At 63.8% G+C, this 57,671-nt stretch carries 43 protein-coding genes (1 of these 43 running past the window's edge); 24 read left to right on the top strand and 19 right to left on the bottom strand.

The features are described 5' to 3' along the window. Both ACRECS_RS14625 and ACRECS_RS14620 read right to left on the bottom strand, forming a co-directional pair. Positions 1–10, bottom strand: partial view of a DUF3089 domain-containing protein gene (locus ACRECS_RS14625; RefSeq protein WP_431583682.1) — the 5' end (the start) only. 1,163 nt of this gene lie to the left of the window's left edge; only the first 10 of its 1,173 coding nucleotides appear in the window; the start codon lies at positions 8–10; the stop codon falls past the left edge of the window. A gap of 39 nt (positions 11–49) precedes the next feature. Continuing rightward, a complete protein-coding gene (locus ACRECS_RS14620) occupies positions 50–2,398 on the bottom strand; it encodes a TonB-dependent receptor (RefSeq protein ID WP_431583681.1) in 2,349 nt (782 codons plus the stop codon). Positions 2,399–2,641: 243 nt separating this feature from the next. Between ACRECS_RS14620 and ACRECS_RS14615 the strand changes: the two genes are divergently transcribed. From ACRECS_RS14615 to ACRECS_RS14545, 15 genes are all read left to right on the top strand, one after another. Next, entirely contained in the window at positions 2,642–3,568 is a 927-nt protein-coding gene (locus ACRECS_RS14615; protein ID WP_431583680.1) for a helix-turn-helix transcriptional regulator, read from the top strand. 70 nt (positions 3,569–3,638) lie between these two features. Continuing rightward, entirely contained in the window at positions 3,639–4,820 is a 1,182-nt protein-coding gene (locus ACRECS_RS14610) for an amidohydrolase (protein WP_431583679.1), read from the top strand. Continuing rightward, positions 4,817–6,421: a GMC family oxidoreductase gene (locus ACRECS_RS14605; RefSeq protein ID WP_431583678.1), complete on the top strand. Its 1,605-nt coding sequence runs from the start codon at positions 4,817–4,819 to the stop codon at positions 6,419–6,421. Before ACRECS_RS14610 ends, ACRECS_RS14605 begins: the two co-directional genes overlap by 4 nt. Continuing rightward, positions 6,418–7,896 (top strand): aldehyde dehydrogenase family protein, encoded by a 1,479-nt coding sequence (locus ACRECS_RS14600; RefSeq protein WP_431583677.1) that lies wholly within the window; start codon positions 6,418–6,420, stop codon positions 7,894–7,896. The genes ACRECS_RS14605 and ACRECS_RS14600 overlap by 4 nt, the downstream gene beginning before the upstream one ends. Then, positions 7,886–9,037 (top strand): MFS transporter, encoded by a 1,152-nt coding sequence (locus ACRECS_RS14595; protein WP_431583676.1) that lies wholly within the window; start codon positions 7,886–7,888, stop codon positions 9,035–9,037. The genes ACRECS_RS14600 and ACRECS_RS14595 overlap by 11 nt, the downstream gene beginning before the upstream one ends. A 4-nt stretch (positions 9,038–9,041) precedes the next feature. Continuing rightward, complete coding sequence (locus ACRECS_RS14590) at positions 9,042–10,148, top strand: DUF2817 domain-containing protein (protein ID WP_431583675.1); 1,107 nt, start codon at positions 9,042–9,044, stop codon at positions 10,146–10,148. 217 nt (positions 10,149–10,365) lie between these two features. Next, entirely contained in the window at positions 10,366–12,576 is a 2,211-nt protein-coding gene (locus ACRECS_RS14585; protein ID WP_431583674.1) for a polysaccharide lyase 6 family protein, read from the top strand. Continuing rightward, positions 12,577–14,763, top strand: coding sequence for an alginate lyase family protein (locus tag ACRECS_RS14580; protein WP_431583673.1), 2,187 nt, complete (start codon positions 12,577–12,579; stop codon positions 14,761–14,763). After that, entirely contained in the window at positions 14,763–16,064 is a 1,302-nt protein-coding gene (locus ACRECS_RS14575; RefSeq protein ID WP_431583672.1) for an MFS transporter, read from the top strand. Before ACRECS_RS14580 ends, ACRECS_RS14575 begins: the two co-directional genes overlap by 1 nt. Beyond that, a complete protein-coding gene (locus ACRECS_RS14570) occupies positions 16,061–16,813 on the top strand; it encodes an SDR family NAD(P)-dependent oxidoreductase (RefSeq protein WP_431583671.1) in 753 nt (250 codons plus the stop codon). The genes ACRECS_RS14575 and ACRECS_RS14570 overlap by 4 nt, the downstream gene beginning before the upstream one ends. Before the next feature lie 12 nt (positions 16,814–16,825). Beyond that, positions 16,826–17,704, top strand: coding sequence for a rhamnogalacturonan acetylesterase (locus ACRECS_RS14565; protein ID WP_431583670.1), 879 nt, complete (start codon positions 16,826–16,828; stop codon positions 17,702–17,704). Between the two features lie 446 nt (positions 17,705–18,150). Continuing rightward, positions 18,151–21,090 (top strand): TonB-dependent receptor, encoded by a 2,940-nt coding sequence (locus ACRECS_RS14560; protein WP_431583669.1) that lies wholly within the window; start codon positions 18,151–18,153, stop codon positions 21,088–21,090. 85 nt (positions 21,091–21,175) lie between these two features. Further along, complete coding sequence (locus ACRECS_RS14555; RefSeq protein WP_431583668.1) at positions 21,176–21,922, top strand: FadR/GntR family transcriptional regulator; 747 nt, start codon at positions 21,176–21,178, stop codon at positions 21,920–21,922. 218 nt (positions 21,923–22,140) lie between these two features. Continuing rightward, the gene (locus ACRECS_RS14550; protein WP_431583702.1) at positions 22,141–22,521 is read left to right on the top strand and encodes a YbaN family protein; all 381 of its coding nucleotides are present in this window, start codon (positions 22,141–22,143) and stop codon (positions 22,519–22,521) included. Next, positions 22,518–23,237 (top strand): siderophore-interacting protein, encoded by a 720-nt coding sequence (locus ACRECS_RS14545; RefSeq protein ID WP_431583667.1) that lies wholly within the window; start codon positions 22,518–22,520, stop codon positions 23,235–23,237. Before ACRECS_RS14550 ends, ACRECS_RS14545 begins: the two co-directional genes overlap by 4 nt. Positions 23,238–23,305: 68 nt before the next feature. Here the strand turns inward: ACRECS_RS14545 and ACRECS_RS14540 are convergent, their stop codons facing one another. The 7 genes from ACRECS_RS14540 to ACRECS_RS14510 form a co-directional block, all read right to left on the bottom strand. Then, positions 23,306–23,725, bottom strand: coding sequence for a hypothetical protein (locus ACRECS_RS14540; RefSeq protein WP_431583666.1), 420 nt, complete (start codon positions 23,723–23,725; stop codon positions 23,306–23,308). Between the two features lie 75 nt (positions 23,726–23,800). Further along, positions 23,801–24,562, bottom strand: a complete 762-nt coding sequence (locus ACRECS_RS14535) for an SDR family oxidoreductase (protein ID WP_431583665.1) — start codon at positions 24,560–24,562, stop codon at positions 23,801–23,803. A gap of 203 nt (positions 24,563–24,765) precedes the next feature. Continuing rightward, positions 24,766–26,442 (bottom strand): ATP-binding protein, encoded by a 1,677-nt coding sequence (locus ACRECS_RS14530; RefSeq protein WP_431583664.1) that lies wholly within the window; start codon positions 26,440–26,442, stop codon positions 24,766–24,768. 1 nt (position 26,443) lies between these two features. Continuing rightward, on the bottom strand, positions 26,444–26,848 hold the full coding sequence (locus ACRECS_RS14525; protein ID WP_431583663.1) for a response regulator transcription factor: 405 nt from the start codon (positions 26,846–26,848) through the stop codon (positions 26,444–26,446). Positions 26,849–26,930: 82 nt separating this feature from the next. Then, positions 26,931–27,578: a response regulator transcription factor gene (locus ACRECS_RS14520; protein ID WP_431583662.1), complete on the bottom strand. Its 648-nt coding sequence runs from the start codon at positions 27,576–27,578 to the stop codon at positions 26,931–26,933. Next, positions 27,575–28,129 (bottom strand): RrF2 family transcriptional regulator, encoded by a 555-nt coding sequence (locus ACRECS_RS14515; protein WP_431583661.1) that lies wholly within the window; start codon positions 28,127–28,129, stop codon positions 27,575–27,577. Before ACRECS_RS14515 ends, ACRECS_RS14520 begins: the two co-directional genes overlap by 4 nt. A gap of 85 nt (positions 28,130–28,214) precedes the next feature. Next, positions 28,215–29,417: an alpha/beta fold hydrolase gene (locus ACRECS_RS14510; protein WP_431583660.1), complete on the bottom strand. Its 1,203-nt coding sequence runs from the start codon at positions 29,415–29,417 to the stop codon at positions 28,215–28,217. Positions 29,418–29,491: 74 nt separating this feature from the next. Here ACRECS_RS14510 and ACRECS_RS14505 point away from each other — a divergent pair, with 74 nt between their 5' ends. Beyond that, positions 29,492–30,103 carry a TetR/AcrR family transcriptional regulator gene (locus tag ACRECS_RS14505; protein ID WP_431583659.1) on the top strand — a complete coding sequence of 204 codons (612 nt, stop codon included), beginning with the start codon at positions 29,492–29,494 and terminating at the stop codon, positions 30,101–30,103. 42 nt (positions 30,104–30,145) lie between these two features. On the opposite strand, the gene ACRECS_RS14500 is transcribed toward ACRECS_RS14505, so the two are convergent. From ACRECS_RS14500 to ACRECS_RS14490, 3 genes are read right to left on the bottom strand one after another with little or no spacing between them, the layout of a single operon-like run. Next, positions 30,146–32,449, bottom strand: a complete 2,304-nt coding sequence (locus ACRECS_RS14500; protein WP_431583658.1) for a TonB-dependent receptor domain-containing protein — start codon at positions 32,447–32,449, stop codon at positions 30,146–30,148. Positions 32,450–32,489: 40 nt separating this feature from the next. Beyond that, positions 32,490–33,452: a FecR family protein gene (locus ACRECS_RS14495; RefSeq protein WP_431583657.1), complete on the bottom strand. Its 963-nt coding sequence runs from the start codon at positions 33,450–33,452 to the stop codon at positions 32,490–32,492. Continuing rightward, positions 33,442–34,038, bottom strand: a complete 597-nt coding sequence (locus ACRECS_RS14490; RefSeq protein WP_431583656.1) for an RNA polymerase sigma factor — start codon at positions 34,036–34,038, stop codon at positions 33,442–33,444. Before ACRECS_RS14490 ends, ACRECS_RS14495 begins: the two co-directional genes overlap by 11 nt. A 167-nt stretch (positions 34,039–34,205) precedes the next feature. On the opposite strand from ACRECS_RS14490, the gene ACRECS_RS14485 reads away from it, so the two are divergent. From ACRECS_RS14485 to ACRECS_RS14475, 3 genes are all read left to right on the top strand, one after another. Continuing rightward, positions 34,206–34,514, top strand: a complete 309-nt coding sequence (locus ACRECS_RS14485; RefSeq protein WP_431583655.1) for a hypothetical protein — start codon at positions 34,206–34,208, stop codon at positions 34,512–34,514. 118 nt (positions 34,515–34,632) lie between these two features. After that, the gene (locus ACRECS_RS14480; RefSeq protein ID WP_431583654.1) at positions 34,633–35,445 is read left to right on the top strand and encodes a MipA/OmpV family protein; all 813 of its coding nucleotides are present in this window, start codon (positions 34,633–34,635) and stop codon (positions 35,443–35,445) included. A 182-nt stretch (positions 35,446–35,627) separates the two neighbouring features. Then, positions 35,628–38,021 carry a GH92 family glycosyl hydrolase gene (locus ACRECS_RS14475; RefSeq protein ID WP_431583653.1) on the top strand — a complete coding sequence of 798 codons (2,394 nt, stop codon included), beginning with the start codon at positions 35,628–35,630 and terminating at the stop codon, positions 38,019–38,021. An 85-nt stretch (positions 38,022–38,106) separates the two neighbouring features. Here ACRECS_RS14475 and ACRECS_RS14470 read toward each other — a convergent pair whose 3' ends face one another. The 7 genes from ACRECS_RS14470 to ACRECS_RS14440 form a co-directional block, all read right to left on the bottom strand. Further along, positions 38,107–40,419: a GH92 family glycosyl hydrolase gene (locus ACRECS_RS14470; protein WP_431583652.1), complete on the bottom strand. Its 2,313-nt coding sequence runs from the start codon at positions 40,417–40,419 to the stop codon at positions 38,107–38,109. Beyond that, entirely contained in the window at positions 40,419–41,852 is a 1,434-nt protein-coding gene (locus ACRECS_RS14465; protein ID WP_431583651.1) for a glycoside hydrolase family 125 protein, read from the bottom strand. Before ACRECS_RS14465 ends, ACRECS_RS14470 begins: the two co-directional genes overlap by 1 nt. Then, positions 41,852–44,155, bottom strand: a complete 2,304-nt coding sequence (locus ACRECS_RS14460) for a GH92 family glycosyl hydrolase (protein ID WP_431583701.1) — start codon at positions 44,153–44,155, stop codon at positions 41,852–41,854. The genes ACRECS_RS14465 and ACRECS_RS14460 overlap by 1 nt, the downstream gene beginning before the upstream one ends. 55 nt (positions 44,156–44,210) lie before the next feature. Next, complete coding sequence (locus tag ACRECS_RS14455) at positions 44,211–45,275, bottom strand: glycoside hydrolase family 43 protein (RefSeq protein WP_431583650.1); 1,065 nt, start codon at positions 45,273–45,275, stop codon at positions 44,211–44,213. 96 nt (positions 45,276–45,371) lie between these two features. Continuing rightward, a complete protein-coding gene (locus tag ACRECS_RS14450; RefSeq protein ID WP_431583649.1) occupies positions 45,372–48,410 on the bottom strand; it encodes a TonB-dependent receptor in 3,039 nt (1,012 codons plus the stop codon). 683 nt (positions 48,411–49,093) lie between these two features. Then, positions 49,094–51,043 (bottom strand): glycoside hydrolase family 2 protein, encoded by a 1,950-nt coding sequence (locus tag ACRECS_RS14445; RefSeq protein WP_431583648.1) that lies wholly within the window; start codon positions 51,041–51,043, stop codon positions 49,094–49,096. A gap of 15 nt (positions 51,044–51,058) precedes the next feature. Then, entirely contained in the window at positions 51,059–52,309 is a 1,251-nt protein-coding gene (locus tag ACRECS_RS14440; protein WP_431583647.1) for an ROK family transcriptional regulator, read from the bottom strand. A 434-nt stretch (positions 52,310–52,743) separates the two neighbouring features. Here ACRECS_RS14440 and ACRECS_RS14435 point away from each other — a divergent pair, with 434 nt between their 5' ends. The 5 genes from ACRECS_RS14435 (at position 52,744) to ACRECS_RS14415 (ending at position 57,553) form a co-directional block, all read left to right on the top strand. Continuing rightward, positions 52,744–53,658, top strand: a complete 915-nt coding sequence (locus ACRECS_RS14435; RefSeq protein WP_431583700.1) for an ROK family protein — start codon at positions 52,744–52,746, stop codon at positions 53,656–53,658. 373 nt (positions 53,659–54,031) lie between these two features. After that, entirely contained in the window at positions 54,032–54,883 is an 852-nt protein-coding gene (locus ACRECS_RS14430) for a sulfurtransferase (protein ID WP_431583646.1), read from the top strand. A 1-nt stretch (position 54,884) separates the two neighbouring features. Then, complete coding sequence (locus ACRECS_RS14425) at positions 54,885–56,171, top strand: hypothetical protein (protein ID WP_431583645.1); 1,287 nt, start codon at positions 54,885–54,887, stop codon at positions 56,169–56,171. 66 nt (positions 56,172–56,237) lie between these two features. Continuing rightward, the gene (locus ACRECS_RS14420; protein ID WP_431583644.1) at positions 56,238–56,840 is read left to right on the top strand and encodes a hypothetical protein; all 603 of its coding nucleotides are present in this window, start codon (positions 56,238–56,240) and stop codon (positions 56,838–56,840) included. Further along, positions 56,837–57,553 (top strand): alpha/beta hydrolase-fold protein, encoded by a 717-nt coding sequence (locus tag ACRECS_RS14415; protein ID WP_431583643.1) that lies wholly within the window; start codon positions 56,837–56,839, stop codon positions 57,551–57,553. Before ACRECS_RS14420 ends, ACRECS_RS14415 begins: the two co-directional genes overlap by 4 nt. Positions 57,554–57,671 lie beyond the last annotated feature (118 nt).

The raw sequence follows: 57,671 nt of genomic DNA, 5'->3' as shown, positions 1-57,671 counted from the left end.
ACCCCGCCATCTTCGCTATCCTCCAGCCGCGCATCCCTGGGTTCAGATCCTAAAATTGCCGGCGCACGCCCAGGCCGATCGTTCGCGGCCGCAGCGTGATGGCGCCCTCGATCCCGCTGACGACATTATGGTCGAGCAGCGGCGCTTTATCGAGCAGGTTGTTGACGAACAGATCGACCTGCCAGGAACCGGTGTCGATCAGCACGCCGAGATTGACCACGTCATAGGATTGTTGCCGCTGCGTGAAGTTGCTGGCCGAGACCGGGCCGGTCGGGGTTGTCACGACAAAGCTGTCCTCGAACATTCTCAAGCTTGAGCTGCGATACTGATAATCGGCCCGCGCCGTTGCGGTGACGTCGCCGCCGAGCGGGAAGTGATAGGCGATATTGGCGTTCGCGATCCATTTCGGCGTGTCGAGCACTGGCTGTCCCACCTTGGCGGAGACGCCGGTCGCGCTTCGGGAGATCCTGGCGTCGGTATAGCTGGCCGCGACGCCCAGCGTCAGGCCATCGACCACGAACTGACTGCTCAGTTCCGCGCCCTTGATCCTGGCGCCGCCGACATTGCCGCTGAACGAGAAGCCGCAGCCCGGCAGGAAGACATTCTGCTGAATATTCTTCCAGTCGGTGCGAAAGGCCGCGGCGTTGAGGGTCAGGCGGCGATCGAGGAACTGGTTCTTGCTGCCGACTTCATAGGTCCAGAGCGAATCCGACCGATAGCTGATCGGCACCGAGGACAGGCCGAGATTGGCCAGATCGGCCTGGCATTGGCCCGGCGCCACGGCGAAAGGATTGCCGCCGCCGGGGCGGAAGCCCTTGGCCGCGCTGGCATAGAGCAGTGCGTCGCGGCTGGCGCGATAGGCGAGCTCGAACTTCGGATTGACCCCGCTCTGGCTGGTCTCTGCCGCCCCATGCGTGTCGCCGCCATTCAGCACACCATTGCCGCGCGTGTCGATCGTCTGCTTGAGGTGGAAATAGCGCAACGCAGCGGTGGCATCGAGGCCCGGCACTATCTCGAAGGTGAGGTCGGCAAAGGCGGCATATTGCGTCAGCTTGCTCACCGTATTGCCGTGATAGACCGTATCGGTGCCGGTCCCGAGCAAGGCGCCGACCCCGATCGAGTTGACCGTCTGGTCGAGCTCGTCACGCTGATGCGAATAATAAAGCCCGGCAGTCCAGCGCAGCCGTGCGGACGGGTTGGATGATGCCGCCCGCAATTCCTGGCTGAAGGTCTTGGTCGTGCTGTTCGAGGCGTTAGGCGAAGTGACGCCGTACAGCGCGGGAACCAGCGTCGCGATATAGAAGGAATAGTCGCGGTCGAACTTCACCGAGCGGTCGACATAGGCAGTCAGCGAGGTGAGATCGACGCCGCCCAGCCGCTTGACCATGTTCAGCGAATAGACGCCAAGATCGTCATCGGTCGGCTGCGCGAGCCGGAACGAGCTCTGCAGGTCGGGCAAATTGGTCCAGAAAGTGCCGGTATTCTTCTGGCGGTACGCCTGGCGGAACAGCGACGGCGTGATGTCGAGCGACGCATCGGGTTGCCATAGCAACGCCGCCTTCACCGCCAGCACATGGTCCGAATTCTGGTCCTTGTCGGTCAGCGTGCTGAGCGAAGGCCGGGTGAGCGGCGTCAGCGCGGCGGGCGGCGCAGTCGTGCTGGTGCGCACATCGACAGCGGCGCCGTTCGCGATATTGTCGATATAGCCGGCATTGCTGCGATACAGCACGCCGGTGCGCAGCGCGAGCTTGTCGGACAGCGGCAGATTGAGCACCGCTTCGCCCTGATAGGAGACGCCGCCATGCGCAGTGCTCGATATGCCGGCGGCAGTGTCCACGGTAGTCTTGCCCAGTTCCGGCGCATGGCTGACATATTTGATCGCGCCGCCCATGGCGCTGCCGCCGTACAGGGTGCCCTGTGGCCCTTTCAGGATCTCGACCCGGCTGAAGTCGAAGAACACCGGATCGGCCGCGCCGCTGAACGCGTTGGTCACGCCGAGCAGCGAGATGTCGTCGAGATAGATGCCGACGGTCGGGCTGGGCGAGGTCGTGCTGACGCCGCGGATGCTGTAGCGGCTCTGGCCCAGTTCGGCGCCCGAGAAGGACACGCCGGGCACCTTGCGCAGCACATCCTTGAAGTCGCGGGCATTGCCCTGGCGCAGGTCGGCGGCCGAGAAAGCGGAGACGGAAAGCGGCGCATCCTGCAGCCGCTCATTGCGCTTGCGAGCGGTGACGACGATGTCATCCGTCGGCTGCGGTTCTTCCTCCTGCAGCTGGGCCTGAGCCTGAGCCTGACCCTGAGGCTCGGTTTGCGCCCGGGCCGATGCCAAAGGGGTGACGCTGCCGATGGTTGCGAGCGCGAGCGCGGTCCAGGCGGTGCTGCTAAGATGATGTCGCATAATGTCCCTCCGTCCCAACCGGGCGTCCCTCGCCCTGGTACGCCGCGCCTGATTGGGGGTCGCGTCGCCTTTTTGGGTAATTCAACGTGATCACTCATCCACGCCTTTTGATCGGACGTTGTTATGCGGAGCTGCGCCTTGCTTATGGCGCGCGCAGAAAATCGACCATGCCGGCCGTATTTGGCATCGACCGGCTTCCATGCGAAGCTGACGCCTGGCACGTGCTGACCCGAGGCAAGATCAATGGCGTTCGCAGAACTACATGGAGAGGTCCCGCATTATGTGAGCGGGCGCTTCGAACATTTCCGCCGCGATGACGAGATCAGCGGCGTGGTGATCGATGGTCGTTCGCGTGAGCGGATCGACGAGCAGCTGGTCGGTGACGATAAGCTGACCTTCAAGGTGCAGCTGAGCGGCGCCGGCGAATATCAATTCAACGATGCGCCGACCTCCGAGATTGCCGGAGAATGCCTGGTGATCGCTCATCAGCCGTCGGGGGTGATCAAGCGCCAGATCATTCTCGACGATACCGAAGAACGCTCGGTCACTTTGTTCTTCCCGCGCCTCGGCAATGGCCGGATCGCCGGGTTCGAGGATGAAGGGCAGGAGGTGCGCGCGGCCAGCGACTTCCTGTCGCAGCGGCTATTGTTCCGGCGCTATCAGCTGCCGCGCGCCGCGGCGCTTTGTGCTGCGGACATTCTCGACGCGCGCCGTTCGCCCTGGACGCAGGAGCGGTTCAAGCGCGCCAAGATCGACGAGCTGACCTGCCTGCTGCTCGATTTCTTCATCAGCCAGTTCAAGCGCTCCGACGATCATGGCCTGACCGAGCGCGAGGTACGCCGCGTGCAGCAGGTCCGGGCGATCCTGGCCGAGCATCTCGATCAGCCGCCCGGCGTCGCCGAACTGGCCCGGGCGGTCGGCACCAACCGGACCCGGCTGAACACCGCGTTCCGCGCTTATTATGGCGAGACGATCGGCCAGGCGCTGCAAAAGGAGCGGATGGAAAGCGCACGCACCTGGCTGGGCGAGGAAAGCCTGTCGGTCAGCGAGATCGCCGAGCGCTGCGGCTATGGCCATCTCAGCAATTTCTCGCTCGCCTATAAGGCCTATTTCGGGATGAGCCCGTCGGTCGCGCGCGATGCCGCGACACAAATAGTGCGGCCGGCATAATCGATCCGCCAGGACCATAAGCGTTTCGCCGGCCGCCGGGGCTAAGGTCGGCGCCATGATGAACCCGGCCATGACCCTGGATCGCGAGATCGCCCCGCTTGTCGCCGACATGACGGCGTGGCGGCGGCATTTCCATCAGCATCCCGAACTTGGTTTCGAGGAAGTGGAAACAGCGGCATTCGTCGCCGACCGGCTGCGGTCATGGGGCATCGAAACCCATGTCGGGATCGGCGGCACCGGGGTGGTGGGGGTGGTGCGGGGTGATCGGCCGGGACCGGGCATCGGGCTGCGCGCCGATATGGATGCACTGCCGATCGAGGAGCAGGGGCAGGCGGCGTATCGTTCGACCCGGCCCGGCCTGATGCACGCCTGTGGCCATGACGGTCATACCGCGATGCTGCTCGGTGCGGCGCAGGTGCTGGCCGGGCGGCGCGATTTTGCGGGCACGGTCAATTTGATCTTCCAGCCGGCCGAGGAAGGGCTGGGCGGCGCGCAGGCGATGATCGATGCCGGCCTGTTCGAGCGCTTTGCGTGCGAGGCGGTGTACGCATTGCATAATGCGCCGCCCCTGCCGTTCGGCACGGCCGCGGTGCATGCCGGGCCGGCGTGTGCGGGCGCGGCGCGGTTCCGGGTCGAGGTGCGCGGGCAGGGCGGTCATGCCGCCACACCGCATCTGACGGCCAGCCCGGTGTCGGCGGCGGCTGAACTGGTCACCTTGATCGAAGCGATCCCGGCACGGCGAATCCAGGCGAGCGGCATGGCGGTGATCACCGTCGCGTCGATCAATGGCGGCAGTGCGTTCAACGTCGTGCCGGATAGTGTGACGCTGACCGGGACCGCGCGCGCGTTCGACGCGGCGACGATGCAGGCGCTGGAAGCGGAGCTGCGCCGGCGTTGCGCGGGTGTAGATCTGGCGCATGACGTGCGTTGCGAGGTCAGCTTCGACATCCTGTTCCCGCCGACCGTCAACCATGCCGGTGAAGCCGGGATCGCGGCCACGGCCCTGACCGACATGCTCGGCATGGACGCGGTGATCCGCGATATGCCGCCGGTCACCGGCTCGGAGGATTTCGCCTATATGCTGGAACAGCTGCCCGGCGCCTATGTCCTGCTCGGCACGCGCGTCGCCGACGACACGCCGATGCTGCACAGTCCGGATTATGATTTCGAGGATCGGCTCTTGCCGATCGGGGCGAGCTTCTTTCTCAAGCTGGTCGACTTGAAACTCGGTGGGGCGCGCGAAGCAGCATGAGCAAGAGCGATACGGAGATGGTCGATTATGTGGTGGTCGGTGCCGGCGCGAGCGGTTGTGCGGTGGCCGGGCGGCTGGCGGCGGTGCCCGGCACGCGCGTTGCGGTGCTTGAGGCGGGACGGGCGGGACGGCTGAAGATCGAGGCGATCCCGGCCTCGACGATTCACACCAATGGCCATCCCTTTTACGACTGGAAGCTGGTGTCGCAGCCCGACCCCAGCCGCCTGGACCGCAGCGAGGACTGGCCGCGCGGCCTTGGCCCCGGCGGCAGCACGCGGATCAACGGCACGATCTTCGTGCGCGGTGCGCCGGAGGATTTCGATGCGTGGCGCGATCTGGGCGCGGAGGGCTGGGGGTATCGCGATGTGCTGCCCTATTTCCGGCGGATCGAGACCAGCAGCTATGCCGAATCCCAGATACGCGGCGCGACCGGGCCACTGCACGTGTCGCCCTTGCCCTATGTCCATGAACTCACCCCGCGCTTCATCGCGGCGGCGGGCGAGGCGGGGCTGCCGTTCAATCCCGATATCAATGGCGAGCGGCAGGACGGTATCGGCTATGTGCAGAGCTCGGCAAGGAAAGGCCGTCGCCATGACAGCTTCACCGCCTTTCTGAAGCCGGCGATCGCCGGCGGTGCCGCGGTCATGCTGCAGGGCGCGCGTGCGCGCCGGGTGATTGTCGAAAGCGGCCGGGCGACCGGTGTGGAATTCGAACAGGATGGCGCGATCCGCACGATCAGCGCGCGCAAGGGGGTGATCCTGTCGAGCGGCGCGATCCATACGCCGCAATTGCTGATGCTGTCGGGGATCGGCCCGGCCGCGCGGCTGCGCGAGCTCGGCATTCCAGTTGTCGCCGATGCGCCCGAGGTCGGCCGCAATCTGATGGAGCATGTCGGCCTGTGGATGGGCCTGAAGGTCACCGTCCCGACGGTCAACCAGCAGGTCGGCCTGTTCGGGATGGCGCGCGCGATGCTGTTGTGGCTGGTCGGGAAGGGGCCGGCGGCGGCCGCCACCGCGCAGGCCGTCGGCTTTGCGCGGACTCTGGTGGGCCTGCAGTCGCCGGATATCCAGATCCATTTGACGGTGTTCGGTCATATCGGCCGCGGCGCCGACCGCAAGCTGGCGCCGTTCCCGATGGTCAGCGTCGTTCCCAGCGTCAATCATCCGCGCAGCAAGGGGCGGATCGATTTGGCGAGCAATGATCCGACCGCCGCGCCGCTGATCTATCCGCAACTGCTCGACGCACCCGAGGATCTGGCGACATTGCGGCGCGGGGTCGAATTGTGCGGCCGCATCGTCGATGCACCGGCGTTCCGCGACTTTGTCGTGGAGCGGATCGGCTGGCCCGATCTGAGCGGGGATGCCGCCGATGGCGAGCGCGAGATCCGCAGCCTGGCGGCACCCATCTATCATCCGGTCGGCACGTGCCGGATGGGATCGGACGCCGCATCGGTGGTCGACCCGCAGCTCAAGGTGCGCGGTGTCGCGGGACTGTTCGTCGCCGATGCCTCCGTCATGCCCCGCCACATCAGCGGAAACACCCAGGCCGTCGCGATGATGATCGGTGACAGAGCCGCAGACCTGATTGGAATGCCTGTATGAATTCCCCCGCCGCTGTCCGGATTCTGCCTGACTGGGATGCACCGTTTCCGGAAAGCCTGGGCCATGCCTGGATTCACGGCGAGACCCGGGCGTTCGGCGGCGACCCGATCGTCAGCGTCAACCCCGCGACCGGCGATGTCCTCGGCGGGTTCGACGATGGTGGGGCCGAGGCGGTCGAGGCAGCGGTGACCGCGGCGCGGTCGGCCTTCCTCGGCGATTGGGGGCGGATCGGCACTGCCGATCGCGCGGCGCTGCTGCTCGGCTGGGCCGCGCGCATTGCCGAGGAAGTCGAGCAGCTTGCCTGGCTCGAAACGCTCGAAGTCGGCCGACCCATAGCCGACGCCAAGGCGCTGATTTCGCAGGGGCCGCTGTTGATCGGCCATTATGCCGGCATGATCCCCGCGCTGGCGGATCGTGCCGATGGCGCGGTGCGGCGGCCGCGCGGCGTGGTCGGCGCGATCACGCCGTGGAATTTCCCCACCGCCAATGTGCTGATCCGCGCCGCGCCGATCCTGGCGGCCGGCAATACGCTGGTGCTCAAGCCATCGGAGCTGTCGCCGCGTTCCGCCGTGCTGCTCGCGCAACTGGCGAGCGAGGCGGGCTTGCCACCCGGCGTGTTCAATGTCGTGCCGGGCGCCGGCCACACGACCGGCGCGGCGCTGGCGGCGCATCCCGGTGTCGACATGATCGCCTTTACCGGCTCGACCCGTACCGGCCAGGCGATCATCCAGGCCTCGGCATCGCGTTCGCTCAAGCCGCTGATGATGGAATGTGGCGGCAAGTCGCCGCAACTGGTGCTGCCCGACATGATCGATCAGGCGGAGATCTGGCCGGGCGTCTTTGCGGCGGCGTTCTGGAATACCGGCCAATGGTGCGCGGCGCGCACCCGGCTGCTAGTACCGAAGGGCGGGCTGGATGCAGCGGTCGAAGGTTTGCTTGCCGCCGCGTCGGACTGGCCGATCGGTGATCCGCGCGACCCGGCGACGCGGCTTGGGCCACTCGCCAGCCGCAACCAATATGATGTCGTGCAGCGCTTTCGCGAGATCGCGCGCCGGACCGGGCGGGTCGTGCCGCTGTCAGAGGTGCCTGGCGGCCTGTCGGCGGACGGCTTCTATGTTGCGCCGGAACTGGTGCTCGATACAGCCCAGGATGGCGCGCTGGTGCAGCAGGAGATATTCGGCCCGGTGCTGACGGTGCAGGAATATGATGATCAGGACGAAGCGATCAGGCTGGCGGAAGATGGCCCCTATGGTCTTGGCGCAACCGTCTGGGGCGCGGACCGCGACGCGGCCGAGCGGATCGCGGCCGGCTTGTCGGTCGGATCGCTGGACGTGATCGTCACACCGGCGGCACGGCCGGGCCTCGCGCTCGGCACGCCGTTCGAGCCGCGCAAGCAATCCGGCTTCGGGATCGAGGGCGGGCTGGCCGGCCTCGCTGCCTTCACCGCACCACAGGCGATTACCTATGTCGGGTGAGCCGCTGCGGGAATCGCCCGCCAGCCTTGCCGCGCTGATCGTCATCGGCACTGGCGCGATGACCAGCGCCACGCTGAGCCCGGTGATGCTCGGCCTGTATATCGATGAGCTTCACCTCACCGCGTCGCAGGCCAGCCTGGCGCTCGCCGCGGAGAATGGCGCTTATGCGCTTGGGCTGCTGCTCTTCTATCTCGTCCTGCACCGGGCGAAGCGCCCGATGCTCGCCGCGACCGGCCTGGTGGTGATGATCGTCACCAGCCTGCTGACCGCCAGAGCGGGCGGCTTCGTGCCGTTGCTTGCGATCCGTGCCGCCTTCGGCCTGGCGATGGGCTTCACCGCATCGACCGTATTCGCCGCCTATGCCGGGCGCGCCGATCCGCAACGGGTCTGGGCGATCGCGACCTTCGTCAACCTGACTTATGCCGCCATTCTCCTGACTCTGTCGGGCTGGATCGCGCAGACGTTCGGCTTGCTGGGGATCGTCGCGGTGCTGGCGATGGTCGCGGTGATTGGCCTGGTCTGTACGCGACTGATCCCGCCCGCGCCGCCACCGGCGGCACTGGCCAGTAAGGTTGTGGAGAGTGGCTGGACGATCAATGTCCCCGCGATCTGCGGCGCGCTGGCGCTGCTGTGCCTTTATGCCGGCCACACCACCTTATGGTCGTTCCAGGAGCGGATGGGGCTGGCGGTCGGGCTTGATCGCAGCCAGGTCGGTGTGCTGCTGGGGATTTCGGTGCTTGGCGCGATCGCCGGCGCGATCCTGTCGATGACCGCCGGCAACCGGTTCGGCCAGCGCGGCCCAAACGCGCTCGCTTTTGCTGGCCTGATTGCGTCGGCGCTGCTGCTCGCGCTGCCGGTGATGGCGGCCTATGTCGCGGGCGCTGTGATCGTGAAGACCGCCTGGTTCTTCGGCCTGCCGTTCATTCTCGGCGCGCTGGCCCGGCTCGATCGCAGCGGGCGCTGGAGCAGTATGGGGGCGGCATTGCTTGCGCTGGGATCGGCGATCGGCCCGGCGATCGGCGCGACACTGGCCGTGTACGGTCCGCATATGATCGGCGTGTTGGCGGCGGGGCTCTACCTGATCAGCTTTCTGTTCACCGTGCCGCTGCTCGCCGCCACACCGTCCAGCGATCAGCGCTGAGATCATGTTCGTCGAGAGCTATGAAGAGGCGCGGGGTGCCTTCCGGACCGCGATGGCGGCACTGGGCGGCCGGCTCGAATCGGCGACCGTCCCCGGAAGGGGCATCCAGGGCGAGGAACTGACGATCGACTGGGTGGTGATCGGGCCGGCAGGCGCGCCGCATACCCTGCTTTCGGTCTCCGGCGTGCACGGTGCGGAAGGCCATGCCGGCTCCGCGGCGCAGCGCGCCTTTGCTGCCGATGTCGATCCGGGTGAGCTGGGTGAGGATTGCAACATGGTGATGATCCATGCGCTCAATCCCTGGGGCGTCTCGCACGGCCACCGCGTCGATGCGGATAATGTCGATCTCTCGCGCAATTTCGGCGATTTCGATGCGCCGCTGCGGCTCAATCCCGATTATGCGCGGATCCACGAGACGGTCTGCCCCGACCATTGGGATGACGGCCTGCTTGGCCGAGTCGGGGCATTGTTCCAGTCGCTCACCGGTGAACTGGGCGCGGCGGCGGCACTGACTGCCTTTACCGGCGGGCAGCATAGCCATCCCGGTGGAGTCGGTTTTGGCGGCGTTCGTCCGTCACCGTCGCACGAGATAGTCAGGCACATCGTCGAGACCGAACTGGCTGTCTGCCGGCGCATGGCGTATCTCGAATGGCATACCGGCTTTGGCGATTATGGTTGCCCGCTGGTCGTTGCGCTTGATGCGCCGGAATCGGCGGCGCGACGCCGGATGGCGGCCTGGTGGGCCGGTCAGGGGCTGCAATCCGAGGATCAGGCGTTTGAATCCGGTGAAACGCCGGACTGGTCGGGGCTGTTGTTGCCGGGGTTGCGCCGGCTTGCGCCACACATCGACATTGTCGGTGCGCCGGTCGAGATCGGCACTGTCTCCAACTTCGCGGCATTCGAAGCGGTGATGATCGATCGGTGGCTGCGCCTGGGGCTTGGGCCGAAAGATGCCGATCTGCGGGCTTCGCTGCGGGCGAGGCTGCGCGCGGCCTATGATCCGACCGACCCGTTATGGCGTGACCGTGTCGTCGAGATCGGACGGTCGATGCATAATGCGGCCTTGCAAGGCCTCCGTGCTTGGCGGGCCGAGGAGCAGGCTGGCGCTTAGCGCCGCCGCGAGCGTCCTGAACACCAGCATTGTTGGACGGCGGGCGCCCAGTGTCGCCGCGCTGCCGATTGACCGCGCCCGGGCGTTTATCGTCCGGGCATTGCACGGTCATATTGTCATGCAATCTGGTATAGACATCTGCGCCAGTCATCGGCATAGAAGTGCTAGTCCAAATAAACTGGTCCGGTAACGGGTCAGGTCAGGCGAGGAATCGGGTTTGCGCGCTTTTGCGATCACAGCCGCTGCGACAGTGCTGGCGGGAACCTCTCCGGCGTTCGCTCGAGATCTGCTGGTCCATGATCAGGCGCAATATCGCGAGGCGGCGGCGCGCCTGCAGCCTGGCGATTCCATCATCCTCGCCGATGGCGAATGGCGCGATGCGGCGCTCATCCTCACCGGCGAAGGGAAGGAGGGGCAGCCGATCACGCTGACCGCGCAGCACCCCGGGCGAGTCATTCTCACCGGGCAGTCCAGCCTGAAGCTCGCCGGCCGCTATCTTGTCGCGTCGAACCTGGTGTTCCGCGACGGCCATGCGCCGGGCGACGAGGTGATCGCGTTTCGCACCGACGCGAAGCATTGGGCGGAGCAGAGCCGCATCACCGGGATCGTGATCGACCGCTTCAACAATCCCGATCGCCGGCGCGAGGATCACTGGGTCGCGATCTATGGCAGCGACAACCGCGTCGATCATTCGCATTTCGAGGGCAAGCAGAACGCCGGGGCGATGCTGATCGTGGTGCGGCAACAGGGCATGCCGCTCGATAATCGCGCGCGGATCGACCATGTTTATTTCGGCCCCCGCCCGCCGCTCGGCTCCAATGGTGGAGAGACGATCCGCATCGGCACCAGCACCGAATCCGCCAGCGATTCCCACACGGTCGTCGAGGATAATCTGTTCGAGCAGTGTGATGGCGAGGTCGAGATCATCTCGGTCAAGTCGGGCGCCAACATCGTCCGCCGCAACCTCTTCCTGAAATCGCAGGGCTCGGTCGTGCTGCGCCATGGCAGCGGCAATATCGTCGAGGATAATATCTTTCTCGGCCAGGGCGTGGCGCATAGCGGCGGCATCCGCGTGATCAACGAGCGCCAGACCATCCGCAACAATTATATGGAAGGGCTGGCGGGCATCGACTTCACCAGCGCGATCGCGGTGATGAACGGCGTGCCCAATTCGCCGGTGAACCGCTATATGCCGGTGCGTCAGGCGCTGATCGAGCATAACAGCCTGATCGACGTGGCGCGCGTGACGATCGGCGCCGGCGCCGATGCGGAACGATCGCAGGCGCCGCGCGAAACGCGGATCGCCGACAATCTCATCACCGGCGCGGGCGGGCAGGATCCGCTGCGTCTCGAGTCCGATATCGCTGGTGTGCAGTTCGCCGACAATGTGGTGGACGCCAAAGGTGCCACTGCCCCCGGTCTGGCCCGACAGGCCGTAACGCTGGCGCGCGCGAAGAACGGCCTGCTTTACCCGGTCGATCCCGCGCTGGCGGCACTGGGTGCGCGGCGCGACCTGACGCCAATCACGCGCGAGCAAGTCGGTGTCGACTGGTATGCCAAGCCTGCGTCTCGGCCGGTGGTATTCAACGCAGGCCCGGTCGTCCGCGTTACGCCAGCGCAATCGCTGTCGGCGCAGGTTGCCGCAGCAGCGCCCGGTAGCGTGCTGGAACTGGCAGACGGCAGCTATCCCGTCACCACGCCGCTGGCTGTGCGATCGCCACTGACAGTCCGCGCAATGACCTCGGGCCGCGCCACTCTGCGCATGGCAGGGCCAACCTTGTTCCAACTCGAAGAAGGCGGCAGCCTTGCACTCGATGGCGTGGCGATCGATGGTGCCGATGCGCCGCGCCGTCCGGGCAATGCAGTGATCCGCAGCAGTGCTCAGCCGATGCTCGAAAATTATCGCCTGACCATCGCCGACGTGCGCTTCGAACATCTCGATGGTGCGCCCGGCTTCGACGTGCTGGCGACGACGCCGGCAACGCTCGCCGGCGATATCTCGATCCGCGACAGCGCATTTACCGGCGTTTCGGGCACGGTATTGGCGCTGGCGGCGGAGACCGGCAAGGAGGGCTGGTACGGCGCCGAACAGGTTTCGATCGCCAGCTCGCAATTCGACAAGGTCGGCACGGTCGCCGATATGCTGCGCGCCGGCACCGACGAAAGCACCTTCGGCCCGCGCTTCACCTTGTCCGGGTCGACCATCGCGGGGAGCGGCGCGATCAAGCTGTCGGGCGTCCAGGAAACCGCCATCACCGGCAATCGCTTCCAGGGCAGCGGCGGCATCCAGGTCACGCACAGTGTCGGATCGCCGCACACCATGATCAGCGGCAATTCGCTCGATCGCACACCGCCGCCGACCGTGGTTGAACTGGCCTATAAGGGGCCGCCCCGGGCTGTGATCGCCGATAATAAGAAGGGCCTGTAAATGCGTATCTCCCTCTGGGCGCTTGGGCTTTCCCTGGCGGCGCTAACACCGGGCATGGCGCAAGCGCAGGCCGCGCCGGTGCTGTTCGACGCCGCCGGCCTGAAGACCATGGCGACCGACGCCAAACGCTATCCGCTGTTCGCCGCCGAGTTCGAGCGGACCAAAAAGGCGGTCGACAAGGCGATGCGTGCCGGGATCGTGGTGCCGGTGCCGAAGGATCCGGGCGGCGGATTCACGCACGAACAGCATAAGCGCAATTATATGGCGCTCTATGGTGCCGGGCTGCTGTACCGCATCACCGGCGACAAGGCCTATGCCGATTTCGCGCGGACCATGCTGCTTGAGTACGCCAAGCTCTACCCCACGCTTGGGCCGCATCCGGCCAAGGCGAACGAGGCAGCGGGGCGGCTGTTCTGGCAGAGCCTGAACGACAGCGTCTGGCTGGTCTATGGGGTACAGGGTTATGACGCGATCCGCGACACGCTGAGCCCGGCCGATCGCGAGACGATCGACGCCAATGTGTTCCGCAAGATGGCCGAGTTCCTGTCAGTCGGGAATGCGAAGACGTTCAACCTGATCCACAATCATGCCACCTGGGCGGCGGCGGGCGTCGGCATGACCGGTTATGTCCTGCACGATCCCGAACTGGTCGCGCGCGCATTGAAGGGCACCGACAAGAGCGGCAAATCGGGCTTCCTGGCACAGGTCGACCAGCTCTTCTCGCCCGACGGCTATTATACCGAAGGGCCCTATTATCAGCGTTATGCGCTGCAGCCGTTCGTGGTGTTCGCCGATGCGATCCAGGCCAACCAGCCCGAGCTGAAGATCTGGGAACGGCATGGCGGCGTGCTGCCCAAGGCGATCCGCAGCACGATCCAGCTGACTTATGACGGCTATTTCTTCCCGCTCAACGACGCGATGCCGGACAAGAGCCTGAAGACTGACGAACTCTACCAGGCGGTCGCGATTGGCTATGCCGCGACCCGCGACCCGAGTTTCCTGGCGATCGCGAAATGGCAAGGGCGCACGATCCTCACGCCGGCCGGGCTTGCCGTCGCGCGCGATCTAGCAGCGGGCAAGGCGCGGCCCTTCGCCTATACCTCGCAATTGTTCCGCGATGGGCCGAACGGTGATCAGGGTGGTCTTGCCGTGTTGCGCTCGAGCGCCGAGGACGATGCCGAAGTGCTGGTCGCCAAGAACAGCGCGATGGGCATGGGCCATGGCCATTTCGATAAATTGAGCTGGATCCTTTACGACGCTGGCAACGCGATCGTGACCGATTACGGCTCGGCCCGCTTCCTCAATATCGAGAGCAAGGACGGCGGCCGCTACCTCAAGGAAAATGAGAGCTGGGCCAAGCAGACGATCGCGCACAACACGCTGGTGGTGAACGAGACCTCGAACTTCGGCGGCAAGTGGAAGGTCGGCGAGGATCTGGCGCCGAAGCAGCTATTCTTCTCCGGTGACGATGCGCTGAAGGCGAGTACCGCCGAAATGGCCGGCGCCTGGCCCGGCGTCACCTTTCGCCGCACGCTGGTGCAATTGCCCCTGGGGAAGGGCAGTCCGGTGGTGCTTGACCTGCTGCGCGTCACCGGCGCCGCGCCGGCGACCTATGATCTGCCGCTGCATTATGCCGGGCACATCACCGATGTCGGTTTTCCGTTGCAGTCGAATGTCGCGGCGCGGCCGGTGCTGGGGGCTGCCAATGGCTATCAGCATATCTGGGTCGATGCGACCGGCACGCCGACTGCCGATACGGCGACGCTGACCTGGATCAATGGCGGCCGTTTCTACACCTATCGCATGGTTCCGCCGGCCGGCAGCTCGGTGATCCTGGGCGAGAGCGGCGCCCATGATCCGCGCTTCAATTTGCGCCGCGAGCCCATGTTGATCCAGCGCGTGACGGGTGCGAAGGACACAATGTTCGTCTCGCTGCTCGAGCCGCATGGGTCCTATGATGCCGCGGCGGAAACGACGGTCGCCAGCGCCAGCCAGATCAAGGCGCTGCGCCATGTCCGCACCGTGGATGGCGACGTGATCGTGATCGAGCCGGTGAAGGGTGCGCCGGTGATCGTCGCGGTCGCCGACGATGTCAGCGCCGGTAAGCCGCACACAGCGCAGGTCGATGGCCGGGCGGTCCGCTGGACCGGGCACATCGCGCGCATCGATGCGATGGGCGCGAAGTGATGGCCGGCAAAATACGGGGCCTGCGCTGGTTCATCATCGGCCTGATCGGGCTGGCGACGGTGATTAATTATATCGACCGCAATGCGCTGGCGGTGATGTGGCCGGCGGTGTCGAAGGATATCGGCGCGGACAAGGCCGATTATGCGCTGCTCGTGACGGCATTCATGATTGCCTATGCCGTTGGCCAGTCGCTGTTCGGGCGCGTGCTCGATGTGATTGGCACGCGCATGGGGTTCGTCGCCTCGATCTTCTTCTGGTCGGTGTCGATCGCCGCGCATGCGCTGGTCCGCTCGCTCGGCCTGCTCGGTTTCCTGCGCGTGACGCTGGGGCTGAGCGAGGCGGGCAACTGGCCGGGCGCAGTCAAGGCCAATGCCGCATGGTTCCCACCGGCCGAACGTGCGCTCGCGCAGGGCATTTTCAATTCCGGCGCAGCGATCGGCGCAATCATCTCAGCGCCGCTGGTGGCATTGCTGTACGAAGCGATCGGGTGGCGCGCGACCTTCCTGCTGATCGGTGTGCTCGGCATCCTTTGGCTGGTGCCGTGGCTGTTCCTTTATCGCGGCGAGCCCGGCGCGCATCCCTGGCTGAGCGAAGCGGAGCGTGCGCATATCGCCGGCGAAGGCGAAGCTAAATCTTCGCAGGCCGCCGCCGGTTATGCGCCGGGCATGGGGCAATTGCTGCGCCACCGCGAAACCTGGGCAATTCTGGTCAGCCGTTTCTTTCTCGATCCGGTATGGTGGCTGTTCGTCTCCTGGCTGCCGATCTACCTCGCCGAGACGTTCGGCTTCGACGTCAAGCAGATCGGGCTGTTTGCCTGGGTGCCGTTCGTGGGCGCGATGCTGGGCAGTCTGCTCGGCGGCTGGGCGTCGGGGATGCTGATCCGGCGCGGCTGGTCGGCGCTGCGCGCGCGCCAGGCGATCATCACCGCAGGCGGCGTGATCATGCTGCCGGCGCTGCTGCTGACCGCCACGGCGGCGACCCCGCTTTATGCGGTGCTGCTGATTGCGGTGGTCTTGTTCGGCTTCCAGATCGCGATCAACAATATCCAGACCTTGCCGGGCGACTATTTCGCCGGCGGTACGGTCGGCTCGCTGGCCGGGATCGGCGGCACGGCGGCGGTCGCGGGCACACTGATCACCACCTGGCTCGTGCCGATCATGACAGTCGACGGCTACGGCCCGATCTTCGCACTCTCGGCGGCGATCGTGCCGCTCGGAGTCCTTGCCATCTGGCTGCTCGGCGGACGCACAGCGCCCGTCGCGCCGCTTGCAACGCCCATCATTGAAGAGGCCAGACCATGAAATTCAAGAACAAGATCGCGATCGTCACCGGCGGCGGACGCGACATCGGCAAGTCGATCTCGCTGCGGCTGGCGAGCGAAGGCGCCGCAGTGGTGATCAACTATCGCAGCGACGAGGCCGCCGCGCGGGCGACCGCCGAGGCGATCACCGCGGCAGGCGGCACCGCGCTGGTGCAGCGTGCCGATGTGACCGATGCCGATCAGGTCGCGGCGCTCGTCGCGGCGACCACCGGCGCCTTCGGTTCGCACATCGACTATCTCGTCAATTGCGCGGGCGGCATGGTTGCGCGCAAGACGCTGGCCGAGATGGACGCGGCCTTCTTCGACGAGGTGATGGGCCTGAATTTCCGCTCCGCCTTCCTCGTTACCAAGGCAGTGCTGCCGCATCTCGGGCGGGGTAGCGCGATCGTCAATCTCGCCTCGCTGGCCGGGCGTGACGGCGGTGGTCCGGGCGCGTCGGTCTATGCCGCAGCGAAGGGAGCGCTGATGACCATCACACGCGGCTGGGCCAAGGAACTGGGGCCGCAGGGGATCCGCGTCAACGCGTTGTGCCCAGGCCTGATCGGGACCAGCTTTCACGACATCTTCTCCAAGCCCGAAGGGCGTGCCGCCGTCGCCGGCAACACGCCACTGCGCCGCGAGGGGCATCCGGACGAGGTCGCCGCGGCGGTTGCCTATCTCCTGTCGGAAGATGCGGCGTTCCTGACCGGGGTCAATCTCGACATTAACGGCGGCCTGTTCTTCTCCTGAGGAAGGAAAATGATGCGACACATGCTTCTCGCGCTGGCGCTGGTGACGACACCGGCGCTGGCGCAGGACGAGCCGGCCCATCCGCGCGTCGCCGGCGAAGTGCCGAAGACGCGCACCGATGCGCCCCCGATCACGGCGTACAAGCTGATCCTGGTCGGGGATTCGACCATGGCGGTGGGCAGCGGCTGGGCGTCGATCTTCTGCGCCGAGCATGTGAAGTCGAATGTCGCCTGCCTCAATATGGGGCGGGGCGGTCGCTCGACGCGCAGCTATCGCCAGGAGGGATCCTGGGCGATCGTGCAGAACGAGATCAGGGCGGCAGGTTATGCCGCCACCTATGTGCTGATCCAGTTCGGACATAACGACCAGTCCTCCGCGCCCGAACGCTGGACCGCGATCGACAACGAATTCCCGGCGAACCTCACCCGCTATGTCGCGGAGGTACGTGCTGCGGGTGGCATTCCGGTGCTGCTGACGCCGCTGGTGCGGCGCGATTTCAAGGACGGCAAGATCCTTAACACGCTCGATATCTGGTCGGATCAGGTGCGCAAGGTTGCGGCGGCGACCGCGACACCGCTGATCGATCTCAACGCCGACAGCGCGCGGGTGGTGCAGCGGATCGGTCCGGTCGAGGCAATGAAGCTCGCCATGACTGATCCGATTCCCGAGGAAGTGACGGCAGCGAAGACCGGTACGACGATGCGGCCGCGCCCCGCCACCGAGGCGCGTGTGCGCGAGGCACCGCCAACTGCCGACGGGCCACGCGGGCAATATGCCCGGAAGTTCGACTATACCCATGTCGGCGACGCCGGCGCGCGCGTCTTTTCCCGGCTGGTCGCCAATGGGCTGGCCAGGGCCGTGCCGCCGCTGCGCAGCCAGCTGGTGCCCTAGGGTGTGAGTTGGGTGGATCCGTGCGATGGGTCAGGCGGAGATATGGGACACCAGGTTTGTGTCATATCTCTGCCGTGTCACTGACCGAGAATTACTAAATACCGTATATTATCAAGTAGATATACTTATTTTGTACGACCCCGGTTCCAAGCCGGACTTTTCCGGCAGGAGCGGGCGAACAGCGCCATCTTGCCGATCGCGCTGTGCCTGCAGTCAGCCAACGCCAGCCCGCTGCATCCCGTCGCCGCCGCCACCGGGCTCAGCCGCAGCAGCAACTCGCCGAAGAGCAGGATGGAGCCGGTCCGCTGCACTGGTATCCCTTCGTTTCAATATTGGTCATGCGATATTGGTTGAAAGAACTATGCAACTGGTATAGCAATCTGCCTTGACAGATCGTCACGACCGGATCAATCGGCGGACAAGAACAAATCCTGGGGAGAGGTATGATGGGCAGATTTCGGCAGCAGGCAGCTTTGACGTCGCGGTCGCGGTCGCGGTCGCGGTCGCGGTCGCGGTCGCGGTCGCGGTCGCGTGTGCTGAGCGGCGGCGTTGCGCTGTGGTGCCTGACGATCGCATCAGTGGCTGCGGCGCAGACTGTCGATCCGGTATCAGCCGCGACAGCATCCGACGATAGCGCTGCCGCCCAGACGGCGCCGGCGCAGGAGTCCGAGCCCGATATCGTCGTCACCGGCATCCGCCAGACGATCGAAAGCTCGATCGCAGTGAAGCGGCAGGAGATGGCGATCGTCGACGCGCTCAATTCGACCGAGATCGGCGACCTGCCGGCATTGTCGATCGGCGAGGCGATCCAGACCATCACCGGTGCGACCAGCCATCAGGAAAAGGGCGGCGCCACCGAGATCGCGCTGCGTGGTCTCGGCTCGTTCCTCAGCGCGACGACGTTCAATGGCCGCGAAGCGTCGAATGGCAGCGGCGACCGCGCAGTGAATTTTAACCAGTTCCCGTCGGAACTGGTCAGCGGCATCAAGATCTACAAGTCGCAGCAGGCCGATCTGATCGAAGGCGGCGTGGCCGGCACGATCGAGCTCGAGACGCTGCGCCCGCTCGATTATGGGAAGCGCTCGATCCAGGTCGAGCTGAAGGGCAATTACAATCCCTATCAGGACAAGATCCGCGGGCAGGGCGCGTGGGGCTGGCGCGGCACCGCCAGCTATGTCGACCAGTTCGATCTGGGCAGCCTCGGCGAGCTCGGCATTGCGCTCGGCGTGCAGCGCAATCAGGTGAACAATCCCGAAGAAACCTATGCCGCAAGCAGCACCTATTATGCCTGCAACCCGCTGACCAACGCGACCGGCAATTGTAACGAGATCACCCGGCAGCAGGGGGCGGCGGGGTCGCCTTTCTATCTCGCGCCGAGTTCGGTCACATTCCGCCAGATGACCGAATCGGACAAGCGCGACGCGTTCATGGGCTCGCTGCAGTGGAAGCCGAATTCCAAAATCGATATCAACCTCGATTTCCAATATTCGAAGCGCGATTATACCGAGGATCGCCATGATCTGACGCTGGCCGAGACGCGCTATTCGCTGCGCAATGTCCAGTATGACGACCAGCATCGCATGGTCTACGCAACCGGAATCTCATCGGTCGATGCGATCGGCAATTACCTGACGCGCGACGAGGAATATCTTGGCGGTGGCGCATCGATCAGCTGGAAGGCGACCGACCGGCTGACCATCAGCACCGATGTCTCCTATTCGCAGACCAAGCGTGACACGCTCCAGCGCAGCGTGCGGCTGCGCACCGATCCATTCGACATCAACAATGTGCGCACGCCGATCAACAATCAGCGCATTCCCTATACCTATGACGCGCGGAACGGCTTCGCGACGCAAATCAGCTTCGATCCGCGCTTCAACGCCAATGACTGGTCGCTGTTCAGCGACGATGCGCGCCTGCGTCGCGACGATGAATATAAGCAGGACAAGATCTTCGCCGCCCGGCTCGATGCCGGATACGAATTCGACGGCTTCCTGAAGCGGATCGATATCGGCGGCCGCTATTCGCACCGCCGCTATATCAACATCAACAATATCGTAGAGGTCACTCAGGATGATCGCGCGGTCGACAAGCGCGTCAATGAGGCCTGCCGCACGCCATTCCCGCAGACCGGCTATCTGCACGATGCGCCGAATCAATCGATCACGTCCTGGGCGACGTTCGACACTTTGTGCCAGTTCCGCGGTTATCTGGGCACCGAGGATCCCGGCATCGGCGCCGATACCCGCGCGGTCGACAATGCCGATGTGACCGAGAAGGTCTGGTCGGGCTATGTCATGGGGACTTATGACAGCGAATTGGGCAGCACGCCGATCCGCGGCAATTTCGGTGTGCGCCTGGTGCAGACAGATCTCCGGTCGATCGGCCTGCGCGCGGGGCTGGACGTCGTTCCCGTTTCCGGCGGTATCAAGCTGGTCGAGAATAACGATTTCGCGACGCAGACGCTAACCAACAGCTATTTCCGCGCCCTGCCGAGTGTGAACGCCAATTTCGAATTGTCACCAACCGTGGTCGCACGCGTCGCCGCCTATCGCGCCATGTCGCGCCCTGCGCCGAGCGATCTTGCCGCCGGCCGTAGTATCACCCTGGAGGATGGTACCGAGTTCGCCAACATCGCCGACGCGATCGACAATATCCAGGCTGAGGGGTCGCCCTCGCTCAAGCCGATCATGTCGTGGAACGGCGACCTTGCGCTCGAATGGTATCCCAACAAGGACACGATCGTCGCCGGCACGGTCTATTACAAGAGCTTCGGCGGCGGGTTCGTGCCGGTGATGATCAACGAGACGTTCAATATCGGCGGGCAGGATGTCAGCGTGCCGGTGACCCAGCGCCAGAACAGCGACGAGAAAAGCCGCGTCTATGGCCTCGAACTCACGCTCTCCAACCGCTTCTCCTGGTTGCCCGCGCCGTTCGATGGCTTGGGCGCGAAGCTGAGCTACAATTACGCCGATTCGAACTTCAAGAATTACGACATCCGCCTCGGCAATGTGATCGATCCCGCGACCGGTGTGGTCACCCCGGGCATCATTCCGGCCGCCAACCTGTCGGGCTATTCGAAACATACCGGCTCAGCCCAGCTTTATTATCAGTATAAAGGCCTGTCGCTGGAGGCGGTCTACACCTATCGATCGAGCTATTATCAGGACTTTGTCGGCGGCAATACGCAGCTGCGCTTCGTGCGTCCGTCGAACCTGGTCAATCTGCGCATGTCGTACAATGTGAACCGCAACCTCTCGCTGCGGGTCGAGGCGCTCAACGTGTTCAACGACGCCAAGGTCACCGACATGCCGGTCTATGGCAGCAGCCGGCAATATCATTATTACGGCTCGAAATATTTCATCGGCGCGCGGGTGCGTTTCTGATCCATCATGGCCACCCGGACGGCTTGTGTCGTCCGGGCCAAGTGGTATGACAATCCGGGCGACAAGCGGAGGAATTGTTAGGCCAATGGCAGATCGTCGTCTTTTTCAGAATGTCGCGGACCAGATCGTCGCGCTGATCGACCAGGGGGCATTCCCGCCGGGATCGCGCTTGCCGGGCGAACGCGAGCTTTCCGAGCGTTTCGGCGTCAGTCGCGTCACGATCCGCGAGGCGGAGATTGCGCTGCAGGCAACCGGGCGGATCCGGATCAAGACCGGCTCCGGAGTCTATGTATCGGAGACGGCGGCACAGGACACCGGCCAGTTGCCGGCGGTCAGCGCGTTCGAGCTGACCGAAGCGCGACTGTTGTTCGAATCCGAGGCGGCGGCACTGGCTGCGCCGATCATTTCCGAGGGCGATCTCGCCATCCTGCGCGACCTGCTCAACCAGATGGCGCAGGATAATCTCGAGGATGACGAGGTCACCGCGATCGACCGTCTGTTCCACCTGACCATTGCCGCCGCGTCGGGCAACAAGGCGATCATCCATGTGATCGAAACACTGTGGCGGCTGCGCACCGAGATTGCCGAGGTACGCACCACGCATGCGTCGGTATGTCACCATGACGGCTCCGCGCGGCAGGCGGAACATGCCGCGATCGTCGACGGGCTGGCGCGGCGTGATCCGCAGGCGGCGCGGATCGCGATGCGCCAGCATTTCAACCGGTTGCTCGAGGCGATGCTGGACGCGACCGAGGAACGCGAGATCGAGGAAACCAAGCACCGCGCCGCGGCGAGCCGCGCGCGGTTCCGGATGAGCGCACAACTCGGGTGAGGCAGCGCAGATCGGGAACGGCGGGCAAGTCAGAAATGTCCGGCAGGCATCATACAGTACTTGCGAGCCGTTCGCATTAATGGCAAGCCAACGCGCAAGGCGATGACGGGCGGGGCGATCCCGCAAGATGGATTGGCGGCGAGGCGTGTCACGAAGGTTGAAATACCGCCGTCTTTTCCTGGTGCTTCGTGCCGCCTTCTGAGCCGCCTCGCGGACCGCTGCGGCATGCCTCGCGAGCGATCTGGCTCGCCTTGGGCTTTCTCTTCGTGGCGCTCGGCTTCATCGGTGCGCTGCTGCCGCTCATGCCGACGACGATCTTCCTGATCCTGGCGGCGGGCTGTTTTGCGCGGTCGTCGCCGCGGTTCGAAGCCTGGTTGCTCGACCATCCGCGGTTCGGACCGACGCTCAGGGCTTGGCGGGAGGATGGCGCGATCGGCCCCCGGGCAAAGATGATGGCCTGTTCGGGCATCGCGCTCGGTTATGCATTGTTCTGGTGGGCCGCGCGTCCCGCGCTCATTATCGACCTGCTTGTCGCGCTGGTGATGGCCGGATGCGCCGCGTTCATTCTCAGCCGCCCCGCGCCGAAGGAGCGCCCATGAATTCTGCCGCATCGCCCGGTCGCATCGAGCGGGCCCTGATCCGGCTTCTGATGCGGCCATCAACCGTCACCGCGGTCGAAGTGCTGTCACCCCATTTTCGCCTCGTCGACCTGGCTGGCGATGCGCTGAGGGGTGTCGCATGGTCGCCGGGGCAGAAGCTGCAGATCATGCTCAATGGACTGCGCACCGCACGAACCTATACGCCGATATGCTGGGACGAACAGGAAGGGCGGACACGCCTCCTTGCCTGGTCGCATGGTGAGGGACCGGGCAGCCAATGGGCGGAAAACGTCACCCGGGGCGATTCTTGCCAATTCTTCGGGCCACGCCGATCGCTCGATGTCAGCGGCCTTGCCGGACCGATCGTCCTGTTCGGCGACGAAACCTCATTTGCGCTGGCTGCCGCTCTTTCGCAGACGCGAGACGGCGCGCTGCATCTGCTGTTCGAAGTCTCGGACATTCAGGAGTGCGGGCCCGTGCTGCAAACGCTGGGTATGGGGCATGCGATCCTGGTCGAGCGCGCCGCCGACGATCGTCATTTGTCCGTACTGGAAGATCGGCTGCGGCATATTGCGCTCGATGATGCCGGGTTTGTCCTGACGGGGCGGGCACCCGCGATCCAGACCATGAGCCGCGCGCTTAAGGGGGTTGGCATCGGATCTTCGCGCACCCGCACGAAAGCCTATTGGGCACCGGGGAAGGTGGGCCTCGACTGACGTTTCCGCTGGCGTGAGCACGGGCATAGAAACGAGTGTGCAACCCAGGGGTTTCGGGCGTGAACGGGCTAGACTGATCCGGTCCCGCCCTCGGCTTGGCGGTCACGCAGCGCCCACAGGGACAGGGCTGCCCCGATGAGCGCGGGGAGCGTGACGGCGGCAAAATCGCGCACGAGTGCAGAGGGCTCGCAAATGCCGACGGCCACTTCCCAGATGTGAAACAGGGCATGGCCGCACAGCCACAAGGATGCCGCGCTCCATAGCGCGACCCGATATGTCGGACGTGCGGTTCCGACCAGGAATGCAGACCCGATGAACAGGAAGATGAGGCCGATATCGCGCAGGAAGTGTTGATTGAACGGACCCGTGGTGGTCACGCCGGGCACCGCGAAATACCAGTTCACCGGCGAGACGAGCATGAACAGACCGTTCGCCAGCGCGCCCAGCCCAAGCACCACGGCCGTTCCCAGGCAAATGCGTTTCAACATGGTTTGATCTCCTATGATCACCGGACGACCGCGCACGTGGTGCGCCGGGAAGGGAAGGGGGACTATCGGCCCGGATTATCGGTGGGGTGGCGGCGGAACATGAGCCAGCCACCAGTCGAATTTGGTCGAACCGAGGCGGGCGTTGGCGCTGGGCACCAGAGTCTTCTCGCTCACCTTGATGCCAAAATAGGGTGCGTCGGGATCCGCGATCACCACGCGGGCGTCTCCGTCAAACGCCAGGGCCTGGCGGACCGGTTCGTCGAGTGTGAAAATGTCCGGTCCGGCAATCTCGATCGTATCGTTCGCCGGTTCGGCCATCGCCACCTCGGCGACGGCGCTGGCCACGTCTTCAGCGGCCATTGGCTGGAACTGCACCGGCGGCAAATGTACCTCGTCGCCTTGAGTCGAAAAGCCGGCAATCGAGCGTATGAATTCAAAGAACTGGGTCGCGTGGATCAGCGTGTACGGAACGGGCGAGCTCTTTATCAGCTTTTCCTGAGCGAGCTTGGCGCGAAAATAGCCGCTGTCCTGCAGGCGGTCAGTGCCGACCACCGAAAGCGCGACATGGTGCCTGACGCCTGCCGCAACCTCGGCAGCCGTCAGGTTCCTGCCTGCGGCCTGGAAGAAATCCATCGCAGCCTGGTCTTCGAACGACGGTGAGTTGGCCAGATCGACGACGACATCGGTGCCGGCCAGCGCTTCGGCCAACCCCTCGCCGGTGACTGTATCGACGCCAGTACTGGGCGCGGCGGCGAAAGCGTCATGACCCTGCTCTTTCAGTTTCTCGACAACCCTGGATCCGATCAGGCCGGTTCCGCCAATAACGACGATCTTCATGACTGCTTCCTCTCATGGGCTTCGCGAACACGCTGATTATCGCGCAATTGGCCTTTCGCCGCCATTGTGCGGACGGATGCGCCACACTCGCCAAATGACAGGCAAACCTCGCCTTTGGCGCAGGTCGCAGCAACAGCCGCGCCGCCGGGAATGGGCACGAATGCTATTGCAGGGATCGCGAGCGCCGCTACCGGGCAGCAACCCTATTCTTCCGGAGCGCCGGGAAGCGAAAATCGAAACAGGGCGCCGCCCTCGGGATGATTGGCCGCGGTGATCGTGCCGCCATGCGCGGCGATGATCGACTGGCACAGGGCGAGGCCGATGCCGATGCCTTCATCCTTGGTGGTGAAGAAGCTGCCGAAGATACGATCCAGATCCTGCTCGGCGATGCCGGGGCCGTCATCATGAATGGAGAAAATGACTCGGCTATCGGCGCCCGTCTCAGTGCTCAGCTCGATCTGCGCCTGGGGCTTGCCGGATTGCGCCTGGACCGCATTGACGAGCAAGTTGACGACCACCTGCTGCAGCAGAACCCGGTCGCCGAGGATGCGCGGAAGGTCCTGACCAAATCCTATCGAGAGGTCGATCGATCGGGATTCGACCTCGTGGCGAACGAACAACAACGCCTCGTCGACGATCTGGTTGAGGTCGAGCAGGGCCTGTTCCGGTGCGCGCCGCGCCGCCATCCCGCGAATGCGCTGCACGATGTTGCTCGCATGCCGGGCACTGTCCGCAATGCGCGCGGTAAGCTGGCCGACCTTGGCCAGGTTCGGTTCGTCACGCGACAGCCAGCGCAGGCTGGTCTCGGCGTTGGTCACGATTGCCGAAAGCGGCTGATTGACTTCATGCGCAATCGAGGTGGCCAATTCACCGAGCATCGAGATCCGCGCCGCGCGCGCATAATCGGCCTGTAGCTGGCGCAGCTGGGCCTCGGTGCGAAGCCGATCAGTGATATCCTCAAGACTGATCAGCGTGACGTCGAGCCGCTCCGGCGGGGTCGGATAGGTCACCGAGAGCTGCACGTCGCGCAGACGACCGTCAAAGGTGCGGAGCTTCATGATTTCGGCATGGCTGCGCCGGCCGTCGAAATGCGCGGCGATCACGCGTTTTGCGGTATCGGGGGAGGCCGCGAACAGGAAGTCGACTGAACCGATGAGTTGATCGGCGCAATCGGCCGCGAATAACTGCACCACATCCCGATTGGCGTCCGTGACCTGAACGATCTGCCGTGAATGGCTGATCAGTGCCGGCGTCTCATCGAGATAGGCCGCGATATCGGTGATGCCATCGCGGCGGAGCTGCTCGAAGATCGCCGTCATCGGCCGTGAATCGATCTGCAGCAGCGCGGAGGGCAGATGATGGATGAGGTTGCGGTATCGTTCCTCGCTGGCGCGTACCAGCCAGAGTGATCGATCGTCGAGTTGAGTGCCCTGAACGGCAAGGAAGACGGTATCGGGCTGCTCCCCACCGTCGGCGGTCCAGACTGCCAATATCGGGCCGCCGAACTGCAGCGATGTGACCTTGCGCGTTTTTACCGTGTGGTGCGGAAAGTCGGTGACGACCTGCATGATGAGCTGGGCGAGGGCAGGCTGGCTTTCGGCCGGCCAGAATGCAGTAATGGGTTGCCCGATCATCCGTTTCCGGCCGGAATAGGGCCCGACCAGATGGACTGCGCGCTGGTTGACGTCGATGATTCTGGTGCGGGACAGCAACGCCTCGATCCAGTCCGGTCGATCGGTCGGGCCGGTATTGGATGTGATGACGGGAAGAGTACCGGACACATCCAGTTCCCAGCATGCCGCCGATTCCAGAAGGTTCACGCCGCGGAGCGGGCCGGCCTCCTGCTCATGGTCCGCAAAGAATGGGAACGCCGCTGCCATGTCAGCTCCCGAAAACGTATGTTCCCGTGGCGGTGTCGCGACGGTCGAGTGCCGCGCGAAGTTCACGCAACAACGCCTCGTCGGCGACGGGTTTGTTGAACCAGGCGGTTGCCCCGTCCAGCGATGCGCGTGCGCGCGTTGCGTCATCTGTGGATGAGGTGACGAAGATCACCGGCATGGACGAGCCGCATATGCGCAATCGTCGCTGGAGCTCGAGGCCATCGATCTCGGGCATTCGGACATCAGTGATGAGGCAGTCGAAGTCGCTATGTGCGGCATGGGCAAAGAAAGCGGTGGCGCTTTCGAAAATGCAGGCCGATAGACCCTCCACCTGAAGGAGGTCGAACAAGGCTTCGCGGACTGCTTCGTCATCATCCACGATCGCAATCACGGGCGGCTTGGACAAGCGGGACGTCCTTACAAACATGGTCAGCATGACCGGTATCGGACGTCGCCGAATTCGCGAAACATTGTAACCATACCATGGTCTAGGTCTCACGCTCGCGAAGTGTGGCCGGAAGCATGTCCCAGGCGCGGATCAGTTCACCGATTGAGGCAGCCTCCATCTTCTTCATCACGCTGCTGCGGTGAAGTTTGACCGTGACCTCGCTGATGCCGAGGTCGAAGGCGATCTGCTTGTTGAGCCTTCCTTGTGCCACGTGCCGCAAAACCTGGCGTTCGCGTGCGGTGAGCGCGGCATAGCGATCCGCCTGCTGCTTCACCGATCGGGCATCGGCGCGTTGGGCAAGATCCCGTTCGATGCCCACCGTCACCGCATCGAGCAAGGATTGATCCCGGAACGGCTTGGTCAGAAAATCCACGGCGCCGGCCTTCATCGCCTGTACGGTCATCGGAATATCGCCATGGCCGGTGAGGAAGACGATCGGCTTTGCATTGCCGCTTGCGGCGAGATGCTGCTGAAGATCGAGTCCGCTTGACCCGGGCATGCGGACATCTAGGACGAGGCAGCCAGGGCGTTCGGGAAGCGCAGCCTGCAACAATTCATGCGTCGAGCCAAAACCGGTCGCGTCGATCCCGACGGACAGCATGAGATCTTCGATCGACGTGCGAACCGCGGCATCATCATCCACGACGACAACCAGCGGACGCTCGCTCTCGGTCATGAATATGGTCATTCGGGACTCTCCCTCTTCGATGCGGGCGATCTGCCCCGGCGGGCGTTGCGAACGCGGTGTCCGACTCGCTCGCCGAGCCAGTTCCGGACCTGCGGAAAAAAGTCGGGCGAGGCCGCGGTGGCGAACGATCGCGCCACGTCACCCAGGGACTGACCGGCCAGCGTGTCGCGCATCGCTTTTTCGGCCTGCAGCATCACGACATGGACCGCGCAGACGCCGGAGGTCGCCCAGGCCGGCGGCGCGTCGCCGAACAGCGCGCAGCGCGTCCTGACATCCTGACAATCGAACAGCGGTTTGCGCCCCTCGATCGCGTCGACAATGTCGAGGAAGCTGATGTCGTCAGGGGAGCGGGCCAGAAGATATCCGCCCCGCACGCCTTCCGACGCGCGGACGATACCGGCCTTTTCGAGCCTGGGGAAAATCTTTGCGAGGAAACTGTGCGAAATGCCCTGAAGCTCGGCAATGTCACGGCTGCTGAGGGGTTCGTCAGAACCCACCAGCCACAACAGGCCGTGAATGCCATATTCGACGCTGACTGTCAGATGTGCCATTACGCGGACAATATCAGTCCGCGTTTGAATCGGCAAGCTGAAACGCTGATTGATGAGTCCGTGTTAGGGGCGGTGGTTTAGCTCTTCAGTCTGCTTGGGAAATCGCCGCTTGGGCATGGCTTCCGAGAAATGGACGCCAGCGTGCAAAGAGGCGTAGCAGAGGGACACCAAATCGCGCAGCTATTTCCGGATCATGCTTGAGGACGTCGAGTTCATTGGCGACGGTCAACTCCATCAACGCCAGGCGCATTGTATGCGAAAGCGGTTCAGGCCCGCCTGTTGATCGATCGATCAACACGGGCATGTCACTATGCCATGTGGGATAGCTGCGGACCCGGTCGCAACGGCAATAGCAATCGATGATTGCCTCTGCCTCTCTTCCGGCAACCGCGATAATCGTCTTCCGCGCCGTTCCGTCGGCGAGAGCCGCTTGGAATCCGTCGGTACCGTAAGCCGCATGAAGGCGGCCCGCGTCAACCAGCGCAGGCGAAGCTCCCCAAGACCGCAATGTCTCGGCGGTTCGGTGCAGGTGCCGTGCAAGCGTGCCACCGGGGTGAGGATGAGCATGGGCGCCGCTGCGCGTCAGAAACAGGTCGATGCGGCGATCCCGAACCGCATCTTGCAGGAGAAAGTCGCCAATCGCCTGCGCCAGTTCGAGCGGCTTGTCTCGGGCCACGAGATGTCCGGCACCGGCGATCATGGCGATGGTTGCGTGGGGCACAAGCTTCAACAACCGATCCGCATCTTCGTCCGTCAGGGCGCTGCGCAATCCGGCACGGATCAGCAGCACCGGCAGTGCCAAAGACGCAGCCGCCGCCCGCAATGATGTCGCACCGCCCAATATGTCTTCGACCAGAAAGGCGCGGTCCCTGGGCAGGCCATCGCTGTCGAGAAAGGTCCGCGCGTGTACTGGATCGGGATCGGGCACGACATCGACCAGCACCAGTCCGGCGACATTTTCCTGAACGTTCGGGTCGGCCAGGGCGGACAAGGCGGCAAACCCCCCGAGCGAGGCACCCACAACGATGGGGGAGGTGAGGCGTCCGATCATCGCAGCGGTATCGGCGCCAAAGGTCGTCAGTGGTGTGTCCCTCCCTCCGCCGCTCTCGCCATGTCCGCGTTGATCATAAGCCACCGTCAGAAAACCACGCCGCGCGAGTGGCTCCATGACCTTGTGCCACACCCGTCGTCGCTCTCCGCCGGCATGAAGGAGAAGCGCGGCCGGTCCACTTCCCAACTGGTCGAAAAGAAGAACGGCATCCGACCGGATCAACGCGGCATCGATCATAAGATGTTCCTTACCTCGGCTCATCAAGGTAAGCTTAAACCTTGATAGGTCAAGGTAGTGAGAAAGGAGACTATGTGAGCCGCAAACCGATCCGCGCGAGGCGCGCCCCCGAGGTCGCACGGGCTCATATCCTCGCGGCTGCCGAAACCCTGTTGGCGCAGGGCGGAGTCGATGCGGTCCAGATGCGTGCCGTTGCGCGGCTCGCCGGTATTACGGACGCCGGGGTCGCTCATCATTTTGTCGATCGTCACGGCCTGCTGACGGCCCTGATCGCCTATGGCGGCGACAAGCTTCGGGCCATGATCGACACGACGGTCAGGGACTGGCTGGAGAACGAGCCCGATATCGGCGCGTTGCTTGCCAATCTGGCCGGCCTCTACCGGCAAGGTTACAGTGCTCTCGCCGTCGCGCTTCATGCGGCCGGATGGCGTGAGGCTGGCTCCCCGGTTCTGGAGAAGGTGGTTGAAGCCTTGCATGCAGCGCGGCTCGCCGCAGGTGTAGCCGCACCCGATATTCTGGACACCAGATTGGCCGTGGCCGCCTTTCATCACGCTCTGGCAACCGACCCGCTGTTCGGGACGGAATTCAGGCGAAGCGCGGGCATTTCCGGCGCTCGCGACGATGGTGCGGCGCTGCAACTGGCGTGGTGGACCGGCGTCATGAAACAGGTTTTGGGGATATCGTGACAAGCGGCCGGAATAATGAGCGTCTTGCTCCTTCGGCCTCATTCAGAAGCGCGCATAGAATCCCAGTCGGACGGTGCGCGGCCGCAGTGGCGTCATCTGATCGCGTCGCGCCAGACCAAAGGGATTTCCGAACGCGAAGCTGTTGCCGCGGACGTCGCCCAGATTGGTCACGTCGAGCGAAACCCCGAACTTTCCGAACTCGACCCGCCCGCCGACGTCGCTGACGGTATAATGCCCTTGTCGTATATCGAGCAGCGGTCCGATCCCGAGCCAGGATTCGCCCACATAACGCAGCGACGCCTCCCCGCTCAGGGAAATATTGGGGGCGATCGTCCCGCGCCAGCCCGTTGCCAGGCGGATGCCGTTGCGCGGGACATTCGGCATGACCCGCATGCCGGAACCAGTGAATTCCGGCTCCGGGGCATAGAGATTGCTGTCGTTGAGGAAAGCGGCCGCGGTGACCGTCAGGGCCGGCGACAGGCGCCATGTGATGTCCGCATCGACTCCGAAAATCCGACCGCTGCCGATATTGGCGGTGTAGGGCAGTCCTGAATCGTCGATGAGATCGGCCTGGATATGATTCCAGTCGGCGTAGAAGAACGCCGCCCGAAGCGACAAACGGTTATGGTCCTTGCTGCCCAGCCGGATACCGACCTCGCTCATCTTCAGGTCATCGGTATCGAACTTCCGGCTCTCCAGCTCCGACCCCGATGGCGCCACGGCTAATCCGCCTGCACGATATCCCTGCTGATAATGGAGGTAAGCCGAAAATCGTCCGCCCGGGTGCCAGTCGACCGCAAAGGTTGGCGAGAAGCGCAGTTCGTTGCGGGATGGCGCCTTTGATTTGTCCGTTGGATTGTCGAGCAGATTGCCGACGCTGTTCGCGAAGGTGAGGCGCCCGCCGATCGTGCCGGTCAGGGTCGACCAGAGCGGCCTGGAGAACTGGCCGAACACGGCCGCCTCGGCCTGCTGGTTGAGGACGCCGGCGATCCGCGCCGGCGCGTCGGGGGCGCCAAGCGAGCGTGAGAGCGCGCTGGTATTATAGATGCTGGCGAAGCCCGCCACCCAGGGTGAGCTTTTCCCGCCGCCCGAAATCCTGGTTTCGTGGCTGATCAGGATGATGTTGTTGTCCTCCTCGAAGCGGGCAGGCGAGGTCGATCCGTCATGGCCTGTCGCGTCAAAGACCGTCTTGAGGTCATGCTGGACAACCGACGTCGTCGACACCAGCTCCGCTTGCCCCAGCATTCGGCGCAAGGTGAGATAGGACATGTAATAGGTGTTCTTGAACGGCTGCGCGATGGCATTGTTGCGGACGAGCGGCGGATCACCACGAACCGTATATTGTCCGTCCCGGGTCGAGGTGTTGTGCGTGGCCGCCCCGATATCGATGTCCAGGCCCCATAGGTCCTCAACGTGCCAGGTCATGCGCTGGCCATAGCTTGTGGTACGGTTGATATCCCGCAGGCCACGTGAGGGATCGTCGATATATCCTGCTTCACGGGTTCCGAAGACAACGAACCGGACGCCGAGCCGTCCGTTGATCACCGGCAGGTTGATCATCGCGGCGCCATCGCCGCCCAGTCCACCGAACCGCGTGGCGCTGACACCGATCGACGCTGTCGCGGATGTCTCTCCTATATCGGGCGCGTTGGGAACCAGGCGAATGATACCGCCGAGCGAGCTTGCGCCATACAGGGTGCCCTGCGGCCCGACCAGCACCTCGATCCGTTTCATGTCGTAGAGGTTGAGGTTCGGGTCGGGCGCACTGTAGTTGAGCCGGACATCGCCGAGATACTGGCCCACCGTGGCCTGAGTCTGGCCGTTGAAGCTACTGTCGGCGATGCCGCGAATGAACAGCTTGTTGCGTGCGGGGCCGAGATTGGTCGAGCCGAGCGCCGGGAGCAGCTTGGTGATCGACGCCGTCCCGCCGGCCGCGTTGCGCGCGTCCCAGCCGGAATCGAGTTCGACAAGTTTGATCGAGCCGGGATAGGCGTCGATCGGAATATTCTGCTTGCTGGCCGTGACGACGATCTCGGAATCCCAGTCGATATCGACGGCTTTGGGAGGTGCCGGCGCCGGCCTTTTGATCTGCGGTGGCGCGCGGCGTCTCATGATGCGAACGGTGGCGCTGTCGTAGAAAACCGCTTCCGTGCCGGTCCCGCGCAATGCGTGCGCCAGTGCGACGCGGAGAGAGAAATCACCCCTGACGCCGGGGGAGGGGCGGGCGGCAAGGTCCGGGTCGGCTACCGCAATCGTGATTCCGCCCTGCTCGCCAAGCGCGGCCGCGACCTCACCGAGCCGGCCGGCCGGAACGTTGAATCGCTTCGCCTGCGCGACATCGGCCATGCCGAGTCCAAGAACGGAACTTGCGGCGAGTGCCGCCCATCTAGCGCCCTGCACCGGCAGACTTCATCGTCCAGCCGCCGGCCTCGGGCTCGATGGTCACGTTCAACGCCGGCATCAAACGTCTGAGCTGGTCCGGCCCGGTCCCATCGATCGCAATGGCGCCGGAAAAGGGCCGGCCGGCGATGTCGGGCGCCACAGTGATGCGGATACCAAGTGCACGGCCGAGATCGGCCGCAACTTGCGACAGAGGCTCGCCGGTATAGACGAGTCGTCCCTTCTGCCAGGCACCGACCGAAGCGATCGGCGCACGAGTCACGCGAATGGCTCCTGCTGAGGACGGGTCGAGCAGAGCTTGCCCGGCCTGGAGCGGGATCGCCTCCTTTTGAGATTTGTAGAGCACCTTGCCTTCGGCCACGGCGACACGCACCTCACCCGCATCGCGCACGACGTTGAACACCGTTCCGAGATCCTCGACGCGGCTTTCGCCGACCTCGAGCGCGAACGGCTTCGCGCTGTCATGCTGCACCTGAAACAGTGCTTCCCCCGCAGCGAGCGATGCGAAGCGCGGATCTTTGCGATCGAAGGTCATGCGCGTCGAGCCGTTGAGCGTCACCTGAGTCCCTGCCTCAAGGGTGACGATCTGGCGTTGGCCCGGTCCCGTCACCACCTCGTACCGGCTGGTTGACCCCTGTGGAACCAGAACGATAGCCGCGGCGATCGACGCCGCCAACGCGCCGCCGCCCAGTCCCCACCAACGCCATCGGGAAGCCAGCGAATCTGAGGGCAGATCGGTGTCATTGGCGGCTTCCAGGAAAGTCACCTTGGATAGCAGCGGCTCGATCGTGAGATCGGCCTGTTCGATCTCGTCATAGATCTCGGCGTGACGGGGATCCTCCGCCAGCCATTCGGTGAACGCGTCCCAGGCCGCGCCATCGCCGTGGCGAAGCCGGATGTGCCATTCGATGGCCTGCGCGCGAACGCTGTCCCTTGCCTCAAATGCCATGACGACCTCTCTCACCCCTGAGATGCCGCGGGTCGCTGCGATCCCCATCAAGACGAAGCTTTGCAGCTGAAATCGCCTCATAGGCGCGGGTGAGGTGCTTTTCGACCGCGCTAATGCTGATGCCGATGTCGTCGGCGATCCGGCGTTGCGGCTCGCCATCGATGCGGAAGCGGCGAAAGATGGCGCGAGTCCGGTCGGGAAGCCCGTCGAGTACACGCTGCAGGATTGCGAGCTGCTCGCGGGCGATGAGACGCGTTTCGGCCGATGGCTGCTCGTCGATTTCCCGCTCCTCGCCGCTATGGGCCTCTACCCAATCTTCCTCGCGTCGCGTGCGCCGCCCTGCCGAACGACGAAACCCGAGAAAGTGATTGGTGGCCATCCGGTACAGATAGGCGCGTGGTTCGGCGACAGGGCCAATCCCGTCGGATGACAGCTTGAGATAGACTTCTTGAAGGATGTCGTCGGCCTCATCCGCGGCTGCCCCGCGCAGCTTGAGGTAGCGGAGTAAGGCTGGCCGCGAGTCCATGAAGGTCCCGACAAGCCCGCCGCTCGCAAGTCTCTCCTCATCGACCCGATCCTCGCGCATGGCGCGGTCCTAACCGCAGCGTGGGGGTCCCGCAATCCAGTTGTTGTTGCGTCGTGAGTGATGGGATCGGCCTGCGCTTGATCGAGGAATCACTCTGCACCGCCCGGCATTTTTTTGGTGGGGGTGCGTGCCGGTGTCGGTGTCTCAAGGGGGAAAGGAGACGATCGGTGCCCGACATGATGATGACGACGATCGAACTCGCGGTGATCGCCCTTGCGCGCCAGGATCCTCTATCGAGCGTCAAGCCGTCGTGGCGTTCCGCGCTTTTCCTGTCCGACCCGCGTCCGCACTTGCCGCTTGCGAACCCTCGGCTTGAAGCTCTCCGGCGCTACGCAGTGCTGTTTCGACTTCAACGTCGCGGAGTGACGGAAGCCGAGCATGAGCGCCTCCGCAGTGCCGGTTATGATCCACAACAGATCAGGATGATCGAAAACCTCGTCGACCATCGCGCTGCGACCAGGCCGGCGCCGGTGTGAGTGTATCAAAAGATGAAATCAAACCTCCCGGCTTGCCCGAGCATCTGTCTTTTCGGCAGCCAATTTCCTTCCCCCCGCGTCCACGGTAACCCGTGGCGCAAACCCTGTGAGAGTATTTGTGACCTATCCTTCCCACATTCGTCTTTCCCTTTCCGGTCCCCGATTCATTGTGGCGACCGCCATGCTTTCGCTCATTTTCTGGGGCGCCTCAGCGCAGGCCCAGGAGCAGGAACAGGAGAGTGGCAAAGATAAAGACCATATCGTCATCGGCATCGGTGCGGGCTATGCGCCGGCCTATCAGGGCTCGGACAAATATCGCGTGCTGCCGGTCCCGGTGATAGATGTGGCTTGGGGACCATTTTTCGCCAATCTGCAAAACGGCGTCGGCATCAACGCGATCGATACCGACCATATTACCATTGGTGCGAGCGTGACGGTCATGCAGGGCTATCGCAGCAAGGATGCGCCCGATGGGATCGGCAAGCTATCGTTCGGCGCAGGCGGCCGGGGTTTCGTGAACCTGAAGGCCGCCGGGTTCGTTGCCACCATCGGCGCAACCAAAGGATTTGCCGGCAGCACCAAGGGGCTCATCGCCGATGCGAGCCTGTCGTACCCGATCACCGTTTCGCCACGCCTCACGCTTGTCCCGACGATCGGGACGACATGGGCCGACAAGAAGCATAATGACCGATTTTACGGTGTGAATTCAAAGCAGTCCTTCGCGTCCGGGTTGCCGCAATTTCGGCCCGGAAGCGGATTCAACGACGCTTCGTTCATGCTCAGTGCTCAATACCGGCTCACTGACCGGATCAGTCTCGGCGCGGCGGGGGGTGCAACCACCTTGCTCGGCAAGGTGCAGGACAGCCCGATCGTCTTTCACAAGACCCAACCGCTCGGCTTTCTCTCAATCGCCTATCGGTTCGGCAGGTGAGTTGCTGACACATCAGAGGGGCGGCACGTTGCCGCTCCTCCGGTGCCTGGGAGAACCGGATCCGGGCGGGGGTGTGGGTTCGTCGCATCCTAAATTGACAAACAAATTGGTTTAATTATGAAGAGAGTCGATCGCAGCGTTGGCCGTGACGCATCGAATGCGGCGGGTAAAAGGAGGGGTAGGTGGGCGCATATCGGATCCGCCGGTCGATACTGGATCGGTTGTCCGGACGTTCATTTCCCAGCCTTCGTCAAACCGTCCTGACCATCGCCGTCTCGACTCTTGCCGGCAGTGTCGCTCTTCACGCGCAGCAGCGATCTTCGGCCGAGGCTAAGCGGCCGGTCGACAGCGCCGACACGCGCGTCGGCACGGCAGCACTCGACCGGCAGGAGCTGATCGGCAATGCGCCGCCACCAGGGGAGCCAGTCTATTCGGGCATCACATCCCCGGGCGCGCGCCTGCCGCACAGTTCGACCGAGGCGGCGCCGGTCAACGTCAATCTCGAACTCAGCTATCCGACCGGCGTCGCCGCGCCCTATCATTATCCCAACCCGACCATGCTCGGTTTCACCGGTGGTGGGGGTTCATCCTATGGCGGGCGCGCCGAACCGATCATTATGCCGGTGGTCGGCGATTGGACAGTGCCGCCGGTCTATACCCCATCCTATTACGACAAGGCGCGCGAGCTTGCCTCGCCCGGTTATTATTCGGTCTATCTCGACACGTTTCGCACCCGGGCGGAGCTGACCGCCACCCGGTCGACCAGCCTGATGCGTTTCACCTTCCCCAAGAGCGACCGCGCGAACATCGTCATCAATCTTCGTCGCCACGGCGGCGACGTCGAGATTGTCGGCGACCGCATCGTTCGCGGCGTCGCCAAGAGCGACCGCGAGGATGTCAGCGGCCGGTATTTCGTCGCCGAATTCTCCAAACCGTTCGCGACCTTTGGCACGTTTCGCGGTGTGCTCGATCGTCCCGAATGGGGGATCGGCGACAAGGATGTCGAGGCCGGCAGACGCGCGATCTCGGGCAATTTCGCCGGCGGTTATGTGACCTTCGCGAGCAAGGCGGGCGACCAGGTGCTGGTGCGCGTCGCGCATGGCCACAGCTATAAGGAAGCGCAGCAGCGATTGCGCGCGGAAAGCGCCGGTTGGGATTTCGAACGCGTGCACGAACAGGCGCGGACAATCTGGTCGCAACTGCTCGATAAGGTTCAGGTGACCGGCGGCACGGCCAAGCAGCGCATGTTGTTCTATTCGACTCTGGTCCAGTCGTTCGACAGCCCGCGCCTGATCGCGCGCAAGGGCGAACGCTTCACGGGCGCCGATGGCAAAGTGCGCACCGCTACCTATGATCGCTACGGCCCGGTGCCGTTCTGGGATACCGGTCGCAACCAGATCGTGCTGCTTGAACTGCTCGAACCCGAACTGACACGCGACGTGATGCAGTCCGAACTCGACATGGCGCGCGAACGGGGGTTCATGAACACGTCGTTCCACGGCGACAATGCCGTGTTCCTCTATCTCGGCGCGTGGAAGCGCGGGATCGAGTTCGATTACGCGGCGGCATACGACTATCTCCGCCGCAACGCGACCGATCCCAAGGGACCGCGCGACTATCTCGCCGAATATGACAAGAATGGCTGGATCGCGGACGAGATTCCCCCCGGAAATCCCAGCCCGCCCTATGCCGGCGGCAAGGCCGGTGCCGCGACCACGCTGGAATATGCATGGGACGATCACGCGCTGGCCGAGTATGCCGGCAAGCTCGGCCATACCGAGGACCAGCAGCGCTTTCTGAAGCGCGCAGGCAATTACCGCAACGTGTTCGACCGCTCGGTCGGCTTCATTCGCGGGCGCACCGCCGACGGCAGATGGATCGCGCCGTTCGATCCGCAGGAGCCCTATTACAACTTCATGATGAAGGAGGCCTCGGGCTGGTCGACCCTGTGGTTGGTGCCGCATGATGTGGCGGGCCTGAGCGGCCTGCTCGGCGGCCGCGACGCGTTTAATCGCAAGCTCGATCAGTTCTTCACCACGCCCTACACGCCGAAGGGTGTGTGCCGCGACTGCACCGGGCTGATCGGTCAATATGTCCAGGGCAATCAGCCCGATCAGCAGGCACCCTATTATTATGTCTGGGGCGGGCAGGCGTGGAAGACGCAGGCGCTGACGCGGCGCATTCTCGATACCCTCTACGGCAGCGACGCGTCGGGCTTCGGCTATCCCGGCATGGACGATCAGGGCGCGACATCGTCCTGGTATGTTCTGAGCGCGATGGGCTTCTACCCGGTCGATCCGTCAAGCGACGTCTATGTCATGGGCAGCCCGGTGTTCGATCGGGTGCGGCTGCGTATGGGTAATGGCAAGCTGCTCGAGGTCGTCGCGCGCAATAATTCGCCGACCAATGTCTATATCCAGTCGGCGACGCTCAACGGCAAATCGTGGAACCGGGCATGGTTCCGCCATGCCGAGATCAAGGACGGCGCGACCTTCGTGCTGACCATGGGATCCAAACCCAACATATCCTGGGCCAGCGCGCCGGAGGCGGCACCGCCGTCAATGTCCGACCGCTAGCCGCCATCATCCAGCTCGCCGCTCGACCTCCCCCTCCGAGCGGCCGCCCCGGGAGACACGCCCCCGTCTCCCGGGGCACTTTGTATCAGGTCGCGGTGCGCCCGTATGACGGCGGCCGATCCTTCCTGGCGGTGCCGAAGCGCGATGGGCGCGGCCCCATGTCGAACACCAGCTCGCCGCCCTGTGCGAGATCGGCATGGGCGATCCAGTTGCGCGTCCAGGGCCGGCCATTCCAGCGCACCGACTGAATATAGGGATGCTCGGCGGCGTTACCCGGTGCGCGGATACGCAAGGTTCGGTCACCACCGAGCGCGACCTCCATTGTATCGAACAAGGGCGACCCGAAGACATAGACCGCGCTGGTCGGATCGACCGGGTAGAAGCCGAGCGCAGACAGGATGAACCAGGCGCTCATTTGCCCGCAATCATCATTGCCGATCACGCCGTCGGGGTCGTCCTTGTACATCTCGGTCAACAGCCGGCGGACCATTGCCTGGGTCTTCGCCGGCGCGCCGGCATAGGCGTAGAGATAGGCGGCGTGCTGATCGGGCTCATTGCCATGCGCATATTGACCGACCAGCCCGGCGATATCAGGCGGCGCATTGGCCGGGAGAGTCGACGGGCCATTGAAAAAGGCATCGAGCTTCTTCTCGAACCCGGCATCGCCGCCGAACAGATCGATCAGGCCATAGACGTCGTGCTGGTTGAGGAACGTCGCTTGCCAGCCATTGGCTTCGGTATAATCGCGCCACCATGGCTTGGGCATGTGGCCGATCTGGATCGGGTCATAGGGTGTCCACCAGCTGCCATCGGCGAAGCGCGGGCGCGCGAAGCCGATCGAGCGATCGATGACGTTGCGGTAATTGAGGCTGCGCTTGCGCAAGGTCGCGGCATCGTCATGCGCGCCGGCGGCGTCGGCGATCACTGCCATCGCCCAGTCGTCATAGGCATATTCCTGCGTGCGGCTGACCGATTCCCAGGTCTTATCGGCCGCGACATAGCCGAGATCATAATAGTCGCCGCGACCAAGTGAGCTGTCCGAATCCTTATAGTCGCGGTCGAACGCGCGCTTGCGGATGTTCGGCCACGCCGCGGCATAATCGGCCTTGATGCCTTTCGCCTGCGCTTCGGCGAGGACCGAGACCGAGTGCCAGCCGATCATGCAGCCGGTTTCGAACCCCTGCAATGGCCATACGGGCGGGCCATAGGGACTGTCCTGCGTCTGGCGGAGCAGGTCGCGCACCAGCAGCGCCGTCTGCTCGGGCTGGATCAGGGTCAGCAACGGATGGAGTGCGCGATATGTGTCCCACAGTGAATAGGCACTATAGGCGCGCTCGCCGGCCGGAAGCGTGCGGATCTTCTGGTCGAGCCCCACATAGCGCCCGTCGCGGTCGGTGAAGAGCGTGGGCGCAAGCGATGCATGATAGAGCGCGCTCGCCATAATGGTGCGCTGCTCAGCCGTGCCGCCAGTCACCCGAACACGGTCGAGGACCCTGGCCCAGGCCCGTGCCGCTGCGGCACGTTTCCCCTCGAAATCCCAGCCCGGCGCCTCGGCGAGCGCGGCGCGGGCTCCAGCGACATCGACGCCTGAGATACCGGTCTTGATCTCGATCGGTGCTGCGCCCGCATCATCGAAGAACAGCGCGACCTTGAGGCGGTGCCCCTTTACCCCCTTGCTTCCCTCGGACGCGGGCTTGTCGTCATCGCCAAAGAACTGCACCCGGTTCGGCCGGCGCGACAGTTGCATCGCAAAATGGATGTGCCGCCCCGCGGCCCAGCGAAACACCTGCCGGCTGCCGGTCAGTGTGCCATATTCATCCAGGTCGAGCGACGCATTGTCGATGCGGATGGGTTCCTCCGCCTTTTCCTGTTTGCAATGCGCGAAGTCGATCAGGATGTGACCCGGCCCTTTGGGAAAGTGATAGCGGTGCAGGCCGGTGCGCTCCGTCACGGTCAATTCGGCGGCAACCCCGGACTCGAGCAGGACGCGGTAGGATCCGGGCTCGGCCTGTTCGTTCGAATAACGCTGGCGATATCCGTCCTCGGGCTTTTCGGGCGTGCCCGGCACCAGCTTCAGGAGGCCACGGGTCGGGACCACCAGCACGTCGAGCATGTCGCCGATTCCGGTGCCCGACAGATGCGTGTGCGAGAAGCCCATGATCGAGCCGTCGGACTGGTGATAGCCGGAACATGCATCCCATCCGGCGACATTGGTGTCTGGGCTGAGCTGTACCATGCCCCAGGGCATTGACGCGCCCGGGAACGTGTGGCCGTGGCCGCCCGTGCCAAAGAACAGGTCCGGCTTGGCCGCCGCCGGTGTCCGCCCGCCTGCGCCGGCGGGCAGCGTCGCGGCGATAGTGGCCAGCCCGGCCCCAGCCAATAGTTCGCGGCGATCCATCAGTAAGTCTCCCCAAGCAGGGCAGGCTTGCGCCGCTCAATGTCGAGGATCAGATCGCCGAACAGCCCGTTGGCCCAGGCAAACCAGGGCCGTGTGAATTTCTTAGGGCTATCCTTGTCGAAGCTCTCGTGCATGAAGCCGGTCCCGGCATGGGTCGCCTTGAGCCATTTGAGGCATTGGCGGATATCGTTGTCGCTATCGCTCATCAGGGCATGGGTGATGATCGACATCGGCCAGATCATGTCCATGCCGACATGCGTTCCGCCGATCCCCTCGGCCGCGGCTCCCTTGAAGAAATAGGGGTTACGCGGGCTCCAGGCGAGCGCCTGGCTGCGGCGATACAGCGGGTCGTTACGCTCGGCCGCGCCGAGCAGCGGCAGGCCCGATAGGCTCGGCACATTGGCATCGTCCATGAAGATCGCGTTGCCATAGCCGTCAATCTCATAGGCCCAGACCTCACCACCCTTGCCGTCGGGCATGCGGCCATGCGCCTTGAGCGCCGCATCGACTTCATCGGCCAGCGCCGTTGCTGGTCGTGCTGCGGCCGCATCGCCGCGCGCTTCGGTCAGCACCATCGCCAGCATGCGCAAGGCCGAGACCGCGAACAGGTTCGACGGGATCAGGAAAGGATATTGGCAGGCGTCGTCCGACGGGCGGAATCCCGAATGGATCAGCCCGATCTTCTTCGTCGGGGCGCCGTAGCCGTCGAACATCAGCGTTTCGGTCGGCGACTTGTCGACGCGCTGGAAATGATAGGGACCAGGGCCGTCCTTGCGCTGCTGGACCTTGAGCGTCTCGACCGCCAGCGTCATCGCGCGCGCCCATAAATCGTCGAACGGCGCCTTGTCCTTGGTGGCGTTCCAATAAGCGTGCGCGAGGCGCATCGGATAGCAGAGTGAATCGATTTCCCATTTCCGCTCGGCGACGCCCGGTTTCATATCGGTTAGGTCGCTGATTGCCGGCAGGCTCGATTTGGCGGTGGGATCCTCCATGAAAGCATTGGCATAGGGATCGAGCAGGATCGACCGCGCTTGCCGTTGGATCGCGCCGCAGAACAGGCGGCGCAGATCGGCGTCCTGCGGCGTCAGATGGACATAGGTGTGGAGTTGCGCGGAACTGTCGCGCAGCCACAGCGCCTCGATATCGCCGGTGATGACAAAGGCGTCGGGCTTGCCGTCGACCACGCCCATCTTGACCGTGGTATCGAGCGTGCAGGGATAGCAATTCTCGAACAGCCAGGCGATTTCCGGGTCGGCGATCCGCCGCTTCACCCGTGCGATTTCGGCCTCAACCGCTTTGCTCACGAAGCGCCGCTGTGCCTTTGGCGGGCGCTTGCTGGCAAATCCCGCCGGTGCGGCCCAGCCATTACTGGGCAGCGCCAGGGACAGCGCCAGCACGCCCGTTCCGGCAATCACGTCGCGCCGCGTCGCCATCACTTGTGCTCCGCGCTGGTCATCGAGAAGGGTGCATCGGCCTTGCGGCTGCCCCATGCCGTATTGGGCTTCGGTCCCATGACGAAGCGCAATGTGCCGCCCTGCTGCAGCGCCTCGCGCGATAGCCATGTCCTGGCATGCGGCTGGCCGTTGAAGGCGACCGACTGGATATAGACATTGTCCGGGCCGTTATTCTCCGCCTCGATCGTCAGGGTCTTGCCGTTCGGCATGGCCAGCCGGACGGACCGGAACAAGGGGCTGCCGATCGCATATTCGCCGACCGCCGGCGTGACCGGATAGAAGCCGAGCGCCGAGAAGACATACCAGGCCGAGGTCTGACCATTATCCTCATCGCCGGGATAGCCGTCGGGCGTGGCTGCGTAGAGCCGCTTCAGCACATCGCGCACATGGTACTGCGCCTTCCACGGCGCGCCGGCCCAGTCGTAGAGATAGATCATGTGCTGGATCGGCTGATTGCCATGCGCATACTGGCCCATGCCGACAACCTGCATTTCGCGGATCTCGTGGATCGTGCTGCCATAATAGCTGTCGTCGAACACCGGCGGCGTGGTGAAGACCGAATCGAGCCGTCCGACAAACGCCTTGTCGCCGCCCATCAGGTCGATCAGGCCCTGCACGTCCTGCATCACTGACCAGCTGTAATGAAAGGCATTGCCTTCGGTGAAAGCGTCCCCCCATTTGTACGGGTTGAACGGCGTCGACCAGGAACCATCCCGGTTGCGGCCACGCATCCAGCCGCTCTTCGCGTCGTAGAGCTTGCGATAATTCTGGCCGCGGCTCGCATAGAGCTTGGCGTCTTCGGTCTTGCCGAGTGCCGCCGCCAGTCGCGAAATGGCGAAGTCGGCGGTCGAATATTCGAGCGTGCGCGCGGCATTCTCATTGATGCCGGCGTCATAGGGCACATAGCCGAGGCGGTTATAGTCATCGACGCCCTCGCGCCCGACCGCGGTCAGTACCGCGCCTTTCTTGTCGGTCGGGCGCCCCTGAGCGGTGGTCGCGCTTTTGACCATCGCCTGATAGAGCGTCTCGACATCGAAACCGCGCACACCGTTGAGATAGGCATCGGAAATGATCGACGCGGAATTGGCCCCGATCATCACGTCGCGGTACCCCGGGCTCGCCCATTCGGGCAGCCAGCCGCCTTCCTTGTAGGTGTTGACCAGCCCCTGCATGATCTCGCTGTCGCGCTCCGGATACATCAGCGCGAAGAACGGGAACACAGCTCGCCAGGTGTCCCAGAAACCATTGTCGGTATACAGGAACCCGGGGTGCACGCGGCCGTCATAGGGGCTGTAATGGACCGGCTTGTTGGCCGCATCATATTCATGGAATTCGCGCGGGAACAGCAGCATCCGGTACAATGCCGAATAGAAGGTGCGGCGATTGTCGAGGCTCGGGTCGCTGACCAGGATGCGCTGGAATTCCTTCTCCCACGCCGCCTTGGCCTTGGCGCGAGTCGCCTCGAAACTGTCTTTGCCGATCTCGCGATCGAGATTGCGCGCGGCCTGTTCGGCGCTGATGAACGATGACGCTACGCGCACGCCGATTTGTTCGCCGTCGCGGGTTTTGAAGCTGACCACCGCGCCGACATGATCGCCTTCCTGAGCCGCCCTTGCGGCAAGCTGCCAATTCTCGTCCCAGGTGCGGGTGACGGCGAAGGCGTGGTCAAATTCCGCGACGAAATAATTGCGGAAATTGTCTGGCACGCCGCCGCGATTATTGCTGACATAGCCGGTGATGCGCCGGTTCGCGGCATCGATCTTGACCATCGATCCGCCGGCATAGCCATCGAGGATGATGTGCGCGTCGTCGCTTTTGGGGAAGGTGAAGCGGAATTGCGCGGCGCGGTTGGTCGGCGCGACTTCTGCGGTCACGTCATAATCGGCGAGATAGACCTTGTAGCTGTACGGCCGCGCTTCCTCCGCCTTGTGGCTGTAGAAGGTCGCGCGCTCGTCTTCCTTGATCTTGAGTGGACCGGTTTCGGCGAACAACGCGAACGCAGCATAATCGCCCATCCACGGGCTTGGCTGATGAGTCTGCTTGATCCCGTTCAGTTTTTGCGCGTCATAGGTATAGCCCCAGCCATTGCCCATCTTGCCGGTGACCGAGGTCCAGAAATTCATCCCCCATGGCACCGCGACGGCGGGGTAGGTATTGCCATAGGACATGCTGTGATCGGAATCGGTGCCCATCAGCGGGTTGGCCAGGTCGACCAGCGCCTCGTCACCGGAAGCCGCCGCCGGCGTTACCGTTTCCTGCGCCATGACCGGCGTGCCGATCATGCCGATCGCGACGATGGTCGCTGTCATCCGCCTCAACATACTGGTCATGTACGGCTCACTTTCTGCTCGTGGGGCGGGGAAGGGGGCGGGGTTGGGTGACGCCGGTGTTGGTGATCTTCACCGGCCGGATCGTGCCGTCCGGGTTGAAATCCATGCGGTCGATGGCAAGTTCGCGGTGTTCACCGACCTCGTCGCCGAGCGGGCGGCGGTGATAGACGATGTACCAGTCATCGGTTCCGGGCACGTTGATCACCGAATGGTGACCCGCACCGCGCGCGATCTTCATGTCCTGCGCCAGGATCGTGCCCATCGGCTTGAACGGGCCGGTGGCACTCGGTCCGGTGGCATAGGCGACGCGGTAATCGGGGCCGGTCCAGCCGCCCTCCGACCACATCAGATAATAGATGCCCTGGCGTTTGGTCACGAATGATCCCTCGACATAGCCGGCGGGCGTGATTTCCTTATAGGTGGCGCCGTCAGGGAAGGGCAGCACCGACTTGAGGTCGGGCGCGAGCCGCACGACGTTGCAGTGACCCCAGCCGCCATAATAGAGATAATATTGCCCGTCATCGTCGCGGAAGACGAACGGGTCGATCGGTTGCGCGCCATTGTGGAAAGCGCCGATCAGGGGCTTGCCGATCGCGTCGCGGAACGGACCGCCGGGGCTGTCGCTGACCGCCACGCCGATCCCGCCCAGTTCATCGTCGCGCTGAATGTCATTGGCGCCGAAGAACATGTAATAGCGCCCCTTTGCCTCGATCACCGACGGTGCCCAGATCGCATAGGCAGCCCAGGGCACCATCTCCACAGTCAGGATCTGGCGGTGTTTGGTCCAGGTGACGAGATCGCGCGACGAGAAGGCGTCGAGAAAGGTCTGGCGCACATAGGATTGGCGGACCGTCTGCCGCTTGCGCGCTTCCTCCTGCGCCGGCGAATAATGCGGCGCATAATCGGGCTCTCCCTCGTCATCGGAAACGGTGGGATAGATCCAGTATTGTCCGGCGAAGATGCGAATTTCCGGATCGGCATACCAGCCGGCCGCGATAGTGCTCGACGCAGACACCGCCGCCGGCAGAGCCAGCACGGCAATCGCGGCCAGTCGCGACACCCAATTCCTCATCGCGCTCGCATCTCCATCGTCGATCGGCCGCAGCCAGGCAGACTAGACAGGGCGGGGCCGCCGCGAAAGCGGCCCCGAAATATCATCGGCAAAACGTCAAAACTTGAACGACGCACCGAGGTAGAAGCGACGGCCCGAATAGACGTTCGAAACGAAGCGGTCCTTCGTATCGTTGCCCAGATGCTGGCGCTGTTCCGACTTGGTGAGATTGATCACCGAGCCGGTGATCTGCACGTTCTTGATGATCTCGAAGGCTGCGTTGAGATCAATCTGCTGGTACGGATCATCGTAGATGTTGAGACCCGATGATAGCCCGCGCACGACCTCGCCGCGGCGGTTGTACGACGCCCGCAACAGCACCGGGCCGTGTTCGTAGAACAGCGACGCGTTAACCTGGGTCTTCGCGCTGCCGACCAGCGCCGACTTGCCGACACTGGTTCCGTTCAGCGTCACGTCCGCGAGCGATGTGTCGTTGTAGGTGAAGTTGACCTGCGCGCCCAAACCGAAGTCCAGCGTGTGCTGGGCATAGACCTCGACGCCCTGCGAGACCGCGCTCGACCCATTGGCCTGCGTCGCATATTGCTGGACCGTCACCGACTGTCCGGCAACATCCTGTTGCAGGTCGACGACCACGGGCACGATGAAGTCCTTCACGTCCTTGCGGAACAGGGTGAAGCCGACGACCGACCCGCGCGCGAAATACCATTCGGCGCCGAGGTCATACTGCCACGCATTGAACGGCTTCAGGTCGAAGTTGCCGCCCTTGCCGAACCAGCCGGCCCGCGCGCCGAATTCCGCACGGTCGAAGACGAACGCATCCGAATTGAACGTCAGCTCGCGCGACCCGGCAAGATCGTCATAGCCCGGCCGCGAAATAACCTTCGACACCGCCCCGCGCAGCAGCAGGTTAGGCTTCGCTTCCCACGAGATGTTGAAGCTCGGCAGCACGTCCGTGTAGCTCTTCGATTCGCTGTTTGGGCTGAACACTCGCGGCCGGCGCTGACTCTCCGGAATCACCAGGCAGTTGCCGTCCTCGCCCCGGGGCTTGTTCGGATCGAACGCCCCGCCCGGACCATTCACGCAATACTCATTCTCGTAGATCAGCGAATCGGTGGAGACGCCGCTCTGCCTGGTGTTGACGACGCGCACGCCGATATTGCCGCGGATGCCGTTATCCGTCTTGAAGTTCGCCTGAACATACCCCGCCCAGATCCGCTCCTTGATGTTGTAGAGATTCTGCGGCTCGGGCACCCGCACTGGACCGTTGTAGGTGTCGTTCAGATAATTGATGTATTCCTTGATGTTGATCGCCGGGAAGGCGGTCGTCTCGAAGCCTCCAGCGATATTGCCCAGCGAATTGGGGTAGAAGATCTTCGGCAGGGCCAGTGCGCCGCCCGGCGTATCCTGGAAGCGCAGCGTGTTCGCCGCGTCCGAATACCATTCAAAGCGTCCTGTCTCGCGGTGGATGCGCGCGTCTCGCCATTTAGCGCCCACCTGGATGGAGTCGATGAACGAGTCGAAATGGCGCGTCACGTCGACCTGTGCGTAGCGCTGCGACATCTCGCTGTTGGTAAAGCCCGAACCGGTCGATCCAAGATCGATCTGCGCCACGCCGCTGAGCATCTTCTGCAGCACGTCGGGCGAGAACTGCATCGCGATCGACTGGTTCGTGAAGTTCCACGCGCTCAACATGTTGCCGTTGACGGTGCCGTTGCGCGGCTTGGCCTGTGCGAAGAACTGGAACGATGGACCGCCGGTCGCCTTTGTCCTGCCGAGTTTGAAATCGACGTTGAGGCGACCGACCTCCCACTCGCCGGCGACGTCGAACGTGTTGGATACGCTTTTCTGACGGACGTAGGTAGCTTGCGGTGCCGGCGTCTCCATCGTGCATAGATTGCCGGGAACGCGACAGCCCGTTCCCTCGGGGGGAACCTGAAACGACGCACCGGTGAAGATCGTTTTGCTGGGATCCAGCGTCACACCGGTAAAGAAGTTGCCATAGCCCCATTCCGGGATCTTGATCGTGCTCGACGTGTAATCGCCATCGAGCTGGAACCGGAAATAATTGCCGGTGATCGTCAGATTATCGAACGGTCGCGCCTGTATGGTCGCCTGAATGCCGAGCCGCTTTCGCTTTTCGTCCCGGATAGTTTCGCTGACCGACTGCGGGATCCAATAGCCGCTATAGTGCTTGCCGTCGCGCGTAGTGACGCCCGCGTTCGAACCGCCGTTCCAATAGGGGATGGCGGAATCGTTCGCGAAGGTGTTGCCGTGGGCGTCGCGCGCTGGCTGGGTCGCCTTGTTGTCAGTCCACCACTGCCAGCTATCGGCGTTCGAGCTGAGCGTACGGTTGGTGCGCTCCTGATAGGTTGCGCCGAGCAAAAGGCCGAGCGTCTGATTCTCGTTATGCCATGACAGCTGGCCTGAAACATTCGGTTCGACCTTCTTGGTCACATCGGCATAGCTGCCTTCGACGGCGATGTTGCCCGACCAGGGCTTGAGGTCGAAAGGTCGGCGCGTGTGGTTGATGATGAGGCCGCCGACGCCGCCTTCATCCAGCCGGGCTTCCGACGACTTGAACACTTCGACCTTTCCAATGAAGGTCGAAGGCAGCAGCAGATAGTTGAACGACCGGTCCGGACTGTCGCTGTCGGCCGTGGCGATGAAGTTGCCGTTGAGTTCGGTCAGTGTCAGGTCTGAACTCAGGCCGCGGATGCTGACGCGTGATCCCTCGCCGCCGTCACGCTCGATGATCACACCCGGTACGCGCTGCAGCGAGTCGGCGACGTTCTTGTCGGGGAATTTGCCGACGTCCTCCGCCGTGATCACATCGATAAAGGCATTCGCCTCGCGTTTGCTGTTGAGGCTTGCCTCGATCGACTTGCGATATCCGGTGACGACGATGTCCGCGCCATCCTGTTGCGCGTTCGGGTCAGTGGCGATGGATGGCGCCTGGCGTGGGGTGGGCGTCGCCTGCGGTTCGGCCGGGGCGCTGGTGGCGGGCGGGACGACCGGTGCGGTCTGCGCCTGGGCAATCCCGGAACAGCCGACGCACATACCGGCGGTCACCATCAGTTTGCGAACCATCAGCCGACGTGCGGTCGCGCCATGGCGGTCCGAATTATGAGTGGTCATTCGACATCCCTCCTGTCGACGGGGCGCCTGTAACGCTCCCGCATTGTCGTTCGCGCTGCCTCGGGCCGGGCCAATCGGTCCCGCAGCCGGCACCGCGAGAGGGAGTTACAGAATATAAAAAGCAAATTGTCAATTAAATGGATCGAGGCCTGTTTGAGCCCGCCGCAAAGAGGCAGGGAAACGGCAGTTTTACGGGGGGAAATGAGCTTGGGGGCAGTCAATGTTGAGCGGTATCCGCTATTGGTACGACGCAACTGCTGCTCACGCCCGCCGGCAGTGGGCGCGAGTCTCGCGACGAGTCGTTGCTGTCGGAGCGGCCTGAGTTTGAGAAGAAGCATCCGCTGCGCTCGATGCTTCCAAATCTCCGCGAGTCTGGAGCCATGTGCTGGCCGATCTTGGCGATCTGTTCAATTAACCATCAGATATATAAAGATATTATTGGACACACTCGCCGGGAGGTCGCAGCCTGAGATGTGCGACTACCGGTGTCCCATATCTCTCGCTGCTCACCCCTCGGCCTCGTCGTTGGGGGTGATTCAAGCATCGCACGGGATCGGGCATCTCATGCCTCGCCGGATTTATGCCGGCGCGCTCTTTCTTATTGTCGAAAGAAAACAGATCGCCGCATCACCGTCATCGCAATGGCCTCGCGCATGGCCGGAGCTGATATAGCGCCCGATGTTTTAGCGTTCGGATGGTGAAGCTGTCAGCGGCGCGGCAATCCTGGCGAGGTCTTCGGGTGGCGCTTTAGATGTCGCGCGATCGTAGGTCAGCAGCCCGTTGATCTCATCCTCGACATCGGTCGTCTGCGTATAGACCGACGCGCTCAGGCCATGGTCGCGTGCCTGGCGAATGACTTCGGTCAGCTTGCGGCGGAAGCGCGCGAGATAATCGGCGCGGTCGGCTGCGGTCTGATAGCCCCAGTTGCGCTTGCCCGGACGCCAGATATGGCCGTCCACCGGCAGCCCGATCCCGCCATATTCGCCGATCACGATCGCGCGCGCGCTCTGTCGTGTCGGCACATTGGGCACGTCCTCATAGGTATGGATGTCGAACACGTCGGAGACCTGCCCGGCAACGTCGAGCCAGCCACTGTCAGCATTGACCAGGCGGGTCGGATCCATCCCCTTCACGTAGCGCGCGAGCGTCACCGAATCATATTGGCCCCAGCCCTCATTGTTGACCACCCACAGCACGATCGACGGAAAGGCGCGGAGCTGGCCGATCATGCGGGTCAGTTCCGCCTGATTCTGCGCCATCATTTCCGACGACATGACCGCCTGGCGCTGGCTCGTTCCGGCCAGGAACTGATCCTCGCCGCCGCCCGATGGCATGTCCTGCCACACCAGCATGCCGAGATGATCGGCGTCGTAATAATAGCGCGCGGGTTCGACCTTGATATGCTTGCGCACCATGTTGAAGCCGGCGCGCTTCAGGAAGATCAGGTCGCTCTTCATCGCCTCTTCGCTGGGCGGCGTCAGTAGGCCGTCGGGCCACCAGCCCTGATCGAGCGTGCCGTTGTGGAAGAGCGGCTTGTTGTTGAGCAACAGCATCGGCTGGCCAGCCACCGGCCCAGCGCCGACCGAGATCTTGCGCATGCCGAAATAGGCCTCGACCCGGTCGCGCGGCGCGCCGGCAATCTGTGCCGCGGCATAGCTTTCCTGCTCGCGCCGGGTAAAGCGCGCGTCATAAGCCTTGCGATCGCGTTCCGGCTGACCCGCATAGGGATCGCGCACCGTCACCAGTTCGGCGGTGAGATCGTAGAGAAACGGGTCGTCGGGTGTCCAAAGCCGCGCCTTGGGGATGGCGAGCGTTGCGTGGCGATTGGCGCGGATGATCGTGCTCGCGATCGGCTTTCCGGCGCTGCTCGCGGTGATGCGCACTGCATCGGTATCGCTCGCCCAGCGATTCAGCGCGACATCGACGTCGACCACGCCGCGATCGATATCGGGCGTCGCGCGCACATCGGCGATATGCAGCTTGGGCACCGGTTCCAGCCAGACGGTCTGCCAGATCCCGCTCGACGCAGTGTACCAGATGCCATTGGGCTCGAGCGATTGTTTGCCGCGCGGCTGGCTGCCCGCCGAGGTCGGATCGGCCACCTGCACGATCAGCTCGTTGGCGCCGGGCTTGAGCTGGTTCGTGATGTCGAAGCCGAATGCGTCGGAACCGCCCTGATGTGCGCCGACGACCGCGCCATTCACCCACACGGTCGCCGCGAAATCGACCGCGCCGAAATTGAGCATGACGTTCTGGCCGCGCCAGTCGGCCGGGATCGTGAAGCTGCGGCGGTACCAGATGCGATCGTCGGGTCCGACGCGACGCGCCACACGCGACAGGTGCGATTCGACCGGGAAGGGGACCAGGATCTGACCGTCCATCCGGCTTGGCTGCGCCGCCGATGACGGTGTGATCGCATAGTCCCACAAGCCGTTCAGGTTTTGCCACTGCGCGCGCTTGAGCTGTGGCCTGGGATAGCTGCGCCATGCCGTGTCGGGCGTCACCTCCCGACCCCAGCGCGTCACCAGATCGCTGGTATAGACCTGATCGCCGGGGGTGGCTGCCGGCCCCTGCGCCGCCGCTGGCGGCGCGAACAGAGCGAACAGGCAAAGCAGCGGAACCCTCGGCGTCATTGACTCATCTCCGATCTATCTGCCGATCGTGCGGGAATCGCCACGCGAGCGATGCATCGCGGCATCGCCGCCGGACGGCTTCCACAGCGCGCCGGCCTTGGGCAGCAGGAAGTGGCTGAACGGCAGAATGGCGGCCCCGACCGCCGGCGCATCTTCCGACAGTGCCGCCCGCGCGACCGGCGCGATCACTGGCGCATTGGAAGAGTCGTCGCCGATCACGGCGTTGACCCGTTCGGCCAGCTGCTCGACCAGCCACATCGGCAAGCGGCCGCCGATCAGCACCACCGACGGATTGATCAGGCAATTGATCGCGTCGAGCGGCGTGCACAGGCATTGCGCAGCGTCCTCCACCCAGCGATCGACGATTTTGCCCACTGCGCCGCTGTGATCGGACGATCCCATCACATCGGCGAGCGCGAACCCGTCGGCTGCCAGCCGACTCGCCAGGCCAGACAGGGAAACCAGCCGCTGAACCTGCTCGCGTTCACCATGACTGTTGGGCGCGAGCATGAAGCCGAGTTCGCCGCTGCGCCCATCGGCCCCGCGGACATAATTTCCATCGACGACGAAACCGCCGCCCAATCCCGACGAGATCAGGATGTAGAAGAAATTGCTGTAGCGCTGTCCCTGGCCGAGCTGCATTTCGCCCATCGCGGCGGCGGCGGCATCATTCTCCACGAACACGGGCACGTCGAACGGGTCCGCGAACAGCTTGGCCATGTCGATGCCATCCCATTTCGCATAGGCCGGTGGTCGCCCGGGCAGGTCGACGAGGCCGAGATCGTCGGGCGCCGCGACGCCCAGGCCGACGATATTCACGCGATCGACCTTGGCGGTGCGCAGCATGGTGCGGATCGAACGACGGTAAAGTGCGCTGACATGTGCGGGCAACGCGAAATCAATCTCTTCCGATACGCGTGCCAGCGTCTGCCCGGAGAAATCGACCAGCACGATGGTGATGTGATCGCGATCGATGTTGACGCCGATCGAATAGCAGGCGTCTCGCCGCACGACGAGCTTGGTTGGCGGCTGCCCGCGCCCACCGCGCCGCTGGCCGGCCTCTTCGATCAAGCCGTCCTGCAACAGTCGCTTAGTGATGTTGGCGATCGCCGGCGCGGTGAGCCCGGTGATGCGGGCAAGTTCGACGCGGGTCAGCGATCCACCGAGCCGGATCGCATGGAGCGTGACACGTTGATTATGATCGGCCGCGCGCTCGAGATTGGTGCCGGACAGCCGTACGCGCTCACGTGACGAATCACCGGTCATGCGCACGCTCCATCAAGTCGTCTGCTGCGCGGATCATTCGTGGCGCTACACCCAGCCAAGACATTGTTCATCGAAAACAATCCTCCCGCCATCGCTTCTAGCGACCCGGACGCTACGGACAAATCCCGGCGATCGGCGACATGATGGCGAGTTTGGAGGACCGGGCAACCGTCGGTGCTACCGGAACTCGATCTCGCCACATATTGACCGGCCATCCTCCATTCCGCTTCTCGTTAATTTGAATTATGCAATTTGATGTATTAAATATTCTGCTTGGCCACGCAAGGCCTTGGACGGTTCCGGGCGGTTAACGACTCTGGACAAAAGCAAAGGGAGAGGATGATGAATCTGAGGCGCGACCCGGCCGAGGCGCTGAGTAAGAGGTGCGGGCTCGCCGCCCTTTCCGAAACGGCGACCGGCTCGTGGTGACCGGCATGGCGCGCGCCAACGCGCAGGGGCGCCCATTTGCCGGTGTCGAACTCGGCGGCACCAAATGCGTGTGTGTGCTTGGACACGGCCCCGATGCCGTGATCGAACAGCGTACCGTCCCGACGACCGTTCCGGACGAGACATTGCCTGCGATCCTCGCGATCCTGCACGAATGGCAGGCCAGCCATGATTTTCGCGCTCTTGGCATCGCCTCGTTCGGGCCGCTGGAACTTGACCGCGCCCGCACTCGGTTCGGCCAGATACTGGCGACGAACAAGCCGGATTGGCCGGGTACGCCGGTGTTTCGGATCTTGACGGATCCGTTCGACGTCCCGGCTGGATTCGACACCGACGTCAACGGTGCTGCGTTGGCCGAGATCCGGTGGGGTTGTGGCGGTGGTCTGGCCGACTTCGCTTATGTCACGGTTGGAACCGGGATCGGCGTCGGCCTGATCGTTCATGGCCGACCGACGCGCGGCATTGGGCATAGCGAAATCGGGCATATGCGTGTGCCGCGGCTCGCCGACGATGCGGCCGCCAGCGCGTGTCGTTATCATGACGATTGCGTCGAGGGACTGGCGTCGGGGAGTGCGCTGGTCGGACGTCTTGGTGGCCGGGCGCTCGATACTCTCACTCCCGATGATCGAATCTGGGACCCTATCGTCGCGGCACTCGCTGCGATGTGCCACGGATTGGTCTGCACGACGGGACCGCTACGCATCGCGATCGGCGGCGGCATGATTTCGGGACAGCCGCATCTGCTTGAACGCATCGAAACGGCGCTGGTGCACAGCCTGTCGGGCTATATCGAGCTGCCACGCGACGGGCGCTATATCGTCGCGCCGAAACTGGGCGGCATGGCGGGTCCGCTTGGCGCGATTGCACTGGCCGACGAAGCTTCGCTGCAACGATCCGGATGATGCGGCAAATGGCGCCGCCAGCGGTCACTGTCGAAATCTTGTAACGAAGCGCTGACCACAGCGCGCAATGAGGGTGCTCCTAATCCAAGGAGTACCCTTGTATTAATGTTGGTCGTCAGTTCGCCGCCGCGGCTCGGTTTTGCCTGCGTCAGCTTCACCGCTTCCTGCTCCGGCATTCGCGTCGGCGGGCCATGTCACGTGGATCGACGCACAGTTTTACCGCCCAAAGTTACGATCAAGCGAAAAGGAATTTCAGGCGACCGCATAGCCGGTGGCGGAATGCCGTGCCGAACGCATCGTAGTCGCTGCGTACCCGGGCTGAAGAGCATGCCAGCAGCTCGGAGGCGTTTCAGGGTCGGACGGAAGGAATCTGATGTCATACACTTGTCTGATCAGCGTCGAAGATCTGGCCAGCCGGGCGGACGAATTGGGTTTGGTGATCATCGATTGCAGCTTCAGTCTGGCAGACCCGGGCGCGGGATTGGAGGAGTATCTCGCCGGTCATATTCCAGGCGCCCAATATCTTAATCTCGAACACGACCTGTCGAGCTTGTCCGATGGTCGTAACGGCCGGCATCCGCTGCCCGATGCGCAAATGCTCGCGGCAACCTTGCGACGCTTCGGACTGAATCGAGACGATCAGGTGGTGGCTTATGACGCGTCCGGAGGGCCATTTGCGGCGCGCGCCTGGTGGTTGTTGCGTTGGCTTGGCCATCCAGCGGTGGCGGTGCTCGATGGCGGCCGCAAGGCATGGGCCGAGGCCGGCCAGCCATTCGAACAAGGGGAATACTCCGAACCGCCGATCGGAGATTTCGAAACAGCCGAGCCGAACCAATTGATGACCGTGGACGCCGTCGATGTTCTGGCAAGCATTGATGCATCGGATTCCCTTATTCTCGATGCGCGCACCGCCAAGCGGTTCCGCGGGGAGGCCGATCCGCTCGACCCGATCCCCGGGCGAATTCCAAGTGCGGTCAATCGTTTCTATGGCGATAATCTCGCCGCGGATGGCCGGTTCAAATCACCCTCCATCCTGGCCGATGAATTCGCCGCGACCCTGAATGGCACGGCCCCCGCCGACGTGATTCTGCAATGCGGATCGGGCGTGACCGCTTGCCATAATGCGCTGGCGATGGAAGCGGCGGGGTTGCGTGGTGCGCGACTCTATCCCGGGTCGTGGAGCGAGTGGATTGCCGATCCGGATCGTCCCCGGATACGGGGCTGACATGGCCCCCATCGGCCCCTCGGCACGATACGCGTTGTTTCTGCTGACGCTGTCGTTTCTGTTCGCAGCGCCGGCGCACGCCGAAGCCGCGTCGCCATCGCCAGCCCATTATCGATACACCGCACGGTTTGATGTGAAGCGCGGCACGATCACGGCGAGCGCGATCATCACCTTGCCGGCTGCAGGCGGGCAAACCGCGTTCGTGCTCGGTGAACGCTTCACGCTGACTAGGGCGTCGACCGATTGTGGCGCGCACATCGAAATCGCGCCGACCCCCGCACCTCTCCCGCATCTTCAGCGCATTGCGATCCGATCGGGTGAGACCGTGCCAACGGACTGCCGGGTGACGATCGCCTATCACGGGCCGATTGATGAAGCCGGAGAGAAGCGGGCGTCATTGTCGGCTAACCGGATCGAACTCGGTATCGACACGATGTGGCTGCCGGTGCGTCAGGATCTGGGCATGGCGTTCACGATCGATGCCGATATCTCAGGACTGCCGAGTAGCCTTGTGGTGTTGTCGCAAGGCGAGCTGGCGCGCAGCGGCGACCGGTTGCGCATTCGCCGTGAAACGACGGACAATGATCTCGTGCTCGTCGGCGCGGCGGGACTCAAGCGCAGCACGGCGGCGGATGTCGATTTCTATACCGCGACCCCGGACGATCCGCTGGTCGCGACGCTGCGCAACAACGCGTTCGGGGCCGCCGCCTTCTATCGCAACCTGTTCGGCGCCCCGCAGGTCGGGCCGGTGCGGATGATCATCGTGCCGCGCGGCAGCGGTGCCGGTTATGCGCGGCGTGGGCTGGTGGTGATGCCGACCTTCCGTGACGCCGGCGCGCCGACGCCGCCGTTCGACGCCGCCAGCCCCGCGCGCTTCGTCGCGCATGAATTCCGCCATGCCTGGGGTGCGACGCCCGATGTGGGGTTCGCCAATTACTGGATGTCGGAGTCGGTCGCAGAGTATTTCGGCCTGCGTTACGTTGAGGCAGTGCTGGGTGTTGCTGAGCGCGACACGATGCTGAAGCGCAAGACGGAGGCAGCCGCGAAAGCTGGGCCACTGCTTGGCGATACACGGCCGGGCGGCGCGGCGCTGTACCAGAAGGGGCCTTTGCTGCTGTTCGCGCTGGAAGCGAGAATCGGCCGACCTGCGCTCGACCGGATTCTCATCCGACCTGATCCGCCGATCACGACCGAGGCGTTTCTGGTCCGGCTGGCCGAGGTCGCCGGGCCGATAGCGGCCACGGCGTTCCGTGCGAAACTCGCCGATCCATTATGGCGACCGGACTGACTGGCGGAAAACATCGCGCCGACCATCATGGCTTGCGGGAACCGGGTTTTATTGGGGAGCGGGCGGATGCGCGGACGGAATAGGATCAGGCTGGGGATGCGCGCCTTCCTCGCCTTCGCCGCACTGATGCTGGCGATGCCGGCGTTCGCGCAGGTCAGCTTTTCCGTGACATTGCCTGGCGATGCAAAGACCGGTCCGGTCACCGGCCGGTTGATCGTCGTCGCCGCCAGTTCCGATACGGCCGAACCGCGGTTGGTGATCGGGATGAACGGACCGCCGTCGTTCGGGGTCGATGTCGACGCGCTCAAGCCTGGCAACAGTATCAGTGTTGGGCAGGAGTCGATCGGCTATCCGATCGACCTGAAGCGCCTGCCGCCGGGCGACTATTCTATCCAGGCCGTGCTGATCCGCTATGTCCTGGCGAAGCGGTCAGACGGCCATAGCATCTGGGTGCCGGCGCCGAACCCGGAACGGGCACCCGCATTTTTGAGCGGCGGGAATCTCTACAGCAAACCGATCAAGGTAAAGGTCACGCCGACATCGCCGGCACCGATCGCGCTGTCACTGACCGAGACGATTTCCCGCCCGAACCGTTCGTCGATACACCGTGGCTCAAGCACGTCCGGATCAGGAGCAAGATCCTGTCCGATTTCTGGGGCATCCCGATGACGATCGGCGCGACGGTTTTGCTGCCCAAGGGGTTCGATGAACACCCCAATGCCCGCTATCCCACCGTCTACGCGCTCAGCCATGGTGATGTGCCGTTCGGCTTCGACACCGATCCTGCCACCGATACGCCGCGCGCCCGCGCGCAGGCGGCCGATGGCGGGCTCAAGACCGGCTATCAATTCGCGCAAGAATGGCAGGGCGACCTGCCGCGCTTCGTCGCGATCACCTTCGAGCAGTTCAGCCCGTATTTTTTCGAATCCTATGTCCTCAATTCGGCCAATAACGGGCCATGGGGCGATGCCATCACCAAGGAGTTGATGCCGTATCTGGAAAAGAAGTTCCGGCTGATCGACCAACCTTATGGCCGCATCACTGAAGGAGCATCGACCGGCGGCTGGGAATCGCTGGCGCTGCTGCTTCATTATCCCGACATGTTCGGCGGCGCCTGGACCTTCAATCCCGATCCGATCGACTTTTCGCGCTACCAGCTGACCGACGTCTACAAGGACGCTAACATGTTCGAATTCCGGTTCAACGACTGGCAAGTCGCCGACCGGCCCTTCCGCCGGACGCGCGAAGGGCAGCCGGGGCTGTCGGTCCGCGACCTGTCGAAGCTCGAGGCGATGCTGGGGTCGAAGGGGCGTGGCTATTACCAGCTCGCGATCTGGCAATCGACTTATGGCCCGGTCGGCGAGGACGGCTATCTGAACTGATGGGGTGGATGCCCCCTTCGCCCGGCATCGTATGATGCCTGACCGGCGCGACAGTGCGCTGGAGAAGGAGGAGCACATGACTGACGTTCACATTCTCGCGATCGATCTTGCCAAGCGC

Origin of the sequence: Sphingomonas sp. (assembly GCF_050725575.1) — a bacterium.
In the GTDB taxonomy this organism is placed as follows: Bacteria; Pseudomonadota; Alphaproteobacteria; order Sphingomonadales; family Sphingomonadaceae; genus Sphingomonas.
Note: the sequence above shows the minus strand (reverse complement) of the source record. Positions and strands in the feature narration are given on the sequence as shown.

Excerpts from the sequence above, each read along its gene's own strand:
- ACRECS_RS14515 (WP_431583661.1), bottom strand. The coding sequence starts at position 28,129 with ATGGCACATCTGACAGTCAGCGTCGAATATGGCATTCACGGCCTGTTG.
- ACRECS_RS14440 (WP_431583647.1), bottom strand. The coding sequence starts at position 52,309 with ATGACCGGTGATTCGTCACGTGAGCGCGTACGGCTGTCCGGCACCAAT.
- ACRECS_RS14545 (WP_431583667.1), top strand. The coding sequence starts at position 22,518 with ATGAATTCTGCCGCATCGCCCGGTCGCATCGAGCGGGCCCTGATCCGG.
- ACRECS_RS14535 (WP_431583665.1), bottom strand. The coding sequence starts at position 24,562 with ATGAAGATCGTCGTTATTGGCGGAACCGGCCTGATCGGATCCAGGGTT.
- ACRECS_RS14555 (WP_431583668.1), top strand. The coding sequence starts at position 21,176 with ATGGCAGATCGTCGTCTTTTTCAGAATGTCGCGGACCAGATCGTCGCG.
- ACRECS_RS14450 (WP_431583649.1), bottom strand. The coding sequence starts at position 48,410 with ATGACCACTCATAATTCGGACCGCCATGGCGCGACCGCACGTCGGCTG.
- ACRECS_RS14520 (WP_431583662.1), bottom strand. The coding sequence starts at position 27,578 with ATGACCATATTCATGACCGAGAGCGAGCGTCCGCTGGTTGTCGTCGTG.
- ACRECS_RS14495 (WP_431583657.1), bottom strand. The coding sequence starts at position 33,452 with ATGGCATTTGAGGCAAGGGACAGCGTTCGCGCGCAGGCCATCGAATGG.
- ACRECS_RS14580 (WP_431583673.1), top strand. The coding sequence starts at position 12,577 with ATGCGTATCTCCCTCTGGGCGCTTGGGCTTTCCCTGGCGGCGCTAACA.
- ACRECS_RS14435 (WP_431583700.1), top strand. The coding sequence starts at position 52,744 with ATGGCGCGCGCCAACGCGCAGGGGCGCCCATTTGCCGGTGTCGAACTC.
- ACRECS_RS14565 (WP_431583670.1), top strand. The coding sequence starts at position 16,826 with ATGCGACACATGCTTCTCGCGCTGGCGCTGGTGACGACACCGGCGCTG.
- ACRECS_RS14610 (WP_431583679.1), top strand. The coding sequence starts at position 3,639 with ATGACCCTGGATCGCGAGATCGCCCCGCTTGTCGCCGACATGACGGCG.
- ACRECS_RS14455 (WP_431583650.1), bottom strand. The coding sequence starts at position 45,275 with ATGAGGAATTGGGTGTCGCGACTGGCCGCGATTGCCGTGCTGGCTCTG.
- ACRECS_RS14600 (WP_431583677.1), top strand. The coding sequence starts at position 6,418 with ATGAATTCCCCCGCCGCTGTCCGGATTCTGCCTGACTGGGATGCACCG.
- ACRECS_RS14560 (WP_431583669.1), top strand. The coding sequence starts at position 18,151 with ATGGGCAGATTTCGGCAGCAGGCAGCTTTGACGTCGCGGTCGCGGTCG.
- ACRECS_RS14510 (WP_431583660.1), bottom strand. The coding sequence starts at position 29,417 with ATGATCGATGCCGCGTTGATCCGGTCGGATGCCGTTCTTCTTTTCGAC.
- ACRECS_RS14490 (WP_431583656.1), bottom strand. The coding sequence starts at position 34,038 with ATGCGCGAGGATCGGGTCGATGAGGAGAGACTTGCGAGCGGCGGGCTT.
- ACRECS_RS14430 (WP_431583646.1), top strand. The coding sequence starts at position 54,032 with ATGTCATACACTTGTCTGATCAGCGTCGAAGATCTGGCCAGCCGGGCG.
- ACRECS_RS14575 (WP_431583672.1), top strand. The coding sequence starts at position 14,763 with ATGGCCGGCAAAATACGGGGCCTGCGCTGGTTCATCATCGGCCTGATC.
- ACRECS_RS14570 (WP_431583671.1), top strand. The coding sequence starts at position 16,061 with ATGAAATTCAAGAACAAGATCGCGATCGTCACCGGCGGCGGACGCGAC.
- ACRECS_RS14425 (WP_431583645.1), top strand. The coding sequence starts at position 54,885 with ATGGCCCCCATCGGCCCCTCGGCACGATACGCGTTGTTTCTGCTGACG.
- ACRECS_RS14540 (WP_431583666.1), bottom strand. The coding sequence starts at position 23,725 with ATGTTGAAACGCATTTGCCTGGGAACGGCCGTGGTGCTTGGGCTGGGC.
- ACRECS_RS14465 (WP_431583651.1), bottom strand. The coding sequence starts at position 41,852 with ATGGCGACGCGGCGCGACGTGATTGCCGGAACGGGCGTGCTGGCGCTG.
- ACRECS_RS14445 (WP_431583648.1), bottom strand. The coding sequence starts at position 51,043 with ATGACGCCGAGGGTTCCGCTGCTTTGCCTGTTCGCTCTGTTCGCGCCG.
- ACRECS_RS14420 (WP_431583644.1), top strand. The coding sequence starts at position 56,238 with ATGCGCGGACGGAATAGGATCAGGCTGGGGATGCGCGCCTTCCTCGCC.
- ACRECS_RS14615 (WP_431583680.1), top strand. The coding sequence starts at position 2,642 with ATGGCGTTCGCAGAACTACATGGAGAGGTCCCGCATTATGTGAGCGGG.
- ACRECS_RS14590 (WP_431583675.1), top strand. The coding sequence starts at position 9,042 with ATGTTCGTCGAGAGCTATGAAGAGGCGCGGGGTGCCTTCCGGACCGCG.
- ACRECS_RS14595 (WP_431583676.1), top strand. The coding sequence starts at position 7,886 with ATGTCGGGTGAGCCGCTGCGGGAATCGCCCGCCAGCCTTGCCGCGCTG.
- ACRECS_RS14620 (WP_431583681.1), bottom strand. The coding sequence starts at position 2,398 with ATGCGACATCATCTTAGCAGCACCGCCTGGACCGCGCTCGCGCTCGCA.
- ACRECS_RS14460 (WP_431583701.1), bottom strand. The coding sequence starts at position 44,155 with ATGATCGGCACGCCGGTCATGGCGCAGGAAACGGTAACGCCGGCGGCG.
- ACRECS_RS14530 (WP_431583664.1), bottom strand. The coding sequence starts at position 26,442 with ATGGCAGCGGCGTTCCCATTCTTTGCGGACCATGAGCAGGAGGCCGGC.
- ACRECS_RS14470 (WP_431583652.1), bottom strand. The coding sequence starts at position 40,419 with ATGGATCGCCGCGAACTATTGGCTGGGGCCGGGCTGGCCACTATCGCC.
- ACRECS_RS14605 (WP_431583678.1), top strand. The coding sequence starts at position 4,817 with ATGAGCAAGAGCGATACGGAGATGGTCGATTATGTGGTGGTCGGTGCC.
- ACRECS_RS14500 (WP_431583658.1), bottom strand. The coding sequence starts at position 32,449 with ATGGCCGATGTCGCGCAGGCGAAGCGATTCAACGTTCCGGCCGGCCGG.
- ACRECS_RS14415 (WP_431583643.1), top strand. The coding sequence starts at position 56,837 with ATGACGATCGGCGCGACGGTTTTGCTGCCCAAGGGGTTCGATGAACAC.